Genomic DNA, 54094 nt, shown 5'->3' with positions numbered 1-54094 from the left:
CAACCGTTTTTTAAAACTCGTCAACAACTTTTTTAACTACTTCGTTGCGACGACTGCGGTTTAATTTCGTTTGCACTGGAGTCGATAAAACCGACTTCAACAGTACCGCTTCCCTTCTTTCCCCCGCGCTGCGTTTCCGTTAGCGCGAAAGAGGCGTGATTCTAAGCACCTACTCCGGTCTCCGCAACCCCCTTTATGAAATATTTTTGACATGCCAGGTCGGGGGCCGCTGAGCCGACCCAGTGTTCATATATAAGGGGCACGGCAAGAGCAGCCTCGGTCGCCCGTGAACCGCCCCGCCGCCGCGAACGCAAGCTACCGCCGGTTACCGCACCACCATCGCCCGCACCACGCCGTCCCGCCGGATTAGTCCGTGATACAGCGCCGCCGCAAAGTGCGCGAGGAAGGTCGCGAAGAACAGATAGGCCAGCACCCGATGCGCGACCCTGAGCCAGGCGAACGTCACCGGATCAGCCGAAACCAGCGCCGGCAACTGCACGTCACCGCCCAGCGTTACCGGATACCCGCCGGCCGACAGCATCGCCCACCCGATCAGCGGCATCGCCACCATCAGCGCATACAGCACGAGATGCGACCCGTGCGCGGCCACCTTCTGCCACCACGGCAGGTCCTCAGGCAACGCCGGCGACTTCGACAGCACCCGCACCACGATCCGCACGCACACCAGCGCCAGGACGGCCACACCCAGTGGCTTGTGAATCGCCACCAGGATCTCGTGCCGCTCGGAAACGGACGCCACCATCCCCACCCCGATGAACAGCATCGCGAGGATCATCGCGGCCATCACCCAATGCAGCACTCGTGCCGGCAAGCTAAACGTCGTCGAAGCCTTCATCATCGTCCCTCCCCACTCAATCGCGCCACGCCAGCCACCCCGGCCTCTTCGCTCGTGCGTCGCAGATACGAATCCGCATACGCCGCCGAACGCGCCGCCAGCAACGGATCGCCCGACACCTGAATCCCATGCGGCAACACCGTCGGGTCGTAATTCACGTCGCGGCACGGCCCGCTGTCCTGCGCCTCCACGCGGTCGAGCACGAGCGTGCCCGCATCGATCGTCGTCCGCTGGGCGGGCCAGACCTTCGTCGCGTCGTCCACCGGATCGCCCGGCTCCGCCAGCGTGACCAACAGCTTCCACTTTTGCGCACCGGCCGCGATGCGCTGCGTCACGTCCTGTTGCAACACGTTCGGATCCCCGGCCGTCGCGACATCGCCGGCGCCAGCCGTCTGCTCCGGCACGACGCGCCACCGCACCGCCTGGCGCTTGCCGGCCGCGTCGACGAAGTAGAACGCGTTCAATCCGTAATAGCTTTCGGTGACGTAGCTCGCGCTCGGCTTCGCACCCTTCACCCATTCGCGGAACGCAGCCGTCTCCGGGTGCGCGCCGAAAAACGCCTTCACCTTCAACGGGTCGGGCTTGCCCGTCTTCGGATCGGGCCGGGTCGCCAGCAATTGCGCGTAGAACGCCTGCGGCGTCGCCACCGGAAATACGGGCATCGCGTTCATCCCGGTTCGCCATTGCTCGCCATCAGGCGCGGTGAGCTTCAGCGCGAGGCTGCGGATCGGCACGCTGCTGTCGGGCGCATACGGATTCCCGCCCGGCAACGCGAAGCGCCCGACCACCGGCGTACGCACCGCCTTGAAGAACGGCGCGACCGAATACGCGCTCGCGGCGCCGTTGCCTTCGAAGTAACCGGTCACGCACACGCCCTTCGCGTGGTTGCGCCGGAAGCCGGGGTGAATGCCGCCGCCGGCCGTCTGCAACGCGTCGACGATCCGGTGCGGGGTCAGACGCGCCGGCGCGAACCATCCGCCGACATACCCGAACGCCACGGCCACGCCGGCCACCGCGCCGCCGATCGCGGCCCAGCGCCACCACCCGCGCCCAGGCTTGCGCTGCGGTGAAGAAGAGGAAGATGATCGCTGCATGAATGTGCTCCCGACCGTCAGGTCATTGTCGAACCCGCGTAGGACGCCACCCGCGCCGCTTTATTCCACGAAAAATTTTTTCCTATGCTGGTGGAATAAGCGGCACCCACCGGCGTCTTACGCGGCATCTCGACCCATTCGGCAACCGGCCCGGCCATGCCCTCCACCGCCCTCGACGACGACGCATTGCGCGAACTCATCCCCAGACTGCGACGCTTCGCGCTCTGGCTGGCGCGCGACGTCCATGCGGCCGACGATCTCGTCCAGTCGACGCTCGAGCGCGCGCTGTCGCGCTGGACGAGCCGTCGCGACGACGCGTCGCTGCGCAGCTGGCTCTTCACGATCCTGTACCGGCAGTTTCTGGACGGGAAACGCAGTGCGAAGCGCTACAACTGGCTGCTCGGCCGGATCCGCGACGACGACGAAGCGCACTGGCCATCCGCCGAACGCGAATTCACGGCGCGCGCGACGCTCGAAGCGTTCGGCCGGCTGTCGGACGAGCAGCGCAGCCTGCTGTTGCTCGTCGCGGTCGAGGGCTTCACCTATCAGGAAGTCGCCGACCTGCTCGAGGTGCCGATCGGCACCGTGATGTCGCGGCTCTCCCGCGCGCGCCAGGCGCTGCGCCAGCTCAGCGACGGCGAGCTTCCTGCTCCTTCTTTGCGATTGATGAAGAAATGAACACGCCTCCGAACGAACACGACCTTCAGGCCTACGTCGACGGCCAGCTCGACGACGATGCGCGCGCCGCGGTCGAGCGCTATCTCGCGCTGCATCCGGAGCGCGCGGAACAGGTGAAGCAATGGCAGCAGGATGCGCAGCGGTTGCGGGCCGCGCTGGAGAGCGTGCGGATGCCGGCCGATAACCCTGCGCTGGATCCCGCGGCGATTCGCAGCCGGCGGGCCGAACGCTCGCGGATGCGGTTCGCGATCGCGGCTTCATTCGTGTTCTGCGTCGGGCTGGGGACGTTCGGCGGATGGCAGGCGCGTGGATGGAACGCGGCGCCGCCCATCGCGCCGATGAGCGATGCGGTCGAGGCTTACCGGATGATGGTGGTCGATCAGACGGCCAAGGTCGATTACCGGCCGACGGGTGCGGGGGATTTGCAGGGGTGGCTCACCAAACGCGTGGGCGCATCGGCGAGGCTGCCGGATTTGAGCGCGGCGGGGTTCCGGCCAGTCGGTGGGCGGTTGTTCACGACGGACAGCGGGGCCACCGCTGCGATGGTGCTCTATGAGGACCAGGCCGGGCGGACGCTGAGCTTCTATCTGCGGCCGGCGGAATCGAAACATCGGCTGCTGCCGGCCGGACAACGTGTGGATGGCGCGTTGCTCGCGCGGTATGGGTCGGTGAACGGGCTCAATTATGCGGTGGTCGGGCCGGCAGATAATCTGGGGGAACAGGCGGTCGTACGGGCGCTTGATCAGCAGATTTGAGCGGGGCGATGCGCGGCCCGGTGGTGGCGGTTACGCGCTGCCGGCGGTCCGGCCGAGGCGGCTCGACCGGCCTGAAAGCACTCACGCTCACCGATCAGGTCCACAGCGTTTGGATTCGCTTTCGTGATGGTTGTCCACACCGCGAATTTCGTCTTGATGCGTTCGCGAATGGGCGCACTCGCTTCGGTTCTGATGTCACAGGGTTTGGTGTCTTCTGGGCGCAGGATATCCACATCGACCGCAACGACTCGGCATGCCGTCTCTCGTCGCGAACTGCTCACCCTTGGGTTGCACAGCATTTCGAGTGGCTTTCGGGGTGATATCCACAACACCCTCACTGAACCGATACACAGGGTTTCGATTCGGCCGCGTTCGGGTTGTCCGCATAGGTTTGAGCGCTTCGAATCAATGCTCACCAGTGAACCACACAGTGTTTCGGATTGTTTTGCCTGCCGGTTGTCCACATGTGAATATCAGGTGCTTCGCCGGCACGAACGTCACTTGATCCCGTAAATCCTGAGAATCTCGCCACTCTCAGGAGAGACGACGTACTGAATCGACGTTCCGAGAGGACTCGCGTCACCAAGCCCCCCGCATACCGTTCCGTCACCCTTCTTCCTGCACTGCCATCAATTCCCTCAGGCAGTCAGCACATGTTGCCGTCAGCAATCCGATGGCGGCTTCCATCGACTCGTCGTCGTCGAAGCGGTAGACGCCGCCTCCTTCATACGTCCCACCCAATTCGAGCACTTTCGTCGCTTCGGATTCGAGCATGTAGCTCGGGAACTCGATTTCATCACGCACCAGCGTCAACGGCACGACCTGGTGACCGCCCTTCCAGTTGCTGCGATCGTTGACGAGATCGGACACGGCCCGAGTCACAACCTCGCCTCCGACATGCCCGTGATATGAACAATTCACTAGCGGCATCGCATCTCCAGTAATCAGCCTTGGCGCGATCGTATTCACTGAATGAATAATGGATGTACAGCCGCTCCGCAGCAGCCTCACTACCGCAATCGGCAACAGCCAGCGCTGCGCTCAATGCGCCTGCGGACAAGGCATCTTGCTCTCGCCCCGTTGTCGGTCCCGAACTGTCAACCAATGTGTCTTCCGCTCGTTCCCATCACGCGTCGACCGCGAAAAGCCGGTTGCGTGATCGACTACCTCGCCAGATAGATCGCCAGGATCTCTCCGTTTTCCGGCGAGATGACATAGTTGATCGATTTCCCGAGTCGGTTCGCGTTGCCAAGGCCTTTCATTCCCGGGATGAACTTTGCCGTGAACGAAACGCCAATGACGTCCTTTCCATCGATGCCTTCGCCGTTGGACGCCTTTCGTTCATACACGGACACTTCGAAATTGTTTATGTCCTGCTCGCTCTTTTCGAAGTCGGCATAGGCTGAGCGCAGCCCGATGACTGTTGCGGTATTGAGGGTGACGCGATCGTTGTCCGCATCACCAAAAATTGTTTTACTCATGGCAAGTACAGGAAGCCGGATCAACGAAGAATCGGTCATGTGCGGTGAGCCTGTCCGTCGGGCCTTTACATCCAGGATGCCCGCGATTCTACAGACATGGATGCCTACGTATCACCCAGGCGCTTCACAGCTTCCCGATTCGTTCCTCTGTTCGCCGCACGCAGTGCATATCCCGAGCGGATCACAGTCGACGGACTGTGCTTATCCAAAGGTGTTAACAGAGTTCGTATACATACGTAGTGATAGTTAACAAGCGCTGTGCCCCACAGTGGATAACCTCCGTAACGCACTGAATTTTCAGCGCGCAGCGGGATGCATAACCATGGGTGTCGCACGTGAACAGCTCCGCGCAGCACAGAACAACTTTTCGTCGATTCACAGACTCGCCGACATATCCTCAATCGTTCCACTGTGAATCCAGAGGCTTGCCGGACGGTTATCCAGAGGGCAATGTGGATAACACCACAACACATCGACGCGTTTTGCTGTGATGCGAACAGGTGAAGCCGACGTTCGCGGCATCGCCAGGCAACATCGATCGTCAGCGACCGTGCGCCGTGATTCAAAAAATTTTCACGAAGGGGCTTGCGCCTCTCCAAAACCCTCTCTATAATTCGCGGCTTCTTAGGCTCGTAGCTCAGTTGGTTAGAGCACCACCTTGACATGGTGGGGGTCGTTGGTTCGAATCCAATCGAGCCTACCAACGAACAAAATGAAGGGGTCCGGCAGTACAACTTGCCTACAGGCAACGCGGCTCGCCAAACATACAAACGCCACGCGGCAACCTCGCGTGGCGTTTTTCTTTTCCGGCCCGAAACAGCGCATGAAGCCTCGATGCGTTGCGCGATACATGGCTCGGCATCGCCTCGTCACCGACATCCCGATCAGCCATTCAATCGCCGCTGCACGGCGAGTAGAATCGTGTGCACATCGAAGCGGCTGCGCCGCGCGTCGCCCGATTTCCCGCGTATCCAAACCGCATCAAAACAACAACGCGCGATCCGCGCGACTGAGAGCACACGACATGTCCGAGGTCACGACCGCCGCATCGTCCGCAAGCAACGACGAAATCGCCGCTTACGTCGGCAAGAACGCCGCCTGGTTCGAACGGAAATGGGCGATCGCCGAATCGCGCAAGAGCCGGCAGTCGTGGAACTGGGCCGCATGCTTCCTGGGCCCGGTCTGGATGGCCTATCGATGCATGTACTGGCAGGCGGCCGCCGTGCTCGCCGTCACGCTCGGCATCACGCTGGTCGAGCTGCTGTACTTCCCGACATACTTCGAATCGACCACGCTCGACCCGGTCACGATCGGGATCGCGGTCTCGCTCGGCTGGTGCGGGAACAGCCTCTACAAGCAGCACGTCGAACGCAGGATCGAAAAACTGCGCCCGAACGCGACGTCTCGCGAATCGTTTCTCGCGCTGCTCGAGGCGCAGGGTGGCACGAACTGGCTGGCGGCGGCCGGGTTCGCCGTCGCGACGCCGCTGCTCGGCGTACTGATGTTCATGCTCGGCAACACCGCAGGCGCGATGTACTGATTGCGGTAGCCGGCGATCGACGAAGCGGAAAGAGGAGGGTGCACGGCGCCGTCGCCATGCATCCGCATGGCATGCGGCGCCGGCTCACGTCACCTTCAATGCAGATGCTTCAACTTGTCGGGATTCCGCACGACATAGATCGCGACGATCTTTCCGTCGTCGATCTCGAGCGCCGTCGTCTGCAGCTCGCCGTCCGCTTCCAGCGTGACGAACCCCGGCAGCCCGTTGATGAACCCGGCCCGCACGAGCTTCGACGCATGCGTCGCGAACAACCCGGCCAGGTACTCGTGCACCTTCATCACGAGCTCGAAGCCGAACACCGGCTTGCCCGCGGCCGTGCGCTTGCCGCCACCGTCGGAATGCAGGCTCACGTCTTCGGCGAGCATCGCGCCGAGCGCACGCATGTCGCCGCTGCGCGATGCCGCGAAGAATGCTTCGGCCAGTTCGATCCCGCGCTGCTTCTCGACATGAAACCGCGGCCGCGCCTCGCGCACATGCGTACGCGCCCGTGCGGCGAGCTGCCGGCACGCGGCCGGGTCGCGCTGGATCGTCGTGGCCACTTCGTCGAACTCGAGACCGAACACGTCGTGCAGCAGGAATGCCGCGCGTTCGAGCGGCGAGAGCCGTTCGAGCGCGAGCAGCAGCGGCAGCGTGACGTCTTCCTGTTCGTCTTCCTCGACGACCGGCTCGGGCAGCCACGGGCCGATATAGGTCTCGCGCTGGTGCCGCGCGGACTTCAGCTGATCGAGGCACATGCGCATCACCATGCGGCGCAGGAACGCCTCGGGTACGCGCACCTCGGTACGGTCGACGTCCATCCAGCGGATGAACGCGTCCTGCACCATGTCCTCGGCATCCGCGACGGAACCGAGCATCCGGTATGCGACGCGGATCAGCGTGCGACGCAGCGGGTCGAAGCTCGCCGCTGCGTCGGCCCGTGCTTCGGCGCTGCCCTTGGCCGGGTCGAGGGTCGTCATCAGGCCACCATCTTCGCGGCGGCGGCCTTCGCGTCGGCCGGCTCGATCCACAGCCCGAAGCCGACCGCGAGCCGGTTCCAGCCGTTGATCACGTTGATCATCAGCGTGAGCTTCACCTGTTCCTCCTGGCTGAAATGGTCGTTCAGCGCCGCATAGGCCGCTTCGTGCGCCGCGTGGCCCTCCGACAGCCGCGTGAGCGCTTCGGTCCAGCCGAGCGCCGCGCGTTCGCGGTCGGTGTAGCAGGGCGCTTCGCGCCACGCGGCGAGCAGGTAGATGCGCTGCTCGGTCTCGCCTTGCTCGCGCGCCTCGGCGGTGTGCATGTTAATGCAGTTCGCGCACGCGTTGATCTGCGATGCGCGGATCTTGACGAGCTCGATCAGCGTCGGCTCGAGGCTCCCGGCAGCGGCGATCGATACGGCCATCCAGTTCTTCATCAGTGCGGGGGCGGCGGCAAACGGATTGAGTTTCGCAGTCATGGTTCCTTCTCCTTTCGTGTGGGTTCCGGTGATATGACGAGCGAGCCCCCCGCGCGTGTGACATCGACGCAGAAAATTTTTCGAAGCGGGCACGGATGCGGATCGCAAGTGAAGGGCAGAGCGGTTCGGCACGGTGACGATGGCCGCGTTCGACAGCGTTCATCAGACAAACTCGCGCGCTGCGCGGATGTCATGGGGCGTCAGTAGCCGCCCGCGCGGACCGGCATGCAGCAAAGCCCACCCGGGCGGGCATCTCCGCGCCGTCATGCATTCGACACGTGCGAAGCCAACACTTTCATTTTTCTTTCGATCGTGTTTCGCCGGCATCCCGATTCGCAGCATTCACATTTCTGGCCCATACTGTCCTGCACGGGCAGATGAAGTGACGCCGCATCCGCGGCCCGGCGCGCGCGCCGGCTGCCCGTCGACGCAGCAGCAGGTCGCACGTCAGCCGCGCGCATCAAGCGCAAGGCTTTCCCTTTTCCGGCAACGCAACGCAGCGAATCGCGACGTGGACGGTAAACCGATGAGCCTCCTTGCATCACAGCTTCAGCGCCGTTACCAGGACGTGCGCTCCCACAGCGTCGCGTTGACTGCGACGCTGTCCGCCGAAGACCAGGCCGTGCAGTCGATGCCCGACGCGAGTCCGACGAAATGGCACCTCGCGCATACGACCTGGTTCTTCGAAACCGTCGTGCTGATGCGCCGCGTGCCCGGCTACGCGCCGTTCGACGACGCCTTCCAGTTCCTCTTCAATTCCTATTACGAAGCGCTCGGCCCGCGCCATCCGCGGCCGCAGCGCGGGCTGCTCACGCGCCCGTCGCTCGACGAGGTGCATGCGTACCGGCAATACGTCGACGACGCGATGCTGCGCGCGCTGGCCGGCGCCGATGCGGCGCTGCTCGACACGATCGCGCCCGAGGTCGTGCTCGGCCTGCATCACGAACAGCAGCACCAGGAATTGATCGTCACCGACATGCTGCACGCGTTCTCGTGCAATCCGCTGAAGCCGGCGTTCCGGCCGCGCAACGGGATGGACGGCGACGCGATGGCCGCGGGCGACGCGGGCGCGCAGCGCTGGCTGCATCAGCCGGGCGGGCTCGTCGAGATCGGCCACGACGGCGACGCGTTCTCGTTCGACAACGAACGGCCGCGCCACACGGCGCTCGTGCGGCCGTACGAGATCGCGAACCGTCTCGTGACGAATGCGGAATTTGCGGCGTTCGTCGCCGATGGCGGCTACACACGCCCCGAGTTCTGGCTGTCGGACGGCTGGGCCACGGTGCAGCGGGAAGGGTGGCAAGGGCCCGCGTACTGGATGCCCGACGATGACGATGCGGCCGGCACGCGCGTGCGGCGCAGGTTCGGCCTGCACGGCGTCGAACCGCTCGCGCCGGACGCACCGGTGTGCCACGTGAGCTTCTACGAAGCGGCCGCGTATGCGGAATGGGCCGGCGCACGGCTGCCGACCGAATTCGAATGGGAAACCGCGTTCCCTGCCGAAGGCATCCAGCAGATGCTCGGGCACGTATGGCAGTGGACGCGTTCGTCCTACGAGCCGTATCCGGGTTTTCGGCCGCTCGCGGGTGTCGCGGCCGAATACAACGGCAAGTTCATGGTCGGCCAGCAGGTCCTGCGCGGCAGCAGCATCGCAACGCCGCCTGGGCACGAACGGCCGACGTACCGAAATTTCTTTCCGCCGGCGGCACGCTGGCAATTCACGGGAGTGCGACTTGCGCGAGACGTCTGACCAGACGGCCACGAGCGGTGGCCAGCAACCCGCCCGCGATTCGCGGCCGAGCGCGTACGAGCGCGACCTGATCGACGGACTGTCGCGTACGCCGCGCAGCATTCCGCCGAAATACTTCTACGATGCGGCCGGCTCCGCGCTGTTCGACCGCATCTGCGAATTGCCGGAGTATTACCCGACGCGCACCGAGCTCGGCATCCTGCGCGATCGCGCGGCCGAGATCGTGCGGCGCGTCGGCCCGCATGCGGAACTCGTCGAATTCGGCGCAGGCTCGCTCGAGAAGATCCGCGTGCTGCTCGACGCGTTCGCGGGCAACTATGCGAACGCGCCGGCGCGCTACGTGCCGGTCGACATCTCGGCGGACTACCTGCACGACGCGGCCGCGCGACTGCGTTCGGCCTATCCGTGGCTCGACGTCGCGCCGCTCGCGGCCGACTACACGAAAGCCGAGCAACTGGCCGAGCTGACCGCGACACCGGCGCGGCGCATCGGCTTCTTTCCCGGCTCGACGATCGGCAATTTCTCGCCGGAAGAAGCCGACGCGTTCCTGCGCGATGCGGCGCGGCTGCTGCGAGGCGGCGGCTTGCTGGTCGGCGCCGATCTCGTGAAGGACGTGCGCACGCTGCACGACGCGTACAACGACGCGCAGGGCGTGACCGCGCAGTTCAACCTGAACCTGCTGGTGCGCGCGAACGCGGAGCTCGGCGCGAACTTCGACGTCGACGCGTTCTCGCATTGCGCGTTCTACGATCGCGAGCGGCAGCGCATCGAAATGCATCTCGTCAGCGACATCGCGCAGACGGTGCACGTGCGCGGCCACGCGTTCCGCTTCGAAGCCGGCGAGCGCATCCACACGGAGAACTCGCACAAGTTCACGATCGACGGCTTCCACGCGATCGCGCGCCGCGCGGGATTCGAGCCCGATACCGTGTGGATCGACGCGGACAACCTGTTCAGCGTGCACTGGCTGCGCAGCGTCGACGATATCCGCGCGTAACGTCTGCCGTTGCGAACCGCTCGTGCCGCACGGCGCGGGCGGTTCACTTCCCACGCATGCCGGCGAGCCCGATCGAATCGCCCGGTTTCGTGCCGAAACGCCCTTTTTACCGGCCCGATGCACCGCTGCAACGGTGTTTCGAGTGCGGCCTCTCCCTTGTCCCGTAAGGCTTTGCGGGCATCCGTAATCGTCCGTTACCTGTCTCGCATACCCGTTTCACCTGTGTCTGTGTCCGGTGCCTAGACTCCGAACCGTATTCACATGACGCACGACACGTGCAGGGAGTCGCGAGATGAGCAAGAAACTTATTCTCGGTGCAGTTCTCGGTGTAGCGGCGCTGGCAGCTTCGGGCGTCGCATCGGCCCACGTCGACCTGTCGGTCGGCATCGGCGTGCCGGGCGTCTACGCGGCGCCCGCACCGGTCTACGTCGCGCCGCCGCCGCCCGTCATGTACGCGCCGGTCGGCTACCGCGATGACGGCTGGCGTGGCGATGGCTGGCGTCAGCGCGAATGGCGCGAACACGAATGGCGCCGCCGTGAATGGCGCGAGCACGAGTGGCGCGACCGCGGCGGCTGGCGCGGCGGCCGCTGGGACTAAGCGGCCCGACTGATCACCACAAGAGGAGAATGAAAACATGATGCCCATTCGATACATCAGGCTGTGCGCCGCCGCCGCTGTCGTTGCGCTCGCAACGATCGGCAGCGCGCACGCGGCGGGCTGCATGAAGGGTGCGGTGGTCGGCGGGGTCGCCGGCCACTACGCGGGGCACCACGCGGTCGTCGGTGCGGTTGGCGGCTGTATCGTCGGCCACCACATGGCGAAGAAGCAGGCGCAGGAGCAGGCCGTGCAACACAAGGCCGCCGCGCAGGGCATGCAGCCGGCGCAGTAAGCACTTCACCACCGGGGCGGCGCCCAGGCGCCGCCACCGCCTGCTTCGTTCCCCGTTCGTGCAGCACCCGGATTGATCTGACGAATGCGCGCCGCGTGCATCGTTACGATCATTTACAACGGCGTGTGGCGCGAATTTTGCGCGTTCATAGAATGCAGTCACACGAACGCGCTCCAGGGAGCACAAGATGAAACAGCAACGATATCTGTCCGTATTGACGGCCGCGCTGCTCGCGCTCGGCTCGGTGTCCGCCTACGCGGCGGCCGGCGGCAATGGCGGTGGCAACGGTGGCGGTCATGGCGCAGGCGGCTCGGGCGGCAACGCGGGCGGCATGTCCGGCGGTCACATGAGCGGCGAGGCGCTGGGCAACTCGAACGGCATGCGCGCGGGCGACCGCGACAAGGGCCTGTCGCGCGCAGCCGAACGCTCGGACACGATCGCCGATCGTGCCGGCGTGCAGCCGGGTCACGGTCACACGCATGGGCATACGCATGGCCATACCGCGCATGCGTCGACGTCCACGCATCATTCGCATCACAACGCATTCGGCCGCACGCTGTAAACACGGCGCACGCATGCGATGAAAGGGCGCTTCGGCGCCCTTTTTTCATGGCGGAAACGCAACGCCACTGTCGCGCGGAAACGTCGTGCCGACCCGATTTGCAACCAGCCGTAACCGCGTCGTGCGCACGCAGCGATACGGATCGCTTTCACTCGGATGACAGAACGGAAACCGGCGCGTGAAGCGGCTGCCGTGAGGGTGTCCGGCACGCTCGATCAAGGCGAAAAAAAAGGGCGGCTCATCGCCGCCCTTCGTATCACCGCCCGGTGCCCGCCAGCGGCACCGCAGGCTCGAACAACGCATCGGCCTGCCTGACGCGCACGAAGCGCGCCGCACCGTCGCCGTCCACCAGCGCACGGAAATGCGCTTCGCCGCACACGAGCTTCGCACGCTCGTGCTCGCTCGGCACGTGGCCGTCCGTATTCGGCGTATCGACGACGAAGTACAGCCGCTCGCCGCCGTCCTGTTCCGCGAGCACGGCCCAGTCGGGGTGATAGCTGCCGAGCGGCGTCTGCACGCGGAACCACGCGGGCAGCTTCGCGTACAGCTTCACGCCGTCGTGCGCCTCGAGCGCATCGGCGAATGCGCGCTCCGCGTCCGTCTCGCACACGACCGCTTCGTGGATCGACTTCTGCGCGTCGGGCCGCAGGTTGCGCAGGTAACCCGTCAGCGCCTCGCTCTCGAACGATTCGAGCGCATGCACGTGGCGTTCGCCGAGCTTGCGATACGCGATGCCCGCGACCAGCGCGTGGCGCTTGCAGCGGTTGATCGCATCGGCCGCGACCGTGATGAACTGCTGCGGATTCACGCGGAAATCGTCGAGCCGGCCGCTGTCGGCCAGGATAGTCGCCAGCGAACGGCGCGTGAGCTGCGTCCGGTCCTGCAGCTCGGTGAGCAGGTCGGGCAGCGGCAGCTCGCCTTCGTCGAGCAACACCGTGCCGGCGCCGGCCACCTCGATCGCCTCGACGCCGGCCTTGCCGATGTCGATCTCGGCCTTGCGCCACTGCAGCCGCGCACGCGCGATGTCCGGCGCGTCGTGCAACGCGGCCGTGCAGTCGCGCACGAGCTTCGCATTGTCGAATTCGACGCGGTACACGGTGCGATGGCGGATCCGGTCCCACAGTGCGCGGAAATCCTCGCCGAACACGACGGCCTTGCCCGACGCATCGCGCCTCAACGCGATCGCGCGGCGCTCGTCGGCGTTGCGCACCGCGAAGCGGCCCGACAGCTTGCGCAGCGTCGCGACGATCGGCGCGCGCAGCATCTCGAACGCCTCGGGCAGCACCAGCGCGCTCTGGCGCAGCGCATCCTTCAGCCGGTCGAGTACCTTGCCCTGCGCGTCGACATAGCCTTGCTCGTGCAGGTGATTCCACAGCACGCGCGACAACTCGATGCCGAGCGCATGCGCCGGGCCGTCTTCTTCCTGCACGGGCAGCGCCGCGAACTGATGTTCCTCGACGATCCCGAAACGGATGCCCGTATCGGCCTCGATTTCCTTCTGCAGGTTCTCTGCGAACGACTCGTAGCGCTCGGTCGCGATCACGGTGAGCGTGTTCACGCCCGCGTCGCGCACGCGTTCGCCGTCCTGGTCGACCGCGAGGCGCAGCCCGCGGCCGAGCGTCTGGCGGCGCTCGCGCTCGGTCTGGATGTCGCGCAGCGTGCAGATCTGGAACACGTTCGGGTTGTCCCAGCCTTCCTTCAGCGCCGAGTGCGAGAAGATGAACTTCAGCGGCGTGTCGAACGACAGCAGCGCTTCCTTCTCGCGCATGATCAGGCCGTACGCGCGCTCCGCGTTCTCGCGCGCCGCCGCGCTGCTTTCGCTCGTGTCGGTCCAGCCGCCCTTGCGGTCGATCGAGAAGTAGCCGTTGTGCGCGCGCCCGACTTCGAGCGCGACATCGACGCCGTCGAACAGCGCACGGTACGCCGGCACGCGCGCCGCGCGCGCATATTCGTCTTCGAAGATCAGCGCGTAATCGCCCTTCACGGGCATGCCGTTCTCGTCGTAGCGGCGATAGCGCTCGACCGAATCGACGAAGAACAGCGACAGCACCTTCACGCCGCGTTCCGCGAGGCGCAGCTCCTTGTCGAGATGCTCGCGGATCGTGCGGCGGATCATCTCGCGCTGCACGGCGAGCGTGTCGATGTCGCCGAATGCCTCGCCGAGCGACAGGAACGCCTCGCCCTCCGGGTGGCGCAGCTCGACGTACTCGGCGCCCTTCACCGCATGGACTTCGCCGATCCGCAGCCCCGCATACAGCGCGCGCTTGGTCAGGCGTTCGAGATCGTCGCCGTCGGTGGCCGTCACGATCTGGCGCTTCACGCCGGCCGCCGTCGCGACGTCGAGCTCGACGCGCGCGCTGATCGCGCCGCGCCGGTTCGACACGCCGACGAGCCGCAGGTACGGCTTGTTGTGCGCATCCTCGACGATCGCCGACGCGATCTCGATCTGCTTGACGAGCTTGCGCTCGTACGCGTCGACCGCGTCGAGCCGGTACACCATGTGGTGACGATCGACGTGCGTGGCCGAATAGCGCAGCGTGCAGAGCGGCGCCATCGCGGCGAGCGCTTCGCGGCCGCGGCCTTCGAGGCCGCCGTCGACGCTTTGCGGCTCGTCGACGATCACGATCGGCCGCGTCGCGCGGATCAGGTCGATCGGCTTCTCGCCGCCGGTCTTCTCGCTGTCCTTGTAGAGGTTGTTGATTTCCTTCTTGTTGATCGCGGCCACCGTCATCACCATGATCTGGATCGCCGCGCTCGCCGCGAAGTGGCGCACCTGGCCGAGCTTCGCGGAGTCGTACAGGAAGTAGTCGTACGGCACGCCCGCGTACAGCGCGCGGAAGTGATCCTCGGTGATGGAAAGCGTCTTGTGCACGCCTTCCTTGATCGCGATCGACGGCACGACGATCACGAACTTCGTGAAGCCGTAGCGGCGGTTCAGCTCGAAGATCGTGCGCAGGTACACGTAGGTCTTGCCGGTGCCGGTCTCCATCTCGACGGTGAAGTCGCGCGAGCCGGGCAGGCCGGACGGCGGCAGCCCGCCGCGCAGCTGCACGTCGGCGAGATTGCGCGCGAGCGCGTCGTCGGTCAGCGACAGCCGGTTGCCGACGCCCTGTTCCGACACCGCGAAGCCGAGCGAGCCTTGCGCGGCGGCCGTCGTGCCGGGCGCGGCGTTCGCGAGCACGCTGAAGTCGCCGCGATACGATTCCTGGCCGCGAAACAGGTCGCAGACGGCGTCGATCGCCTCGCGCTGGTAGTCGAGATCCGCTTCGAAATGCAGCCGCATCACAGGCTCCGCACGCGCTTCACGCCGTGCTGTTCGAGCAGCGCGGCGAGATTGAGCTTCGCGACGTCGTCGACGAAACCGCTGTCGCGGAACAGGCACGTGACGTCGTGCGTCGTGCCGGTCGCGTCGAGCAGGTCGACGATGCCGTCGGCGAGCGGGCCCGCGTCGTCGCGCGCGATACGTGCATCGAAGCACGCGACGATCGAGCGGCCGATCAGGTGGACGGTCTTGCCCGCCACCTGGTGATGCTCGACCGGCGTGCACAGGTCGAGGCCGAGCTTCAGCGTCAGCTCGGCGAGCAGGTCGTCCTCGGTGCGGCCGGTCTTCACGTGCTCGACGGAGGCGAAGAGGGCGTGGTCGAAGTCGTCGCGGCGCGGGTCCCACTCGATCACGTTGGTCGTGTCGAGCCGGTACACGCGAAAGCCGAGGTCGCCATAGCTTTCCGGATAGTCGCGTGCGACCTGCTGCGCGGCGCGGCGCAGGCGTTCCTTGGTGACTTCGGCGAGCGTCAGCGGCTTTTTCAGCTTCGCGCAGAAATCGGCGGCCGCCAGTTGCGTCTTGTCGCGGCGGTCGAGCGCTTCGGGCAGCTGCACGAGCACGTAGCGGCGCGCGCCGCCGTCGGTCGCGTTCACCTGCATCACCGCGTGGCCGGTCGAGCCGGAGCCCGCGAAGCAGTCGAGCACGATGTCGTCGCCGCGCGTGCACCAGCCGATCACGGCCGCCGCGAAATCGACCGGCTTCGGCAGGTCGAACGGGATGCCGAGCGTCTTCAGCAGCGCGTCGTCGGAACCGGCGAACGGCAGCACCGACGGTACGTTCTCGTACATGTTCTCGTCGAGGTAGTAGATCCGCTGCGGCTGCGTGCTTTCATCCGCGCCGAATTCGATCTGGCCACGCTCGATCAACGCCTGCATCGTCGCGGGCGGGTTGCGCCAGCCGCGCGCCGGCATCGCGCACGGCTTGCCGGTGACCGGGTGGATCAGCGGCGTGAAATACTCTTCCGGCGCCTTCTTCTTGTTCGGCCAGGCCATCGACACGAGGCGGTACACGCGGCCTTCTTCCGACAGCCGGTCGTACATCACCTCGCCGCCGGACAGGTTGGTCTGCGCCTTCATCCACGCGCGGTACGCCTTCTGCGCGTCCTTCGCGTTGCCGCTGCGGTACACGGCGTCGTGCGCGGCGTCGAGCATGCGCTGCGCATTGCGCTTCGGGCGCTTGAGCGGCGCCTGTTCGAGCAGCGTCTCGGCGTTGCGCGCGAACAGCACCAGCGATTCGTGCTGGTAAGCGACGCCGCGCGCGTCACCCTTCGGATTGCGCTTGTCCCACACGGCCACGCCGAGCTCGTTCTCCTCGCCGAAGATCTCGCGCAGCATCAGCACGAGCGCATGCACTTCGTGCTCGTCGATGTGCACCGCGATCAGCCCTTCGTCGGACAGCAGCGCGTGCGCGAGCTTCAGGCGCGGATACATCATGTTCAGCCAGTCGGTGTGGAACCGGCCGTTCGCCTCGGTATTGGTGCTGCGCTTCACGCCGCCCTGGGTCTGCCCGGTCATCGCCAGGTAGTGACGGATGCTGTCGCTGAAGTCGTCCGGATAGACGAAATCGCTGCCGGTGTTGTACGGCGGGTCGATGTAGACGAGCTTCACCTTGCCTGCGTAGCTCTTGTGCAGCAGCTTCATCACGTCGAGGTTGTCGCCCTCGATCACGAGATGGCGCGTGTCGTCCCACGCGACGCTGTCGTCGGGGCAGGGCCGCAGCGTGCCCGTCGACGGCGTGAGCGCGGCCTGGCGCGCGCCGCGCTTGCCGTGCCAGTGGAAGCCGTAGCGCTCGTCGGCGTCGCCGACCGTGCGTTCGCCGATCAGCGCCTTCAGCACGTCGACGTCGACCGACGCGCCGTCCGGGCCTTCGGTCACGAGTTCGGGGAACAGCGCCTTCAGGCGCGCGACGTTGTCGGCGGTGAAATCCGTCGACATCGCCTGCGGGCTGGCCGCATCGAGTTTCTGCATCGTCTTTTCCATCGGAGCCCGGCCGCGCGCGCCAGGACGTCGGGCGCGCTCACGGCACCGGCGGCAATGGCCGCCCGGGCAAACCCGAAACGCTATCGAGTCGGTCGGCCGAGGTCAAGCGCCGATGTGAGCCGATCGTGCGGGCATCGGCCGCGATCGCCCGTCCCACGGGCCGCAAGCGGGTTCGGGCCGGTTGTCGCACGGGCCGGCCGGCGGCACCGGGAAAAGGACGAAAAAAAGGGCACGGTCGGCGTCTGGCGCCGGCGTGCCCGCATGGAGAATCCCGGATGGAGGGTGCGGCAGGGCCTGGCAGGCCCCGCGTTGGGTCAGAAGCGGGTACGGATACCCGACGTCAGTTCGAGCTGGTTCTTCGCGCCGAACGTCGACGACACCGTGTAGCCGCCGTGCAGCTTCATGTAGTCGCCGGCGAGGTACACCTCGGTGCGCTTGCTCAGGTGATAGAACACCGACCCGTAGATCGTCTCCTTGAAGCCGTTGCTGACTCCGTTGGTCAGGCTGAACGCGCCGAGGTTCGCGTTCGGCGTAAAGCCGTCGGAATTGTTCGCGGCGTTCTTGACGCGCATCTGCTGGTAGCCGAGCTCGTAGTCGAGCGCGCCCTTCGGCGCGATCTTCATCGACACCGTCCACGAATCGTCGTGACGCTGGCCGAGCGAGCCCTGGTCGCCGTTGTAGCGGAAGTAGCCGGCATTCAGGCGCACGATGTCGAACGTGTAGTTGCCGCCGACCGAGAACGTCTGGTTCGTGAAGCCGCCGTTGTTCACGTGATTGTAGAAGCCCGACACGTTGAACGGGCCGCCGTTGTAGCCGAGCGCGACCTGGTACGCGGAGCCGGTCGCGAACTGCGTCGAGTTGCTGAACTGGTAGCCGGCGCTCGCGAAGATGCCGTTGCTGAACAGCTTCTTCCACGCGATGCCGTTGTTGTAACGCGTGCCGGTCGGGCCAGCCGCGTAGAAGATCATCTGCTTGAAGTTGTTCGAGTTGGTCCAGCCGCCTTCCTCGGTCGACAGCTTCGCGGAACCGTACGGGTCGCCGTAGATCGCGGCCGCGTCGCGCGCGATCGTGTTCTGGAAGCCGGCCGTCAGCTTGCCGAAGCGCTCGTCCTCGACGCCGACCCACGCGTCGCGGTCGAAGATCTGGCCGCTGTCTTCCATCTGGCCGTTCGCGACCACGAATTCACTTTCGAGGCGGAAGATGATTTTCGTGCCGCCGCCGATGTCTTCTGCACCGCGCAGGCCCCAGCGGCTGCCGCTGAACCACGGCTCGCCTTCGTTGCCCATGCCGATCACGTGATTGCCGTTCGCGTCGGCGTGGGTCCGGTAGGTCGGAAAGCTCAGGTCCATCAGGCCGTAGAGCTGCACGCTCGATTGCGCATGCGCCTGGGTGCCGGCGCACAGGCCAGCCGCCGCGATGGAAAGGGCAAGGGTTTTTCGTTTCAAGATCGTCTCCTCCGAGCTGCCGCATTGAAATCTGGTCGTTGGCAGTACGTAATGTATGCCGACTCTTGCCGGCCACAGCGAGAGGGCCGACGCATAGCATCGTAGAGGGTGCAATCCTTCACGACGCTTTCCCGGGCGCAAGAATCGGATCGGTGAAAACACCGAACGCGCAACAATCACGGATCGGGCAGGCATGCGCAAGCGAGCCTGCCGGGCATCCGGCTGGCCAGAGCGACCTTTCGTGCTACGAATCGACGTGCCGTGCGAAGGGCGCGTGCCCGTCAGTCCTGCGTGCTCTTCATGCGCAGGATGTAACCGAGCCCGCGCAGCGTGATGATTTCGGCCGTGCTGCCCGCGAGATGCTTGCGCAGCCGGTGAATGTAGATGTCGATCGCGTCGGCGCTCGGCTCGTCGTCGAGCGCGAACACGCTGTCCATCAGCCGCGCCTTCGATACCGTCTTGTTCTGCTGCAGCATCAGCGTTTCGAGGATCGCGTGCTCGCGCCGCCGCAGCGCCAGCACCGTTTCGCCGCAGCGGAATTCGCGCGTGCCGAATGCATAGACGAGGTCGCCGCACACGAGCTGCGTCGTGCCGACACCGGCCTGCCGGCGGATAAGCGCGCGGATTCTCGCGACGAGTTCGCGCGACTCGAACGGCTTCACGACGTAATCGTCGGCGCCCGCGCCGAAGCAGTCGACCTTGTCGTCGACCGAGCCGTGCGCAGTCAGCATCAACACCGGCACGTTGTCGTTGCGGCGCCGCAGCCGCGCGAGCACTTCCTTGCCGCTGATGCCGGGCAGGCGCATGTCGAGCAGCACGGCGTCGTAGCGTTCGGTCTTCAGGACGGTGTCCGCGCGTTCGCCATCGCCAACGCAGTCGACCGCGAAATCCTCGCCGCGCAGCAGGTTCACGATCCAGTGCGCGAGTTCGGCGTTGTCTTCGACCAGCAGGAGTTTCATGACGGCTTTCTCTTCAATCGTAGGCGGGCAGCCGTACGGTCACGACGATACCGCGATTGCCGGGCCCCGGCGCGAGCGATGCACTGCCGCCATGCGCCTGCGCGATCTCGCGGACGATCGCCAGCCCGAGACCCGAGCCTTCGGTGTCGGCCGACACGCGGTAGAACCGCTTGAACACGTGCGGCCGCGCTTCGGCCGGGATGCCGGGACCGTTGTCGACCACGTCGAGCACGATCGTGTTGCCGTCGCGCCGCGCGCAGACGGTCACGCAGCCGCCCGGTTGCGTGTAGCGCACCGCGTTGTCGACGAGGTTCATCACCAGCGCGGTCAGCAGGCTGTCGCTGCCCGCGACATCGAGCCGCTCGCCGAGATCGGCGCCGAGATCGATGTCGCGCCGCTGCGCGAGCACGATCGTCTCCTCCAGCACGCTCGACACCACGGCCGCGAGATCGACGCGATGGGTCAGCAGCGTCGACGGCGTCGCCTCCGCATGCGCGAGCAGCAGCAGCTTGTCGGTCACGTCGGCCATCTTGCGGCTGCTGCGCTGCATGCTGTCGAGTACCGTCGCGAGTTCCGGATCGTCGTGCCCGCGCCGCTGCGCGTACTGGATCTGCGTATCGAGCACCGCGATCGGCGTGCGCAACTGGTGCGCCGCATCGGCGATGAAACGGCGCTGCGTGGCCGTGTGCGTGTTGAGCCGCGCGATGCACTGGTTGATCGCATCGACGATCGGCCGCAGTTCGTGCTGCAGCCGCTCCGGGCGGATCGGCTCGAGTTCCATCGGCCCGCGGTCGGCGACGTCGTCCTTCAGCTTCATCAGCGGGCGCAGCTCCAGCGTCAGGCCGAGATAGACGAGCACCACCGCGAGCACCAGCATCAGCGACAGGCGCACGAGCTGCGGCCGCCAGATGGTCGCGACCATCGCGCCATGCGAGCGCGTCGTCTTCGCGACGACCACCGTGACGGTTTCGACCTGGCCCTCGTCGTACAGCTGGCGGTCGTAGGCCACCGCGCGCAGCGGCACGCTGTCGAGCGACGTGTCGTACAGCGTCGGCTCGATGCCGTGCCGCGCGGGCAGGTCGAGCGCCGGATTGCCGGCAAGCAAACGGGCGTGGCTGTCGATCACCTTGTAGAACACCGAATCGCCCGACGGCGACTCGAAGATCTCCAGCGCGGCCGGCGGCACGTCGGCGACCGGCAGGCCGTTGCGCCATTCGATGTCCTCGCCGATCGTGCGTGCGGACGCGACGAGCGCGCTGTCCTGCACGAGCCCGGCCGTGGTCCGCGCGGTGTCGTACGACATCGCGCCCGCGATCAGCACGAACACCGCGAGCGGCAGCAGCAGCCACCACAGCAGCCGCCCGCGCAGGCTGTGCGCCATCCTGTTGCGCTCCTTCTCCGAAATGCCGAACCGCGCCGGGGTCGCCGGCGCGGTCGGAAATGTCATGTCAGGCGTCCGCCGGTGGCGTTCAGAACGCCGCGGGTCGCCACTTCAGCAGGCGCTTCTCGAGCCAGGTCAGCAGGTAGTCGGCGGCCAGCGCGACCACGGCCAGCACGATCATCGCCGCGAACACGCCGCTCGCGTTGAACGCGCCCTGGGCGGTGGAGATTAGCAGCCCGATGCCCTGCTTGGAACCCAGGAATTCGCCGACGACCGCACCGACCAGCGCGAAGCCGAAGCTCACGTGCAGGCTGGCGAGAATCCAGCTCAGCGCGGACGGGATCACGACGGCCGTGGTGATCTGCCGGCGCGACGCGCCGAGGATCTGCGCGTTCGCGATCAGGTAGCGGTCGGCTTCGCGCACACCCTGGAACGCGTTGCCGAACACGACGAAGAACACCATCACGACGGCCAGCGCGATCTTCGACGCCATCCCGAGGCCGAGTGCGATCACGAAGATCGAGCCGAGCACGACGCGCGGAATCGAGTTCGCGATCTGGATGTACAGGCCGAACACGTCGGCCATCAGCTTGTTGCGGCCGAGCACGATCCCGCAGATCACGCCGGCGACCGAGCCGATCACGAAGCCGATCCCGGTTTCCTCGAGCGTGACCCACACCTGCGTGAGCAGCGGGCCCTGCGACGTGCCGTTCACGAACCAGTCCTGGATCTGTTCGAAGATCAGCGACGGCATCGAGAAGAAGAACGGATCGATCCACTTGAGCCGTGCGGCGAGTTCCCATCCGCCGAGCACGATGACGAGCACGGCGATCCGCAGCGTGACGATCAGGTTGCGCCGGCGTCGCAGCCGGCGTTGTGCGGCGCGCTCGTCGTCCTCGAGCGTCGTCGCCGGAATGGCGGTGGGGGGAAGCGTCATGTCGGTCATGCTCCTGTCCTTGCTGTCCTTGCCGTGCGGCGTATGCGTCAGCCGATCTGCACTTCTTCGCGCAGGTCGTGCCAGATGTCCTTGGAAATTTCGATGAAACGCGCGTCGTAGCGGATCTCCGACGTGACGCGCGGGCGCGGCAGGTCGATCTCGTACACGCGCTTGAGCGTCGCGGGGCGCGCGGTCAGCACGAACACGCGGTCGGCGAGCGCGATCGCCTCTTCGAGATCGTGCGTGACGAACACGACCGAGCCCTTGTTCGCGGACCAGAGCTGCAGCAGCTCGTCCTGCATCAGCGTGCGCGTCTGCATGTCGAGCGCGGAGAACGGCTCGTCCATCAGCAGGATTTCCGGCTGGTTGATGAAGGTCTGCGCGAGCGCGACACGCTTCCTCATCCCGCCGGAGAGCTGGTGCGGGTAGTGCTTCGTGAACTTGTCGAGGCCGACCTTGCGGATCCATTCCTCGGCCTGCGCATACGCGACGTCCTTCGAGCGGCCGCGAAACAGCGGGCCCGCCGCGACGTTGTCGATCACGTTGCGCCACGGGAACACCGCGTCGGCCTGGAACACGAAGCCGATGCGCGGATCGATCCCGTCGACCGGGCGGCCCATCACGCGGACTTCGCCCGACACGGGCTTGAGCAGCCCGGTGATCAGGTTCAGCGTCGTCGACTTGCCGCAGCCGGTCGGCCCGACGATCGCGATGAACTCGCCGCGCGCGACGCTCATGCTGAAGTCGCGCAGCGCGACGGTGGCCTTGCCTTCCGGCGAAATGAAGCGGCACGACACGTTGCGAAACTCGATCGCCGGTGTGCTCGGGGAGACTGCCTGGTTCATCGCATGGATCCTGCGGGTGAAGAGGGCATCGCATCGTGGCGACGCCGGGCCGGCCAGCCGGACCGGAACGGGGAACGCACGGCGGCGGGATCGCCGCCGCCGGCGCCGCTGCTTACTTCGCGTTCACGAAATCGTTCGTGAAGGTGCGCGCGAGGTCGATGTGCTTGCCCTTCACCGACGGGTTGAACGCCGACAGCACCTTCAGCACGGTCGCCGGGCCGTCAGCCGGCATCTTGCCGTCGGCCGTATACATCGGCAGCGACGCCTTCAGCGCGGACACGTACAGCGCCTTGTCCTTCTGGTAGTCGGCCGGCATCTTCGCGGCGATCTCGTCGGCGCTGTGCGTATGGATGAACTGCATCGTCTTCGCGAACGCGTGCGCGAGCTTGGTCGCTTCGGCCTTGTGCGAATCGGCCCAGGCCGACTGCACGTACAGGCTCGCGGCCGGGTAGGTGCCGCCGAGTGCGGCGCGCGTGCCCTCGACGGTGCGCATGTCGACCAGCACCTTCGCGTCGCCCATCTTCTCGAGCGCGGACACCGTCGGTTCGGTCGTCATGCCGGCGTCGATACGGCCCTGCTTGATCGCGGCGATGAAGCTCGCGTCGGCGCCGACCGGCAGCATCGTGTACTGCGTCGACGGCACGCCGTGCGCGAGCGCGAGGTATTGCGTGAGGAAGCTCGTCGACGAGCCGAGGCCCGTCACGCCGAGCGTCTTGCCCTTCGCGTCGGCCATCGACTTGAAGGTCGGCGCGGCCTTGGTCGATACCATCTCGACTTCGCCCGGCACCTGGCCGAACACGGCGATCGCCTTGACGTCCTTGCCCTTGCTCTGCAGGTCGATCGTGTGGTCGTAGAAGCCGACGACGCCCTGCACGGCGCCCGCGAGCAGCTCGTTCTCGGCGTCGACGCCGGCCGGCTGCGACAGCAGCTCGACGTCGAGCCCTTCGGCCTTGAAGTAGCCGAGTTCCTGCGTGAGCCGCGCGGGCAGGTAGATCAGCTTCGCGATCCCGCCGACCATGATCGTGATCTTGCCGCCGTCGTCGGCGAAAGCGGGGTGAGCGGCAAGCGCGCAGCTCAGGCTGGCTGCCACGGCGAGGGTGCGCAGGATGGGTCGCATCGGGTCGTCTCCGTTCGTTGTATTCGTGTGGCGCGATGCGTGCTGCATCGTCACGACGAGTATAGGGAGGCGAAACCTTCCGCTACCTTTCGCGGGCGGGCGATTCCTTTAGGGGTTTTCCAGCAACGGGGGGCCGGAACAGGCCGGCAACGGGGGCAGGATCCGCTCAGCGCCAGCCGGTCAGCACCCGCCCCATCGTGTCGAGCCCCATGTCGAACAGGTGCGACACGAACGGCACGAGGTTCGGGAGCATCAGTTGCACGAGCAACATCCCGACGAGCATCGTGACGGGGAAGCCGACCTGGAACACGCCGATCTGCGGCGCCGCGCGGTTCAGGATGCCGAGCGCGAGGTTCGCGATCAGCAGCGCCGCGACGACCGGCAGCGCGAGCAGCAGCCCCATCTCGAACACGGTCGCGCCGAACGCGGCAAGCGTGCGCCAGCCGGGCGCGTGCAGCAGGTCGGCCGACACCGGCAGCGACTGGAACGATGCGGCGAGCGCCGCGAACACCTGCAGGTGGCCGTCCACCGCGAGGAACGCGAGCATCGCGATCGCGTTCAGGAAGCGGCCGAGCACCGGTGTCGCCCCGTTCGAATGCGGATCGAAGAAGGTCGCGAAACCGAGCCCCATCGACAGCCCGATGAAGTCGCCGGCCGCCTCGACGGCCGCGAACACGAGCTGCATCGTGAAGCCCATCGCGATGCCGATCAGGAACTGCGTGACGACGATCCAGATGCCCTGCGCGGAGAACACGGTGACGTCCGGCATCGCGCCGAGCGTCGGCGCGACGACCAGCGCCATGAACGCGGCGATGGCGATCTTCACGCGCACCGGCACCGACGCGTGGCCCACGACCGGTGCCGTCGCGACGAGCGCGAGCATCCGCACGAACGGCCACAGGAAGGCGGTGAGCCAGCCGTTGAGCTGTGCGTAGGTTACCGAGAACATGCCTGCCCGATCGTGCGCGTGCGCGCGGCTCAGCCGACGCCGAGCGTCGCGACGTGCAGCAGCGTTTGCCGCAGGTAGTCGAGCATCGTCGTCAACATCCACGGGCCGGCGATCACGAGCGTCGCGGCGACCGCGAGCAGCTTCGGGATGAACGACAGCGTCGATTCGTTGATCTGCGTCGCGGCCTGGAACAGGCTCACGACGAGGCCGACCGCGAGCGCGACCAGCAGCAGCGGGGCCGCGAGCAGCAGGCCGATCATCATCGCCTGGTGCGCGAGGGTCATCACTTGTTCGGGCGTCATCGCGCGAATCCTCCGCTGCTTACGTGAAGCTCTGTGCGAGCGAGCCGATCAGCAACTGCCAGCCGTCGACCAGCACGAACAGCATCAGCTTGAACGGCAGCGACACGGTGGACGGCGACACCATCATCATCCCCATCGACATCAGCACGCTCGCGACGACCATGTCGATGATCAGGAACGGGATGAAGACCGTGAAGCCGATCTGGAAGCCGGTCTTCAGCTCGCTCGTGACGAACGCGGGCACCAGCAGCGACAGCGGCACGTCCTCGGGGCCCTGCATCGGCGCGGCCTTCGAGATCTTCGCGAACAGCGCGAGATCGGTCTCGCGGGTCTGCTTCAGCATGAAGGTCTTGAACGGCGCGAGGCCGCGCTGCACGGCCTGCTCCATCGGCATCGAGCCGTCGGAGAACGGCTTGTAGCCGTCGTTGTACGCACGGTCGAGCACCGGCGACATCACGAAGAAGGTGAGGAACATCGCGAGGCCGACGAGCACCTGGTTCGGCGGCGTCGTCGCGGTGCCGAGCGCCTGGCGCAGCAGCGACAGCACGATGATGATGCGCGTGAAGCTCGTCATCATCAGCATCATCGCCGGCAGGAACGACAGCATCGTGAGCAGCAGCATCGTCTGCACGCTCAGCGAATAGGTGGTGCCGCCGTGCGGGCCCGGGCTCGTGTTGAATGCGGGCAGGCCGTTCGCCTGCGCGTACGCGAACGCGGGAGCGAGGCAGAGGATCAGCACGGGCGCGACGCGCGCCGCGCGATGCAGGAATGCGTGTTTCATCGGAATGCGGAGACGGAAAGAGGGCGCGGCGCCATGTCAGCGGTCCTTGCCGCGACCGAGGCGCTTCGCGGCTTCGCCCGCGAGCGCGTCGCGAAACCGCGAGCCGAACGTGCCGGGCAGGCTGCCGTCGGACGGGGTGCCGCCGGCGGCCGCGTCGGCCGAGGCCGTTGCCGTTGCAGGGGCCGCCGCCGAGCCGGCCGGCAGCGTATGCAGCAGGCGCACGTTGCCCGGCGCGACGCCGAGCACGAGCCAGGTGTCGCCGATCTCGACGATCGTCGCGCTTTCCTTCGTGCCGACCGCGACGCTCGACACGACCTTCAGCGGGCCGCCGCGCCGCGCGGGCTGGAAGCCGAAGCGGCGCGCGAGCCACGCGCACGCGAATACGAGACCGATCACGACCGCGAGCCCGACGAGCGTTTGCAGCACCGCGCCGATGCCGAGCGACGGTGCGGCCGAGCCGACCATCACGCTCGACGCGATCGCTCCGGCGTTGTTCACCGCGTTCATGTCGGCGGCGCCGGCCGGCACGCATGCGAGCGATGCGACGACGGCCAGCGCCGTCGCGGCGATCGCGCGGTACGTACGGCGGCCGGGCTGCACGACTTTCATCGGTTCAGCTTCCGGATCCGTTCGGCCGGCGTGATGATGTCGGTCAGTCGGATGCCGAACTTGTCGTTGACGACCACGACCTCGCCCTGCGCGATCAGGCAGCCGTTCACGAGCACGTCCATCGGCTCGCCGGCGAGGCCGTCGAGCTCGACGACCGAACCCTGCGCGAGCTGCAGCAGGTTGCGGATCGCGATCTTCGTGCGGCCGAGCTCCACGGTCATCTTGACCGGGATGTCGAGGATCATCTCGATGTCGTTGTGCGTCGAGCTTGCCGCGGCCTTCGACAGCGGCTGGAACACGCCGGCGCCCGTCGCGCCCGCCTGTACCGGCTGCTGGTTCTGCTCGGCAAGCGCGGCCGCCCAGTCGTCCATGCCAGGATCTTCTTCCGCCGCGGCCGGTGCGGCCTGCGCGTCGGCAGCCGAAGCCGCGAGGGCCGCGTCGGCCATCGCCTGGATGTCGTCGTCGGGCGTCTGGTTCAGCTCACTCATATCCACCTTCCTTCATCGCATCGCCCGCGCTGATCATCTTCTGCACGCGCAACGCATATTGACCATTGAAAATTCCGTAGCCGCATTCCATCACCGGCACGCCGTCGACCTTCGCGGTGATCGTGTCCTCGATCTCCAGCGGCAGCACGTCGCCCGCGCGCAGGTTCAGGATCTTCTCGAAGGTCGACGAGATCTCGGCGAGATTCGCGCTCAGCTCGACCTCGGCGGCCTGCACCTGCTGCGACAGCACGCGCACCCAGCGGCGGTCGACTTCGAGCGCCTCGCCCTGGATCGGCGAACTGAGCACGTCGCGGATCGGCTCGATCATCGAGTACGGCATGCAGATGTGCAGCGTGCCGCCCGTCGGCCCGAACTCGATCGAGAACTGCGTGACGATCACGATCTCGTTCGGCGTCGCGACGTTCGCGAACTGCGTGTGCATCTCCGAGCGCACGAATTCGAACTGCAGCGGCCGCACGCTCTTCCATGCGGCCGTGTAGTGCTCGAACACGAGGTTCAGCAGCTTGCCGATGATCCGCTGCTCGGTGGCCGTGAAATCGCGGCCCTCGACGCGCGTGTGAAAGCGCCCGTCGCCGCCGAACAGGTTGTCGACGACGAAGAACACGAGATTCGGGTCGAACACGAAAAGCGACGTGCCGCGCAGCGGCTTCACGTGCACCAGGTTCAGGTTCGTCGGGATCGGCAGGTTGCGGGTGAACTCGCTGTACTTCTGCACCTTCACCTGGCTGACGGAAATTTCCGCCGTACGCCGCATGAAGTTGAAGATGCCGATCCGCAAGAGGCGCGCGAAGCGGTCGTTGATGATCTCGAGGCCGGGCATCCGGCCGCGGACGATCCGCTCCTGCGTCGCGATGTTGTAGGGGCGGACGCCCGATGTGTCGCGCTGCTCGTCGACTGCATCGGTTTCGCCCGTGACGCCCTTGAGGAGGGCATCGACCTCCTCCTGGGACATGAACTCCTGGTGACCCATACGCGCTCCTTTCTCGGCCGCGTTACTGGACGACGAACTCGGTGAACAGCACGTCGTCGACCTTCGCGCGCTGGTTGCCCGGCTGGGTCGGCTGCTCGATCAGGTCCCGCAGTTCCTTCGCGAGCGAACGTTTGCCGTCCGGCGTCGCGAGTTCCTCGGGATGCTTGTTCGACAACGCGAGCAGGATCCGGCTGCGGATCTCCGGCATCCGCGCGGTCAGTTGCTCCTGTGCCTTCGGGTCGGTGAGCTTCAGCGACAGGCCGACACGCAGGTAGTGCTGCGCGCCGTCGTCCGACTGCAGGTTCACCGTGAGCGGGTCGAGCGGGAAGAACACCGGCGCGGCCAGCGGCGGCGGCTCGGCGGGCGCGCTCGCATGGCCCACGCCTGCCTTGCTCAGGAACACGTACATGCCGCCGGCTGCGGCGGCGGCCGCACCCAGCGCGACGATGGCGATGAGTGCGATGCGCTTGAACTTGCCGGACGAAGCCGGCTTGTCGGCGGTCGGGTTTGCGGTCGTGGAGGCCATGTGAATGCGTGCGTGATGTCTCGTAGCATGCATTGTTCGGCATCCGGGCCGAGCCCGATGGGCGGAAAAGAGGGGGGATTTGCGGCTATCTCAGCCGATTGTCGGCCGGATGTCGGCCGGATGCAGGGTAGCGGGGCCGGCAGGACGCGGCGGTGCGGCATGCCGGGCGGGTGTTGGCCGCCCGGCGCGGGGGTGTCAGATCGGCAGCAGCGTCAGCAGCGGCGCGATCAGCACCATCGCGACGCCCGCGATCATCATCGTCAGGCTCGACACGACGCCTTCCTCGCTGCCGATCTCGCGCGCCTTCGCGGTGCCCACGCCATGGGCGGCCGCGCCGAACAGCGCGCCGCGCGCGAGCCGCGTGCGCATCGGCACGAGGGCAAGCACGAGCTCGCCGAGCAGCATCCCGCAGATGCCGGTCGCGATCACGAACAGCGCCGTGAGGTCCTTCGGTGCGTGGATCTTGTCCGACACGGCGAGCGCGAACGGCGTCGACACCGAGCGCGTCATCAGCGAGCGCTGCAGCTCGGGCGACAGGTGCAGCAGCTTCGCGAGCAGCAGCGAACCGCACACGCCCGCGCCGATCCCGACCGCGACGCCTACCGACAGCGACAGCCAGTGGCGGCGAATCAGGTCGCGATATTCATAGATCGGCACCGCGAACGCAATCGTCGCCGGGCCGAGCAGCCACATCAGCCAGCGCGTGTCGCGGAAGTAGACCGAATACGGGATGCCGGTCAGCAGCACGAGCAGCACCAGCACGCCCGGCACGAACACGAGCGGCGAGAACAGCAGCGTCTTCTTGTAGGCGTAGAGGCGCTTCGACGCGAAATACAGCACGACCGTCAGCACGAAGCAGCCGAGGGAGATCGCGGTGTTCACGCGGTCGGCGGGCAGGTTCGATAGCGCGGCAAGCATGGGCGGCTCCGGCTCAGTGCGCGGACACGGCGCTCAGGCGCGTGCGGCGACGCTCGGCGAACACGCGCTGCGCGGCGAGCCGGCGTTCGAGCTTCGCGGCGAGATCGACCGCGACGGCTACCGCGACCATCACGAACGCGGTGCCCGCGAGCATCACCAGCGCGATACGCCAGCCGTCCTCGCGGAACAGCCCGCCGTACTGCACGGCCGCAACGGCGGCCGGCACGAAGAACAGCAGCATGTCGGACAGCAGCCAGTTCGCGCCGTCTTTCACCCACGCGGGCGCGACGCGGCCCGAGAACAGCAGCACGAGGAGCACCGCGAGGCCGATCACGCCGGACGGAATCGGCAGCCCGACCTTGCGCACGGCCCAGTCGACGGCCATCCACAGCGCGCCGAGCGCGGCGGCCTGCAGCACGATCCGGCCCGTATGCGCGAGGCTGCCCGAGGCGGCAGGGCGGGCGGCGGCAGCGGTGGTCGGCTTGGTCATGGCGGGCTCCATACAGATATTGCGTTGATGGAGTGAGTATAGGGTTTCCCCTAACCATAAATAAAATGACTTGTCTCTATCCTTGTCATTCCAATTCGGAATTCACCTTTTGATTGCCGCACCAATTTGGGGAGATGTCGATGGAATTGCGCGCGCTGCGGTACTTCGTCGAGGTGGTTCGCCAGCAGAGCTTCACGGCGGCCGCCGACAAGCTGTTCGTGACGCAGCCGACCATCAGCAAGATGGTGAAGGCGCTCGAGGACGAGATCGGTTCGCCGCTGCTGCTGCGTGACGGCCGGCAGATGGTGCTGACCGATGCGGGGCGGATCGTATTTCAGCGCGGCCAGGACGTGCTCGCCGCGCAGGCGCAGCTGCAGTCGGAGCTGAACGATCTCGGCACGCTCGGCCGCGGCGAGCTGACGATCGGCATCCCGCCGCTCGGCGGCTCGCTGTTCACGCCGATCATCGCCGCGTACAAGCAGCGCTACCCGAACATCGAGCTGAAGCTGTTCGAGCAGGGTGCGCGGATGATCGAGGCCGCGCTGATGTCGGGTGAACTGGAACTCGGCGGGCTGCTGGAGCCGGTGGATCCCGGCACCTTCGAGCGGCTGCCGATGGTGCGCGCGCCGCTGTGGCTCGTCGCGCCGCGCGAGTCGCGCTGGGAGGACCACGCGGCCGTGCCGCTCGGCGATCTCGCGCGCGAATCGTTCGTGTTCTATGCGGAAAGCCTTGCACTGCACGACGCGGTGCTCGATGCGTGCCGGCAGGTCGGCTTCACGCCGTCGATCGTGAGCCGCAGCGGCCACTGGGATTTCATGGCCGCGCTCGTGCATGCGGGCGTCGGCATCGCGCTGCTGCCCGAACCGTACTGCCGGCGGCTCGATGCCGGCCAGTTCACGTGCCGGCCGATCGTCGAGCCGGAGATCACGTGGGCGATCGCGCTCGGCTGGCTGAAGAAGGGCTACCTGTCGCACGCGGCGCGCGCGTGGCTCGACGTCGCGCGGGCGACGCTGCCCATCGCGCCCGGCGACGATCTGGCGTTCGGCGGGTTGCGGGCGAGGGAGTGACGGCCGGGCGATGCCCGGCACTATCAGACGTGCTTGATCGGCCCCGGATAGCGGGCGACGGTATGGTCGTGCGTGAGCAGCGTAATACCTTCCGAGATCGCCTGGGCGACCAGGAGACGGTCAAACGGATCGCGGTGGATCGACGGCAGTTGTTCGACCGCAAGTGCGTGTGCGCTCGTGATCGGCAGTTCCACATAGCCGACATCGAGGAGATTGCGGCGGAGCACGTTTGGGTCCACCTGGAAATCGTCGCGATCCAGTCCACGCTTGATGACGATCTCCCAGAGGCTCGCAACGCTGAAAAGCGGGGTGCAGGCGGGATCCTCGATGAGCGCACTGGCGCGAGCGGGCAGCTCGACCGCGCCGGCTGTCGCCCAAAGAAACAGGAGTGTGTCGAGCAGCGACTTTATGCGTCGCCTTCGAACAGCGTGCCGATTTCGTCGCGCCCCATCGTGTCGAAATCGCCCGGAACGCGGATCTGCCCCTTCATGAAGCCGATCCTGCTCGGCCGGACGGGATCCGGCGTATCGATCGGAACCACCTTGACGAGCGGCTTGCCCGCTTTCGCGATCACGAACGGTTCGCCGGCATGAACGGCTTCGTCAATCAAACGCGACAAGTTCGTCTTCGCATCCTGCATGTCGTAGGTATGCATTGCACCCTCCAATTGAACCAAGTTCAAATATCTTGTTGGCATAGTTCAATCAAGGAAAGCCAGCAAGGCCAGCCCCTCCGCCGAGAGTGCCAGCCCACCGTCCTGCCGATTTCAATGCCCCATCGCGGGCCCCGCCCCCTTCTTCGGCTTCGTGATCCACACGAGCACCGCGAGCGCGCCGAACATGAACGCCGACAGCAGGAAGAAATCGTTGGTCGCCATCATGAAGCCCTGCTGCGTGACGAGCTGGTTGAGTTGCGCGTTGGCCGTCTGGCCGACGATGCCGAGCTGCGACAGCGCGCCCTGGTAGTCGGTCGTGCTCTGCGCATACACGCTCACCGATTCCGACAGCCGCGCGTGGTGGTAGATCGCGTCGTTCTCCCAGAACGTCGAGCTGGCCGCGGTGCCGATCGCGCCGGACAGCGTGCGCAGGAAGTTCGACAGCCCCGATGCGCTCGCAAGCCGCTCGTCGGAGATGCTCGACAGCGTGATCGTCGTCATCGGCACGAAGAAGCACGCAACGCCGATCCCCTGCACGAGCCGCGGCAGGATCACGTGGTTGAACGGCACATCGAGCGTAAACGTCGAGTTCCAGATCGACACGCCCGCGAACACGATGAACGCGAAGCTCGCGACCATCCGCAGGTCGAGCCGGTGCATGTTGCGGCCGATCAGCGGCGACAGCACGAGCGCGAGCAGCCCGACCGGCGCGGTCGCGAGGCCGGCCTTGCCCGCCGTGTAGCCCATCACCGTCTGCAGCCACAGCGGGAAGATCACGACCGAGCCGAAGAACGCCATGAAGCCGAACGAGATGATCATCGCGCCGAGCGCGAAGTTGCGATCCTTGAACAGCGACAGGTCGACCACGGGCTCCTTCTCGGTCGCCTCCCACACGAGCATGAACGCGAGCGAGACGACCGCGATCAGCGCGAGCGCGACGATGAACGACGAGTTGAACCAGTCGCGGTCCTTGCCGAGGTCGAGCATCATCTGCAGGCACGACACGCCGATCACGAGCAGCGCGAGGCCGATCGCGTCGATCCGCTGCTTCGATGTCTTCGTCTCGCGCCCGCGCAGCAGGAAATACGCGCAGGCCGCCGAGAAGATGCCGATCGGCAAATTGATATAGAAGATCCACGGCCACGTGTAGTTGTCGCTGATCCAGCCGCCCAGCAACGGGCCGAAGATCGGCGCGACGATCACCGTCATCGCCCATAGCCCGAGCGCGAGCCCGCGCTTCGCGGGCGGATAGCTGCGCATCAGGATCGTCTGCGACAGCGGCACCATCGGCCCCGACACGAGGCCCTGCAGCAGCCGGAACGCGATCAGCGTCTCGAAATTGGTCGCGAAGCCGCACAGCGCCGACGCGATCGTGAACGCAAGCACCGACAGCGTGAACAACCGCACCTCGCCGACCCGCCGCGCGAGCCAGCCGGTGAGCGGCACCGCGATCGCGGACGCGACCGAATACGACGAGATCACCCACGTGCCTTCGCTGGTCGCGACGCCGAGGCTGCCCGAAATGGTCGGCACCGCGACGTTCGCGATCGACGTGTCCAGCACTTCCATGAAGGTGCCGAGCGCGAGCCCGATGGTGAGCAGCGCGAGCGTCCCGCCGGACAGCGGCGCGGGTGCGGCGGGGGAGGCGGCGGATGCCGTGGTGGCGGACATCGGAATCTCCTAGACGCGGCGCGCACGACGCGCCGGCACGACGGACGGGCGTGCGACGCAGCGCAGCCCGGCCGGATGGAACGAAAAAGGGAAAAAGCGGAGCGCGTGTCCTGTCATCTTCTGCCCAGACAGATAAATAAGCGAATGCTTAACCTAGACATGGGGCCTCTGCGCGCATCAGGCGTCTTCGTCGGGCTTCGGGCAGCCGGTCGACCCGGGCCCGTTGGCGATGAAGCGTTGCAGCAGGCCGGTGAGCGTCGCGAGTTCGTCGGCCGAGAAGCCGTCGAGCTGCGCGTTGAGCGCGGTCGCGACCAGCGACGGCAGCGCGCGGGCGGCTTCGGCGCCGCGTTCGGTCAGCGCCAGCTCGATCATCCGGCGATCCTGCTCGCTGCGCGAACGCGCGATCAGCCCCTTGCGTTCGAGCCGGTCGAGCATCCGCGTCATCGAACCGCTGTCGTACGACATCTTGCGCGACAGCTCGAACGGCGTACGCGCATAGCCGCGCGACAGCAGCAGGATCACGCCGATCTGCTGCGCGGTGAGATCGAGCGGTTCGAGCGCACGGTCCATCCGCTCGACGAGCGCCTGCTTCGCCTTCGACAGGTAATAGCCGAGGCTCGTTTCCAGCGCGATGTTCTCGGGATCGTAAAGGCCGCCGGTCATACGATTGCGCGCGCAGCAATAGTGCGTTTCAGGTTAAAACGCGCCCAGTATCTTGAAAAATGATTGCTTAGTCAATATTATTTGAGGCAACCAGTTACGACGTGCATGTTGCACTGCCGGAGACGATGTTCTGACCGATTCGCCCGCGCTGCCGGGCACCCGAGGATGTTCGCGATGCTGTCCCTGAAAAATGCCGCCGGCGCGCTGCGCCGCAACCTGACCGATACCGCTCATCATGTGTTTTCCGGGCCGCACCGCGGCTGGAAGATCGCGCTGTACGTGACGATGCTGGTCGTGCCGGGCGGCTCGCTCGCGGCGCTCGGGTTCGCCTGGTTCGATCATCGCCGGCAACGCAACGCGAAGGGCGGCGCACGCCGCACGAGCCAGCCGGCCGCCACGGAGCCGTCGACATGGCGGTCCGCCGCCGAGCCCATCCCGGTGCCGGTGCGCTGCCACTGACACCGCACCGCCCCCGCTTTCCCGCCTGATCCGACCGGGCGCCCGCCGCGCCATGCGTGGCCGGCGCCGCACGCCTGCGTTCCCGCAAGCGATCCGTAATGGCCGGTAAACCGGCCATCCGCGCCGGTAACACATTCCGCCCTTCGCGCACCGTACCCTTAGGGCTGCGCAGCTTCCCCGCCGTCAGTTACCATTTGTCCGCCAGCGGCATGACGACCGCATCGCGCGACGCCGCTCGCCGGCCGTCACGCCCAGACAGGAAAACCACAATGCCGTACGCCTCCCTCCCGCGCGCCCTTCGCCCGCTGAGCGCCGCCGTCGCCGTTGCGACGGCCGTGCTGCTCGCCGGCTGTGCCGTCGGGCCCGACTATCACCGGCCCGACACGTCGATCCCCGCAGCCTTCAAGGAAGCGCCGGCCGGCTGGAAAGTCGCGCAACCGGCCGACCGCACCGACCGCGGCGCATGGTGGACGGTCTACAACGATCCGCAGCTCGATGCGCTGATCGGCAAGCTCAACGCATCGAACCAGACCATCGCGCAATCGGCGGCCGCCTACCGGCAGGCACGCGCGCTCGTCACCGAGGCGCGCGCCGCGTATTTCCCGACCGTCGGGCTGACCGCGTCGGGCTCGCGTGCCCGCACGCCACGCACCTCGGTGTCGTCGGGCTCGTCGTCGAGTTTCGGCAGCGGGTCGTCCGGGTCGATCAACAACAGCTACAGCGTCGGCCTCGATGCAAGCTGGGAACCCGACCTGTGGGGCAAGGTGAGCCGCACCGTCAGCGCGCAGCGCGCCGGCGAAGCGGCGGCGGCGGCCGATCTCGCGAATGCGCGGCTGTCGCAGCAGGCGCTGCTCGCGCAGACCTATTTCCAGCTGCGCACGTCCGATGCGCTGCAAAAGCTGCTCGACGACACCGTGAAGTCGTACGAACAGTCGCTGAAGCTCACGCAGAACCAGTACGCGCAGGGCGTTGCCGCCCGCGCGGACGTGATCCAGGCGCAGACGCAGCTGCAGAGCGCGCAGGCCGCGCAGATCGATAACGGCGTCGCGCGCGCGCAGTACGAGCACGCGATCGCGACGCTGATCGGCGAACCGGCGTCGACCTTCTCGCTGCCGCCGAACCCGCTCGCGGCCGAGCCGCCGATCACGCCGGTCGACGTGCCGTCCGCGATCCTCGAACGCCGGCCCGACATCGCGGCGGCCGAGCGGCGTGCGGCGGCCGCGAACGAGCAGATCGGCGTCGCGATCGCCGCGTTCTTTCCCACACTGACGCTGTCGGCCACCGGCGGCTTCCAGAGCTCGGTATGGTCGCAACTGTTCACGCTGCCGGCGCGTTTCTGGACGGTCGGCCCGCAGCTCGCGGCCACGCTGTTTGATGCGGGGCTGCGCGCCGCGCAGACCGACGCCGCGCGCGCAACCTACGACCAGGACGTCGCCGCGTATCGTCTCGCGGTGCTCACCGCATTCCAGGACGTCGAGGACAACCTCGCGTCGCAACGCATCCTCGCGCAGGAAATCGACGTGCAGCGGCAGGCCGTCGACAGCGCCGAACACTCGCTCGCGATCGTCACGAACCAGTACAAGGCCGGCACGGTCGCGTACCTGAACGTGCTGACCGCGCAGACCACCGCGTTCACCGCACAGCAGAAGCTCGCGACGATCGCCGGCCAGCGGATGGTGTCGTCGGTCGGGCTCGTGAAGGCGCTCGGCGGCGGCTGGGATGTGTCGGACATCGCGCGCGAGAACGGCGGCATGGCGGCGCCGGCACCCGTGCCGGCGTCCGGTGCGGCCGTGCCCGCAGCCACCGCACCGTCGGCCGCGACACCGCTCGCGCAGAAGTAAGGGAAGCGTGCGACGCGCGCATCAGCGCTGCGCGTCGCCGAAGATCAGCGATACCTCGTTGTTCCCGATCGGGTGGCCGAGCAGGTTCAGCAGCCCGGCGAGGTTCGCCTGCTGCTCGGGCGCCGCATGCGCGGTGCCGCGGAACGATCCCTGGCCGGGACCGAAGTTGCCGTGCCCGTCGAGGAACAGCGGGCCCTGCGTCGTCGACACGTCGAGATCGGCGCCCGCGCCCTTCGCCTGCAGCACCGCGCGGTACGAACCGAGCGGCTTCACGCGCGACACGCGCGAACTCATCGAATCGATGGTCACCGTCAGCTGGCCGAACGCGTTGTTGCCGAACAGGCGCCAGTCGCTCCAGCCAACCCGCACGTCGCCCTGCAGGTCGAGCGTGTTGAACGGCGTGCCAAGCCCGGCGAGCAGCGACGCGGGCACGGCCATCGTGCCAGCCGACAGCACCGCGCCGCGCCACGTCGCATCGAGCGTCACGGCATCGGGCATCGCCTCGGTCTGCCGCATGCGCATCTGCACGCGCCCGGTCAGCAGCGGCCAGAAGCGCGTGGTCCATTCGACCCGGCCCGGCAGCAGCGTCGCCGCGCTCTGGTCGGCACCCGGCGCGAGCATCAGCGTGCCCGAGCCGTGCCACAGCGACCCGTCCGGGTCGACGAGATTCACGTGTCCGCCGGTCGCGCGCGCGAACTGCGGCGCGATCCACGCGGCCGGCGCGAGCGCGACGAGTGTCACCGCCGTCGCCAATCCGCCCGCCAGTACCCACGGCAATATGGCGGTGAGCCGCTTCATCCCCGGCCTCATCGGCCGACCGCCGCTTGCATCATCCACTGCGTCATTTATTTCTGTACGGAAGGTTGCATCACGGCCGTCAGGTCGACCTGGCCGTCGTCCTTCAGCGCGGTCGCGTGCGCCTCGCCGACCTGCACCTTGAACTGCCGGCGCGCATCGTCGAGCCACTGCGTCCACGCCGGGAACGACACGTTCTTCATCTGCACCTGCACGCCGTTGCCGACGATCTGCACCTGCGCACCCTGCAGCCCGTGATCGGACAACGACGCGGTCAGCGCGTCCTTCAGCGCGAGGCCGGTCGGCGCGACGCCCTGCGCGGCGGCCGCCAGCGACTTCGCCTCGTTTGCCTGTGCGGTCATCTGCGCGAGCTCCTGACGCATCGCCGGCAGCGCGCGCTGGATCCGGGCGCGGCCTTCCTGCGCGGGCGACCACAGCACCGAATACGCAATCGCGACGGCCAGCACGGCGCCGCCCCAGCCGAGCATCGTCTTCTCGCGCGGCGAACGCTCACCCCAGAACTGGGCCAGCGTCTGGTTCAGTTGTTCGGTTTTCATGAGCGGCTCCGGATCGTCCATTTGCCCGTGTTGCTGTCGACTTCGCCGGACAGGCCGTTACGCGCGAGGCGCTGCGTGAAATCGGGATCGACCTTGACCTCCGGCTTGAAGCCGACGTCGAGCCGCCGGTCGTGATAGTCGAGCGACGCGATGCCGTTCAGCGGCAGCGCGCCCATCGAACGCGACAGCCCGCTCGACAGCGACAGGAAATCGTTCGGCGACAGCTCGCCGGCCGCGAGCCGAAGCTGGTCGAGCTGGCGCTGCATCTGCGCGGGCGGATCGAGCACCGTCGTCGTCTTCGGGAAGGCGGACAGCAACGTCTCGGTGATCTGCGCGGACAGCGCATCGCGCTCGCGCGACAGCTTCCACCAGTGCAGGTTCATGCCGATCACCGCGACACCGAGCGTCGCCGCGACGAGCGCGAGCGGCACGCGCAGGCGCTTCACCGTCGCGCGGTCGAAGCGCCACGGCTGCGACTCGAATTCGAACTGGCACAGATCGAACTTCTCGGCGAGCGCACGGCGTGCAAACGTGTCGAACGGCAGCGGGGCGGCGCCCGGCAACAACGCCGCGTCAGATCGGCCGACCGACGCGAGCCGCGGTTCCGCGCCCGGTTCGCCGAGTTCATACAGTTCGACGTCGCCGCCGCGTGCGAGCGCGGTCAGCGTGCCGGCCGCGCGCGCCGCGGGCGCCGCGAAGCCTTCGCCGAGTGCGCCGCGCGCCACTGCGAGTTCCAGGCGCGGCGCACCGGCCACGGCCGGCTGCGCGCCAGCCTCGACGAGCACCGGTTCGACCGACGTCGCGAGTCCGAGCACCGCGGCGACCGTCGCCGGACGGGCGGCCGGCTCGGCGGCATCCGTGGCGAGCGCGGCAGCGTCGGCGTGCTCGCCGTCGGTCGGCGCAACCGATGCCGTTGCCGCCGGCGCGCGCGGCGCCGGCAGGCAGCGCGTTGCGGGCACCGCGCTCAGGTGCCGGTGGCCGGCCGCCGTGAATGCTTCGCAGATCGTGCGGAACCACGCGCGATCGACGACGGCCAGCACGCGGCGCCCGTCGGGCAACGCGGCCGGATCGAGCGCGATGTGGCAGCCGAGCGGATCCTGGATCAGCTGATCCTCGACGATGTTCGGCAGCGCCTGGCGCAGCTTCGGCCCTTTCAGCGGCGGGACGGTCGCGGCCAGCAGCAGCACGTCGCGCGCGGCGACGATCAGGACCGTCGCGTTCGCGCGCGGCAGCAGCGCGAGCGCGGCGCGGCCGGCGCGCTGCACCTGGCCGGCCTTGTCGACGAGCGTGAACGGCAGCTCGGGCCACTGCCATTCCTGCAACGGCACGGCAGGCTCGCGCGGCGGCAAAGAAACAATCAACGTGCTCACAAGAGCTCCTCTCCCGATTGGCGTCGTTATAGCTGGTCGCGGATACGCACGACCCGCGTCGAGTGCGTGGTCGGATCACGATACACGAGCGAGGTGCGGTCGACCTCCGCGCGATCGTGCTGGATCCGGCCATGCACGATGAAATAACTCGAATTGACGTCGACGAGGCTCGAATCGATCGTCACGTTCGGCGCACCGGCGCCGCGCAGCGCAAGCTGCACGTCGCCGACGTTCCGGAAAAACACGGTCTCGCGGCGCGACACGAGCGCCTGCGCGGACGACACGCTCATCCCCGGCACCAGCGACGCGATCACTTCGGCCGGCGCGGTGTTCATGTTCACCGGCGTCGTGGTCGGCAGCACGGTGACGAACGGGCGCAGCCGCGCCACCATTTCGGGCGTCACGCCATCGACGTCGAGCAGGCTGTCGACGCTCGTCATCATCAGCGGTGCGGGCCCGCGATCGCCGCCGGACATGCCGGGGTCGTCGGTGAAATCGCCGCCGCCCTGCTGGTCGGTCGTGACCGGCGCGGTCGCGGCGTTCGCCGCGGTACCGCCGCCGCCGGGCAGGTTCGGCATCTGGAAGCGCGTCGCCGAATGCAGCAGGCCCGCGCGCACCTGCAGCGCGATGCGCTTCGCGAACGCGCCGTCGTAGCCGAGCGTCGTCAGGAGGCGCTGGAACGCCTGGAGCTGCGTGACGTTCAGCTGCAGCACGCCGGGCGCCGGCGACGACACGAGGTTGCGCAGGTTGAACTTCGCCTGCGCGTCCTCGATCGAGCCGGATATATAGGTGTCTTCGCCGCCGCTATCGTTGGGTGCGCCGATCCGGCCGAGGAAATCCGACAGCTTCGTCTTCGCGATCGGCACGCCCCAGATCCCGCCGAGATAGGTGATACCGGGCGCCGTGTCGCCTTCGGAGCGCAGGATCATCCGCGTCCAGTCGAGCGCGCCGCGCGCGACCCACTGCGCCTGCGCGATCACGCGCTGGTTTTCGATGCGGCGGATCTGCACCTGCTGGCGCCACAGCATCCCCGAGACGAGGATCGCGGACAGCGCGACGACGAGCAGCGCCGTGATGATCGCCGCGCCACGCTGGCGGCGCGCGCGCGCGCGACCGGCGGCGCGGTTGAAGAAGGGGCGATGGGAAAAGCGAGCGCGCATCGTCATTCCCCGACGAGGAAGATGCGCGTGACCGGCACGCGCAGCGACGTCGCGCCGATGCTGACCTGCAACCCCGTCACCGCGCGGGTGGGCGGCGCGTTGCCGATCTGCGGCACCTTGAGCGCATCGTTGTTCTGCGCGAGCGCATCGTCGGCCGTCTGCAGGTTGGTGGTCCAGCCCACGCGCGGCACGTACAGCTTCGCGTCGATCGCGCCGACGCCGCCCATCAGCGCGACCCAGCTCCAGCCTTCGACGCTGCTGTCCTTCAGCGTGCTGCGCAGCCGGTTCGCGTCGTCGATCGGCGGCGATGCATAGCGCACGACGCGCCCGCCGGCGATCCGGTAGCGGACCACCTGCAGCCGCGGCGCGGCGCCCGGCACCTCGAGTTCGCGCACGATCTGCAGCGTATTGCCGGCAACGCCGATCGCCGGCTGGCCGGCTTCGTCGTCGGTCGCGGCGAGCCGCGCGTCGATGCGCATCTGGTCGAACATCTGCGCGAACACGCGCTCGTCTTCCATCGCGGACGCCACCTTGTCGCGGCCGCGCATGATCTGGTCGAGCCCGCGCCACGCGAGGATCGCGACCACCGCGAGAATCGCGATCGCGATCATCAGTTCGATCAGCGTGAAGCCGCGGGCGCGGCGGGCGGACGGGCGTCGCATCGGCATGTCAGAGCGGACGGCTGGTTTCATTCGCGACCACCGTCACCATCTGTGCGAGCACGCCGGAATGGCCGGGCATGCTCACCGAAATCCGGACGCGCCGGAACACCGGGTTCGGCGTCGTGCTTACGCGCTGCGTGCAGACAAGCTGCACGTTGCCCTGCGAGCAGTCGAAGCTCTGCTCGCCGACCTCCGGCCATGCGTGCGTGAGCCGCAACTGCGCGAGCGCGTTGTCGGCGCTCCAGCCGGCCAGCAACCGGCGATGCAGGTCGGACGCGTTGGTCGCCATCGTGCCGACCGCCCGGATCGACGCGGCGAGCGCGACCGCGATGATCGCGAGTGCGACGAGCACCTCGATCATCGTGAAACCGCGCGATGAGGAAATGGAAGAGGGCAGGCGACGACGCATCGTCATTGCACCTCGTAACGGCCATTGCCGGTGCCGACGATCGTCGCGCTGCCGACGGCCGAGTGCAGCGTCACGCGCACCGGCGTGTCGATGCTCTCGGTGCCGAACACGACGCGGCTCGCGTGCGTGTCGGAACCCGGATAGTCGATGTCGGCGCCGGTGACGCCGCCGTCCCAGTCGCGCGGGCGCAGCAGATCGTCGCGCAGCGTGCGCCAGCCGTCGGGCGAGCTTACGTCGAACCGGAAACCGTGCGCGGTCGGCTGCCATGCGATCGGCCGCGCGCGCACCTGCGCTTCGTCGCCGGCCGTCTCGAACAGCAGCGCGACGCGTTGCGCTTCTTCACGCAGGTCGGTGCGCGGATTGCGCGTCAGCGACAGCGACGCGAGCGACACGAGCAGCCCGGCGATCATCAGCACGACCAGCATTTCGAGCAGCGTGAAGCCGCGCGCGCGATGACGCGGCGCGCCGTGCTTCATCGGCCCGCCGTCGGCTCGCGCCGGTATGGACGACACCGCGCCGCGACGCACACGGCGATCGCGACCGCAGCGGAAGGTCGTGCGAATGGCGGGCATGAAGAACGGGAATGGGACGTCGGGCCGATCAGTGCCGGCTTACTGCCACGAACCGATATCGGTATCGTTGCCTTCGCCGCCTTCCTTGCCGTCGGCGCCGTAGCTGAACACGTCGATCTCGCCGTGCACGCCCGGGTTCAGGTACTTGTACCCGTTGCCCCACGGGTCGTTCGGCAGGCGCTCAAGATAGCCGCCGTCCTTCCAGTTGTTCGGGATCGGATCGGTGGTCGGCTTCTGGATCAGCGAATTCAGGCCCTGTTCCTGGGTCGGATAACGGCCGTTGTCGAGACGGTACAGCTTGAGCGCCTGCATGATCGTACCGATGTCCTGCTTCGCGGCGATGCGGCGCGCCTCGTCCGGGCGGCTCATGATCTTCGGCACGATCAGCGCCGCCAGGATCCCGAGGATCGCGACCACCACCATGATCTCGATCAGCGTGAAACCGCGCTGACGACGCACGGCCGCGTTGCGGCGAGTGATCCACGTTTGCATGACTGACTACCTCTTCCAAAAAATGTCGTCGATTGAGTGACGCACCCCGCGCACCGGGCGATTGCCTGACAGCAAGCTTCCGGTCCCGCGGGCGCGGAGCACGCATTGTAAGGCGCGCATCGTCGAGGGCTTTCACCCAACGCAAATTTCATATACATCCGTACAATAGCGCGCATGAACGCGCTCTCGATCCGGATCCTTTCCCTAGCCCTCTTCGCGGGTTTGTGCGCGACGGCCACCTACTGGGTCGTCACGCTGTCGGCCCGCGAAGCGCCGCTGCCCGCCGCCGCCGCGCGGCTGCCGATCCGCACCGAGGACGCGGCCGCGCTCTTCGGCGGTCAGCTCGACAAGAATCCCGTCCAGGACATCCACCTGTTCGGCATTCTCGCGCTCGACCACGGCGGTGCGGCGATCGTCGGCGTCGGCGGCGAACCGCCGCGCGCCGTGTCGCTCGGCGCGGACGTCACGCCCGGCGCGAAGCTCGCCGAAGTCCGCCCGCGCTCGATCATCGTCGACCGCAACGGCGCCCGCGCCGAAATCCAGCTCCCGGCGAACACGCCGTCCCCCGCGATCTACATGCGTTGAGCGGCGGCGGCCTGACAGTCAGGCCGTCACGTCACTGCACCATGTTGTTCAGCTCGATGATCGGCAGCATCACCGCCAGCACGATCACGAGCACGATGCCGCCCATCGCCAGGATCAGCAGCGGCTCCAGCAGGCTAGTCAGGAACATCGTGCGGCGTTCGAGCTCGCGCGCTTCGCCTTCGGCCGCGCGATCCAGCATCGTCGTCACGTCGCCCGTCGCTTCACCCGAACGGATCAGGTGCACGAGCACCGGCGGAAACGTCTTCACGTTGTTCAGCGCGCGCGACAGCGCGGAGCCTTCGCGCACGCGCACGATCGCGTCGTCGATGTTCGCGCGCATCGCGCGGTTCGACAGCGTCTCGCCGGCCGCCTGCAACGCGCGCAGGATCGGCACGCCGGCCGCGGTGAGAATGCCGAGCGTGCTCGCGAAGCGCACCGTGTTGTAGCCGCGCACGAGCTTGCCCGCGAGCGGCGCGGTCAGCACCCAGCGATCGAACGCGAGCCGCGGCCCGTCGCGCGACAGCGTCGCCTTCACGAACCACACGACCAGCGCGAACGCGATCAGGATCGCCCACCACCAGTGCCGCACGAAATCCGACAGCGCCATCATCACGACCGTGAGGACAGGCAGCTGCTGTTTCGTACTCGCGAACACGTTGACGACCTGCGGGACGACGTAACTCAGCAGGAACGTGACGATGCCGAACGCGATCAGCGTGACGATCCCCGGATAGGTGAACGCCAGCAGGATCTTCTGCTTCAGCGCGTTGCTCTGCTCGATGTAGTCGGCCAGACGCGACAGCACGATACCGAGCTTGCCGGTGTGTTCGCCGGCCGCGACGAGCGCACGGTAGATTTCCGGAAAATCGCGCGGATGCTGGCCCAGCGCATTCGCGAGCGAATGGCCGCCGAGCACCTCCGCGCGGATCGCGGCCATCAGTTCACGGATGTAGTCGCGCTCGGCCTGCTCGGTCAGCACGCCGAGCGCCTCGTCGAGCGGCAGCCCGGCGATCAGCAGGCTCGCGAGCTGGCGCGTGAGGATCGCCTGTTCGCGCTGCGACAGCTTGCGGCCGAACGCGAGCCGCTGCGAACGCGCCCCGCGCGTCGCGCTGGCGGCCGGCTCGACGACGAGCGGCGTGAGCCCCTGCGTGCGCAGCTGGCCGCGTGCGGCGCGCGCGCTGTCGGCGTCGATGACGCCTTTCTGCGCGCGTCCCGCCGAATCGATTGCTTCGAAACGGAATGCCGGCATCGCGCTATGCGCCTCCCGTCACGCGCAGCACTTCCTCGAGCGACGTCGCGCCGGACGCGAGCCAGCGCTCGGCGTCGTCGCGCAGCGTGCGCATGCCTTCCGCACGGCCGGCGGCGAGAATCTCGGCATCGGCCGCGTTGCGGTGGATCAGCGAGCGGATCGAATCGTCGACCAGCAGCAATTCGTAGACACCGCGCCGGCCCGAATAACCCGAATGCCCGCACTTGTCGCAGCCGACCGGATGCCACACGGTGCGGCCGTCCTCGTGCCGCTCTTCCTTGCAGACGGGGCAGAGCTGGCGCACGAGTCGCTGCGCGAGCACGCCGAGCAGCGACGACGCGAGCAGATACGGCTCGACGCCCATGTCGGTCAGGCGCGTGACGGCGGAAGCCGCATCGTTCGTGTGCAGCGTCGCGAGCACCAGGTGGCCCGTCAGCGACGCCTGCACCGCGATCTGCGCGGTCTCGAGGTCGCGGATTTCACCGATCATGATCACGTCCGGATCCTGGCGCAGGATCGAACGCAACGCACGGGCAAAGGTCATCCCGATCCGCTCGTTCACCTGCGTCTGGCCGATGCCGCCCAGGTCGTATTCGATCGGATCCTCGACGGTCATGATGTTGGTCGTCGCGGTTTCGAGCCGCGACATCGACGCATACAGCGTCGTCGTCTTGCCCGAACCGGTCGGACCGGTGACGAGCACGATGCCGTGCGGGCGGCCGATCAGCTTGTCGAACTGGACGAGCGTGTCGCGGCCCATCCCGAGCGCTTCGAGGTTCAGGCGCTGCGCATCCTTTTCCAGGAGACGCAGCACCGCGCGCTCGCCGTGCCCGGTCGGCAGCGTCGATACGCGCACGTCGACCGGCCGGCCGCCGACGCGCAACGTGATGCGGCCGTCCTGCGGCAGGCGTTTCTCCGCGATGTCGAGCTGCGCCATGATCTTGATCCGCGAGATCAGCGCACCATGTAGCGCCTTCTTCGGACGCACGACGTCGCGCAGCGTGCCGTCGACGCGAAAGCGCACGACCGACGCATTCTCGAACGGCTCGATGTGGATGTCCGACGCGTGTTCTCGCGCCGCTTGCGTGAGCAGCGCGTTGATCATCCGGATGATCGGCGCGTCGTCTTCCGACTCGAGCAGATCCTCGACTTCGGGGATGTCCTGCATCAGCCGCGACAGGTCGACTTCGCCTTCGACCTCGCCGACCACCTGCGCGGCGCTCCCGTCCTGGCGCGCATACGCCTGGTTGATCGCCTGCGCGAGTTCGTCGGCCGGCACGTGGTGCACGGCGATCGAGCCGAAGTTGCGCGCGATCTCCGCGAGCGCGGCATCGCTCGTGCGTTCGCTGATCCACACCTCGAGCGTGTCGTCGAGCTGGTGCGCGATCAGCACCTGGCCGCTCTTCGCGAAGCCGTACGGCAACAGCCGCGCGGCAAGCGGCGACGGCGGCTGGCGTTCGCCCGGCGCGCCGTCGTGGGCGGAAGACGCGAGCACGTCGCTCACTGCGAGGCTCCCGGCGTGGCGGTCAGCGGCTGTTGCGGTACCGCTTGCTGCGGCACGCCCTGCGACTGCACCGGTTCCGGTGCGGGGACCGGCGCCGGCGCGGGCACGGGTGCCACCTGGCGCTGCAGCTGCTGACGGCGCATCTTGTCGAGGTCGAACAGGTTGCCGGCCGGCGTGCCGCCCTGGCTCGGACCCAGCGGCATCGGCGGAACGACCGGATCGTCCTTGTCGCGGATCACGTTATTGTCCGACTTGTACGCACCCGTCACGCCCTGGATGTAGTCGTAGCGGTTGGCCGTGACCTGCTGCGCGGTGCTGCGATCGGAGATGATCACGGGGCGCAGGAACACCATCAGGTTGGTTTTCTGGCGCTGCTTCGATTCCGAACGGAACAGCTGGCCGATCCACGGAATGTCGCCGAGCAGCGGCACCTTGCTGTTCGACACCTGGTAGTTGTCCTGCATCAAGCCGCCGAGCACGATGATCTCGCCGTTGTCGGCCAGGATCGTCGACTGGATCGAGCGCTTCGTGAAGGTCGGGCCCGTCTGTGCGGTCGTGGTGCTGCTGACGACTGCCGAATCCTCGGTGTAGAGCTGCAGCTTCAGGATCCCGCCGTCGGTGATCTGCGGTTTCACGTGCAGCGTCAGGCCGACGTCGCGACGGTCGTACGTATTGAACGCGTTGCTCGTCGTGCCGCTCGTCAGGTTCGAATACGAGCCGGTTGCGATCGGCACGTTCTGGCCGACGACGATCTTCGCTTCCTCGTTGTCGAGCGTGATCAGGTTCGGCGTCGACAGCACGTTCGCGTCGGTCACGCCGGCGAAATACTGCAGCAGCGCGCCGAGGCCCTGCACGCCGAACATGTTGTGCAGCCAGCCGACGTTGAGGCCCTGGTTCAGGTTCGCGAGATTCGCGGCGAGGCCGGCCCCGGTGGTGCCCGCCGTGCCCGTCGTCAGGTTGATGATGCTGTTGCCCGCGACGGAGCCGGCCGTGGCCGCCAGGTTCGTGCCGCCGAGAAACTGGCCGCTGGCCACCTGCCATTGAATCCCGAGGTTCCCCGACGTCGTCGAGTTCAGTTCGACGATCAGCGCTTCGATATAGACCTGCGCACGCCGTGCGTCGAGCTGGTCGATCACCGAGCGCAGGTTGCGGTAAACCGGATCGGACGCGGTGATGATCAGCGAGTTGGTCGCCGCGTCGGCCTGGATCATCCCGCCTGGCTGGTTGTCGTCGCCCTTGTCCTTGTCGCCGCCGAGCAGGCCGCCCGTGCCGAGACCGCCGCTACTGGACGAGCCGCCGTACGACGACGAAGACGACGAGCCGCCGAGGCCGCCCGACGGCAGCGGCGGGGTGCCGGACGAGCCGGTCGAGAAGTTGCCGCTCGACGACGAGCCGCCATTCTGGTTGAAGCTGTTCGCATCGTTGGACGACGCCGACGAGCCGCTGTCGTTACCGCCCTTGCCGAGCATGCCGCGCAAGGTCTTCGCGAGCTTCACCGCATCGGCGTTGCGCAGCGGCACGACGTGCATGTTGCCGGGCACGCCGCTCGGTGCGTCGAGCTGCTGCACGAGGCGCTTCGCGGCCGCGAGGCGCGACGCGCTCGACGCACGCAGCATCAGCGAGTTGGTTCGCGGGTCGGCCGTGACCGACACCTTCAGCGTCGCGTCGCTGTTGCCGATCGCGCCCGGGTCGAGCATTTTCTGCAACTGCGCGGCGAGGTCGATCGCGTTCGCGTTGCGCAGCGTCACGACCTGCACCTGCGCGCCGGCGGCGCTGTCGACGCCCGAGATGATCTGCGCGATGCGGCGCACGTTGTCCGCATAGTCGGTCACGACGATCGTGTTGTTCGCCGGGTAGGCCGTCACCGTGTTGTTCGGCGAGATCAGCGGCCGCAGCACGGGCAGCAGGTTGTTCGCCGATTCGTTGTGCAGCTCGAACACCTGCGTGATCACCTGGTCGCCGCGGGCCTGCGGCGCATTGCCGACATAGGTCGGCACGCCCTGCAGCTTCGCATCGGCTTCCGGCACGACCTTCAGCACACCGTGATCCTGCACGAGTGCGAAGCCCTGCATGCGCAGCGCCGACTGCAGCGTCTTCAGCGCCTGGTCTTCCGGCACCGGCCGTTCGGCCACGAGGTTGAGCTGCCCCTTCACGCGGGGGTCGACGATGATGGTCTTGCCGGTTGCGGCGCCGATCGCTTTCGCGACCTGGTCGATATCCGCATTCACGAAGTTGAGCGTGACCTGAGCGTAGGCGGCCTGCGAGACGATGATGCCGGCGACAATGAGGGTCGTGGCAATGCGCCGCATAACGAAGCGATTTCTTGTCATGGATGAATGGGTCGATGCCGGCTCAGGCCACTTCCGGCGGTAGTGCTGGGATCCAAGTCCGAAAGAGGCGACATTAGCAGTTTTTCATGTCCGAAATATCACATTGATCCGAGGACTGTCTCACATACGACATGTGTCCGGCGAATCGTATGCAATATGTAAGAATAGGCGCGGCCCTTCGCATGCCGGCCATCGCCCCCGATTCGCGATGAACCGACATGGAAATGCGGTATAACCGGGCTGCCGTATTCCTGCATGTCGCAATCTGACGGTCTGCCGGTATGATACGGGCGGCGCGTTTCTCGTCGCACTAATAACAGGCACGGGTTTTCCCGACCTTCGCGCAATTCCTTTTCGTTTCCGCACGATGAACAGACGACGGTTCGCTTCGATCGCGTTGATCGCCGCTGGCGCGTGGTTCGCCAGCGCAAACGCTCGTGCGGATTGTTTCGACGAAGCCGCTAAATATCAGCAGGTCAATCCGCTGATCCTGCGCGCCATCGCGTGGCAGGAATCGCGCAACCGGCCCGGTGCACTGAACAAGAATACGAACGGCTCGGTCGACTACGGCCTGATGCAGATCAATTCGATTCATCTGCCCGCGCTGTCGCGCTACGGCATCGGCCGCGACACGCTGATGGAGCCGTGCAAGAACGTCTACATCGCCGCGTGGCATCTCAAGCAGAAGATGAACCGCTACGGCAACACCTGGCAGGCCGTCGGCGCCTATCATTCCGAAACGCCGTCGTTGCGCGACAAGTATGCGCGGCAGATCGCCGGCATCCTGTCGCAGTGGAAGCTGCTGCCGCCCGTGCAGTGACGTTGCGCCGCATTGCGGCCTGACGCGGTGCCGGCCGGCCGGCGCGCGTTTGATGCACAATGCGGATCTCACGCCGCAACTTCGCCCGTCCGCGGGCCGATCGCGCCCCGGAAGGGTGCCGCGGCCGCTTTTTCATCTTTTCCGTTGGTGCATATCATCATGAATCCGGCAATGAACCAGCCGTTGCCCGTCACCGTGCTGTCCGGCTTCCTCGGTGCAGGCAAGACCACGCTGCTCAACCACGTCCTCGCGAACCGCGCGGGCCTGAAAGTCGCCGTGATCGTCAACGATCTCGCGGCGGTCAACATCGACGCGTCGCTCGTGCGCGACGCGCAGGCGCTGTCGCATGTCGAGGAACGCCTCGTCGAAATGTCGAACGGCTGCATCTGTTGCACGCTGCGCGACGACCTGCTCATCGAGATCCGCAACCTCGCATCCGAAGGCCGCTTCGACGCGATCATGATCGAATCGACCGGTATCGCGGAGCCGATGCCGATCGCCGAAACGTTCACGTTCGTCGACGACGACGGCACGTCGCTGTCGACCATCGCGCGGCTCGACACGCTCGTTACCGTGGTCGACGCGTACAACTTCCTGCGCGACTACGGCTCCGACGACGCGCTCGCGACGCGCGGCATCGCCGCGTCGGAAGACGACGACCGCACGCTCGTCGAGCTGCTGATCGAGCAGATCGAATTCTGCGATGTGCTGGTGATCAACAAGGCCGATCTCGTCAGCGCCGACGATCTCGCGCGCCTGCAGCACATCCTCGCGCGACTCAATCCGCGCGCGCACCAGGTCGTGTCGACGTTCGGCAACGTGCCGCTCGACGAAGTGCTGAACACCGGCCGCTTCGATTTCGACGAAGCCGCGAACGCGCCGGGCTGGCTCGCATCGCTCGATCACGATCACATCCATTGCGACGATCCCGACTGCCATGACGAACATCATGCGCACGTGCACGGCGAAGCCGACGAATTCGGCATCGGCAATTTTGTTTACCGCGCGCGCCGGCCGTTTCACCCGGCACGACTCTGGGCGCTACTGCATCAGGAGTGGCCGGGCGTGCTGCGCAGCAAGGGCTTCTTCTGGCTCGCGACCCGCAACGACATCGCGGGTTCGCTGTCGCAGGCGGGCGGTGTCTGCCGGCATGGCCCGGCGGGTCTCTGGTGGGCCGCGCAGGATCGCGCGGAATGGCCGGACGACGACGACCTCCTCGGTGAAATCCGTGCCGAATGGCTCGGCGATCTTGACGATCGCACGGTCGGCGATCGCCGTCAGGAACTCGTGCTGATCGGCATCGCACTCGACGCCGATGCGTGGCGCGCAAAGCTCGATGCATGCCTGCTGACCGATGCGGAATTCGCACTCGGCGCGGCACAGTGGATCGCGTTCGACGATCCGTTCCCGGCGTGGGATGTCGATTCGCACGACGACGACGATCACGGCGACACGCAGATCGTGCACGCTTGAGCGCGTCGTAACGACTTGTAAAAGTAACCGTTAACTTTTGCAAGAGCGGCGCGGACTGTGGCAAAAATGCCGCGCGCGCCCAACAAAAAACCCGCCGAAAGGCGGGTTTTTCTTGGAACAGGCGCTGGTTTAACGCTTGTTGACGGCGTCCTTGAACGCCTTGCCAGCCGTGAACTTGACCGTCTTGGCTGCCGGGATCTTGATGGTTTCGCCGGTCTTCGGGTTGCGGCCCGTACGTGCTGCGCGCTTGCCCGAACCGAAGCTGCCGAAGCCGATCAGCTGAACCGCATCACCCTTCGACACGGCCTTCTTGATGACTTCGAGCAGCGTGTCCAGCGTTTCGCCGGTTTGAGCCTTGCTGGCGCCCGTTTGGGCGGCGACGGCGTCGATCAGTTCCTGTTTGTTCATTAAGGTTCCTTTATCAGGTTAGGTTGACACGAACAGCGCGAACGCGCCGATTATACGTGCGCGAACCGTGCCGTCGAGAGTCAGACTCCGACGGCACAGCGCCGAATCCTGGCCCGCGCGACGCGCCCTCCGGCTTGCCGGCGGCCACCCCGCGGTACGGCGTTGCTATGATAGCGCAGCGCAAACCCAATAACGACAAGGGTTTCAAAGATTTTCATCGGTATTTCGCCGAATGAATCGTCGATTGCCCGTTTTTTGACCTGCGCCAACCGGACAGGATACGCAGCGCCGTCCGCCCATGCGCCGCCCCGTTGCCCTTTTCCAACGGCCGGTCGGACGGCTCCGCGCAATCCCTTGCCAGGCTTGGCTGCCACGTTTTTTGTTTCGCATGCCCGACCGACTTGTACCCGCCACGCTCGCCCTTCGCGACGACGGCACGCTCGTCTCGCCCGAGTTCGGCGAGCTCCATCGCAGTGCCTCGGGCACGCTCGCGCACCACGCGTTCGTCGCGGAAAACGGGCTGCCGGCGCGCTGGCGGCAGCGTCGCACGTTCACGATCGTCGCAACGGAATTCGGCGCGGGCGCCAGCTTCCTCGCGACCTGGGCCGCGTGGCGCGACGATCCCGTGCGCTGCGAGCGACTGCATTTCGTCGCGGTCGAACCGCATCCGTTCTCACGCGACGACCTGCGTCGCGCGGTTTCCCATATGGTTGCACACACAACCATATCGGCAGATGCCGATGCATTGATCGACGCATGGCCGATGCTCGTGCCGGGCCTGCACCGGCTCGAATTCGAAGAAGGGCGCGTGGTACTCACGCTCGCGTTCGGCGATGATGCGCTCGACCTGTTGAAGAAGCTCGTCGTGCGCGCCGATGCGTTCTATCTCGATGGCGCGACGTCATCGACCGACGTGATTCGCGCGCTCGCGAAGATGGCCGGCGACGATGCAACGTTTGTCGCGCGTGCACGTTCCGACGACATAAAGCACGCATTTGGTGAAACAGGTTTCACGTGTCGCGAAGTCGACGATCGTCTCGTCGGCGAATATGCGCCGCGCTGGCGTTCGCGCCGGCACGAACCGCCGCGCGCACTGCCTGTCGCGACGCGTCGCGCGATCGTGATCGGCGCGGGCCTGGCCGGTTGCGCGGTCGTCGAACGCCTGGCCGCGCGCGGCTGGGACGTCACGCTGATCGAGCGGCACGAACGGATCGCGAGCGAAGCATCCGGCAATCCCGCCGGCGTATTCCATCCGCTGATGACACGCGACGACAACGTCGCGAGCCGGCTCACGCGCAGCGGCTTCCTGCACGCGATCGCACGCTGGCATGCACTCGAACGCGCGGGGCATGCGTTCGCGCGCAGCACGCACGGGATGATTCATCTCGCCGAATCGGCCGACGACTTCGCGCGGATGCGTGATGCATTCGATGCGTTCGGCGCACCGTCCGACTATGTGACGCTGCTCGATACCGACGCCGCGCGTGCGCATCTGAACCTGCCGGTCGCGCATGGCGGCCTGCTGTTTCCGCACGGCGGCGCCGTCTGGCCGGCCGGGCTGTGTGCCGCGCAATACGCGGCGGCCGGCGAGCGCGTACGCCTGCTTGCCTCCACCGGCGTGGCGCGGCTCGAGCGGCGCGGCGATGCATGGCATGCACTCGACGATGCGGGCGGCACGCTGGCCGAAGCGCCCGTCGTCGTGCTCGCGAACGCGGGCGACGCCGCGCGTCTTGCCGGGTTGCAGCATGTCGCGCTGCAACCGGTACGCGGCCAGCTCACGCTGCTGCCGCCGGGCACCACTGCGCCGCTGCCATGCCCGACGATCGGCGACGGTTATGCAGTGCCGCTCGACGACGGCACGCTGCTGATCGGCGCCACATTCGAACCCGACGACGTCGATCCCGCGATGCGCACGGCCGGCCACGTCGAAAACCTCGATCGCGTTCGGCACCTGCTGCCGGGCCTGATCGGCGACCTGCCGGATCCGGCCACGCTGGGCGGCCGCGTTGCGTTCCGCTGGGTCGTCGGCGACCGCCTGCCGCTCTTCGGCCCGCTCGCCGACGAAGCCCAGGCCCTCGCGAACGCACGCGCGCTGGGCGGTGCGCAGGCGCGCGATTTGCCACGAACACCCGGCCTCTACGGCGCATTCGGCTTTGGCTCGCGCGGCCTCGTATGGGCCGCACTCGGCGCCGAACTGATCGCGTCGCAACTCGAAGGCGAGCCGTGGCCGCTCGAGCGCGAACTTGCCGACGCCGTCGATCCCGCACGCTTCCTGATCCGCGCCCTGCGCGCGCGCCGCGTCGGTTCCGCCGGCTGACCGGCACGCGAATCGCTCACAGTCTCCCGATTTTTTCGCGCAAGGTTATCCACGCCACGCTGTGGATAACCGCGCGGAATCCGCGCGCAGTTCGTGTGCAATCACAGTGGACGTAAACTGGGCAACTCGGCACAGCTGTGAAGCGGCCCGAAAGTTGCTCAACTCAAATGTCTGTGCACGAACAGCCTGTGCAACCGGTTATGGTTTCGCCAAGGCCTTGATCCGTCGGCGTAAACCGAAGTTATCCACAGAACTGTGCGCCCTTTGTTAACTTCTACTACGTATATATACAAGTAAACCTTTGAAACCAAAGACCTGCGGTGCCGCACAGGGCCGCGAGTCGATTCAATCGGTTCCAGAGCGAAAAAGCTGTGGCACAATCGGTTTCCTTCGCGATCGTTCGGCCAGGCGCCGGACATGCTTCAATGGAACGGTCGGCACGATTTCGAATCTGAATCTTCGAGACTGCGCAGTCCGTTCACACACCAGGCCGACAATCCAGATCGGCAACCTGTACGACGTTCCGCCCGATGGCGGAACAGGCGGATCCCATGTACCGCCGTCGTCGACCACAACAACCACATTCGGGGCGATTCCCAGCCGGCGCGCATCCATTTCTGACGCTTGACCCCGTGTCGCTGGCGGTTGCTTCCAAAGGAGAAGTCACCACGATGAAGTCGGCGTTCTCATTCCTGCCCAACTGGCCGCTTGCGCCAGATGCCGTGTTCTGGGCCGGGCTCGCGCTGTTCGCGGCCGGCCTGTGTGGCGAGCTGTGCTACCGCGCGTGGCGTCTGCCACGCATCACCGGTTACGCGGTGATCGGTCTCATTGCCGGTTCGTTCGGATTCGGCGTGATCGACGCCAGCACCGACGAAACGTCGCGGCTGCTGATGGATGTCGCGCTCGGCCTGCTGCTGTTCGAACTCGGCAGCCGCCTCGA

55 protein-coding genes and 1 tRNA gene (1 of these 56 running past the window's edge) are annotated in these 54094 nt (G+C 66.8%); 17 read left to right on the top strand and 39 right to left on the bottom strand.

Annotated features, from left to right (window positions below):
• Nucleotides 1–325: 325 nt before the first annotated feature.
• Both U5809_RS29730 and U5809_RS29725 read right to left on the bottom strand, forming a co-directional pair.
• Complete coding sequence (locus U5809_RS29730) at nucleotides 326–859, bottom strand: cytochrome b (RefSeq protein ID WP_322089111.1); 534 nt, start codon at nucleotides 857–859, stop codon at nucleotides 326–328.
• A complete protein-coding gene (locus U5809_RS29725) occupies nucleotides 856–1950 on the bottom strand; it encodes a catalase family peroxidase (protein ID WP_322089110.1) in 1095 nt (364 codons plus the stop codon). Before U5809_RS29725 ends, U5809_RS29730 begins: the two co-directional genes overlap by 4 nt.
• A gap of 156 nt (nucleotides 1951–2106) precedes the next feature.
• Here U5809_RS29725 and U5809_RS29720 point away from each other — a divergent pair, with 156 nt between their 5' ends.
• Together U5809_RS29720 and U5809_RS29715 are read left to right on the top strand one after the other, a co-directional pair.
• On the top strand, nucleotides 2107–2628 hold the full coding sequence (locus U5809_RS29720; protein ID WP_059527789.1) for a sigma-70 family RNA polymerase sigma factor: 522 nt from the start codon (nucleotides 2107–2109) through the stop codon (nucleotides 2626–2628).
• The gene (locus U5809_RS29715; RefSeq protein ID WP_322089109.1) at nucleotides 2625–3383 is read left to right on the top strand and encodes an anti-sigma factor; all 759 of its coding nucleotides are present in this window, start codon (nucleotides 2625–2627) and stop codon (nucleotides 3381–3383) included. The genes U5809_RS29720 and U5809_RS29715 overlap by 4 nt, the downstream gene beginning before the upstream one ends.
• A gap of 606 nt (nucleotides 3384–3989) precedes the next feature.
• On the opposite strand, the gene U5809_RS29710 is transcribed toward U5809_RS29715, so the two are convergent.
• Both U5809_RS29710 and U5809_RS29705 read right to left on the bottom strand, forming a co-directional pair.
• Entirely contained in the window at nucleotides 3990–4253 is a 264-nt protein-coding gene (locus tag U5809_RS29710) for a hypothetical protein (protein ID WP_322089108.1), read from the bottom strand.
• A 293-nt stretch (nucleotides 4254–4546) separates the two neighbouring features.
• Complete coding sequence (locus U5809_RS29705; RefSeq protein WP_322089107.1) at nucleotides 4547–4903, bottom strand: hypothetical protein; 357 nt, start codon at nucleotides 4901–4903, stop codon at nucleotides 4547–4549.
• A 587-nt stretch (nucleotides 4904–5490) separates the two neighbouring features.
• Here U5809_RS29705 and U5809_RS29700 point away from each other — a divergent pair.
• Together U5809_RS29700 and U5809_RS29695 are read left to right on the top strand one after the other, a co-directional pair.
• Nucleotides 5491–5567 (top strand) — tRNA-Val (locus U5809_RS29700).
• A 321-nt stretch (nucleotides 5568–5888) separates the two neighbouring features.
• Nucleotides 5889–6404: a DUF2628 domain-containing protein gene (locus U5809_RS29695; RefSeq protein ID WP_322089106.1), complete on the top strand. Its 516-nt coding sequence runs from the start codon at nucleotides 5889–5891 to the stop codon at nucleotides 6402–6404.
• A 95-nt stretch (nucleotides 6405–6499) separates the two neighbouring features.
• On the opposite strand, the gene U5809_RS29690 is transcribed toward U5809_RS29695, so the two are convergent.
• Together U5809_RS29690 and U5809_RS29685 are read right to left on the bottom strand one after the other, a co-directional pair.
• Complete coding sequence (locus U5809_RS29690; protein WP_322089105.1) at nucleotides 6500–7381, bottom strand: sigma-70 family RNA polymerase sigma factor; 882 nt, start codon at nucleotides 7379–7381, stop codon at nucleotides 6500–6502.
• The gene (locus U5809_RS29685; protein WP_322089104.1) at nucleotides 7381–7857 is read right to left on the bottom strand and encodes a carboxymuconolactone decarboxylase family protein; all 477 of its coding nucleotides are present in this window, start codon (nucleotides 7855–7857) and stop codon (nucleotides 7381–7383) included. The genes U5809_RS29690 and U5809_RS29685 overlap by 1 nt, the downstream gene beginning before the upstream one ends.
• Before the next feature lie 526 nt (nucleotides 7858–8383).
• On the opposite strand from U5809_RS29685, the gene egtB reads away from it, so the two are divergent.
• The 5 genes from egtB to U5809_RS29660 all read left to right on the top strand — a co-directional run bounded on the left by egtB (nucleotide 8384) and on the right by U5809_RS29660 (nucleotide 12056).
• Nucleotides 8384–9607 carry an ergothioneine biosynthesis protein EgtB gene (gene egtB / locus U5809_RS29680; RefSeq protein WP_322089103.1) on the top strand — a complete coding sequence of 408 codons (1224 nt, stop codon included), beginning with the start codon at nucleotides 8384–8386 and terminating at the stop codon, nucleotides 9605–9607.
• A complete protein-coding gene (egtD, locus tag U5809_RS29675; RefSeq protein WP_322089102.1) occupies nucleotides 9591–10604 on the top strand; it encodes an L-histidine N(alpha)-methyltransferase in 1014 nt (337 codons plus the stop codon). The genes egtB and egtD overlap by 17 nt, the downstream gene beginning before the upstream one ends.
• 292 nt (nucleotides 10605–10896) lie before the next feature.
• Nucleotides 10897–11202 carry a hypothetical protein gene (locus U5809_RS29670; protein ID WP_021162263.1) on the top strand — a complete coding sequence of 102 codons (306 nt, stop codon included), beginning with the start codon at nucleotides 10897–10899 and terminating at the stop codon, nucleotides 11200–11202.
• A gap of 37 nt (nucleotides 11203–11239) precedes the next feature.
• Entirely contained in the window at nucleotides 11240–11494 is a 255-nt protein-coding gene (locus tag U5809_RS29665; RefSeq protein ID WP_322089101.1) for a hypothetical protein, read from the top strand.
• 187 nt (nucleotides 11495–11681) lie between these two features.
• On the top strand, nucleotides 11682–12056 hold the full coding sequence (locus tag U5809_RS29660) for a hypothetical protein (protein WP_322089100.1): 375 nt from the start codon (nucleotides 11682–11684) through the stop codon (nucleotides 12054–12056).
• A gap of 256 nt (nucleotides 12057–12312) precedes the next feature.
• Here the strand turns inward: U5809_RS29660 and U5809_RS29655 are convergent, their stop codons facing one another.
• From U5809_RS29655 to U5809_RS29575, 17 genes are all read right to left on the bottom strand, one after another.
• A complete protein-coding gene (locus U5809_RS29655) occupies nucleotides 12313–15339 on the bottom strand; it encodes a type III restriction-modification system endonuclease (protein WP_322089099.1) in 3027 nt (1008 codons plus the stop codon).
• Complete coding sequence (locus U5809_RS29650; protein ID WP_322089098.1) at nucleotides 15339–17357, bottom strand: site-specific DNA-methyltransferase; 2019 nt, start codon at nucleotides 17355–17357, stop codon at nucleotides 15339–15341. The genes U5809_RS29655 and U5809_RS29650 overlap by 1 nt, the downstream gene beginning before the upstream one ends.
• Before the next feature lie 314 nt (nucleotides 17358–17671).
• On the bottom strand, nucleotides 17672–18802 hold the full coding sequence (locus U5809_RS29645) for a porin (protein WP_176049222.1): 1131 nt from the start codon (nucleotides 18800–18802) through the stop codon (nucleotides 17672–17674).
• Between the two features lie 281 nt (nucleotides 18803–19083).
• Complete coding sequence (locus U5809_RS29640; RefSeq protein ID WP_034188218.1) at nucleotides 19084–19761, bottom strand: response regulator; 678 nt, start codon at nucleotides 19759–19761, stop codon at nucleotides 19084–19086.
• 13 nt (nucleotides 19762–19774) lie between these two features.
• The gene (locus tag U5809_RS29635) at nucleotides 19775–21142 is read right to left on the bottom strand and encodes a sensor histidine kinase (RefSeq protein ID WP_322089113.1); all 1368 of its coding nucleotides are present in this window, start codon (nucleotides 21140–21142) and stop codon (nucleotides 19775–19777) included.
• An 88-nt stretch (nucleotides 21143–21230) separates the two neighbouring features.
• Nucleotides 21231–22088, bottom strand: a complete 858-nt coding sequence (locus tag U5809_RS29630; protein ID WP_122944022.1) for an ABC transporter permease — start codon at nucleotides 22086–22088, stop codon at nucleotides 21231–21233.
• 38 nt (nucleotides 22089–22126) lie between these two features.
• Nucleotides 22127–22924, bottom strand: a complete 798-nt coding sequence (locus U5809_RS29625; protein WP_040142661.1) for an ABC transporter ATP-binding protein — start codon at nucleotides 22922–22924, stop codon at nucleotides 22127–22129.
• Nucleotides 22925–23036: 112 nt separating this feature from the next.
• A complete protein-coding gene (locus U5809_RS29620) occupies nucleotides 23037–24041 on the bottom strand; it encodes an ABC transporter substrate-binding protein (RefSeq protein ID WP_176049218.1) in 1005 nt (334 codons plus the stop codon).
• Between the two features lie 166 nt (nucleotides 24042–24207).
• Nucleotides 24208–24990: a flagellar biosynthetic protein FliR gene (fliR, locus tag U5809_RS29615; protein WP_322089097.1), complete on the bottom strand. Its 783-nt coding sequence runs from the start codon at nucleotides 24988–24990 to the stop codon at nucleotides 24208–24210.
• Nucleotides 24991–25019: 29 nt separating this feature from the next.
• Nucleotides 25020–25292: a flagellar biosynthesis protein FliQ gene (gene fliQ / locus U5809_RS29610; RefSeq protein ID WP_176049214.1), complete on the bottom strand. Its 273-nt coding sequence runs from the start codon at nucleotides 25290–25292 to the stop codon at nucleotides 25020–25022.
• 19 nt (nucleotides 25293–25311) lie between these two features.
• A complete protein-coding gene (fliP, locus tag U5809_RS29605) occupies nucleotides 25312–26073 on the bottom strand; it encodes a flagellar type III secretion system pore protein FliP (protein WP_282506271.1) in 762 nt (253 codons plus the stop codon).
• Between the two features lie 36 nt (nucleotides 26074–26109).
• A complete protein-coding gene (fliO, locus tag U5809_RS29600) occupies nucleotides 26110–26682 on the bottom strand; it encodes a flagellar biosynthetic protein FliO (protein ID WP_322089096.1) in 573 nt (190 codons plus the stop codon).
• Complete coding sequence (fliN, locus tag U5809_RS29595) at nucleotides 26679–27170, bottom strand: flagellar motor switch protein FliN (RefSeq protein WP_176049199.1); 492 nt, start codon at nucleotides 27168–27170, stop codon at nucleotides 26679–26681. The genes fliO and fliN overlap by 4 nt, the downstream gene beginning before the upstream one ends.
• Nucleotides 27163–28161: a flagellar motor switch protein FliM gene (gene fliM, locus U5809_RS29590; RefSeq protein ID WP_176049197.1), complete on the bottom strand. Its 999-nt coding sequence runs from the start codon at nucleotides 28159–28161 to the stop codon at nucleotides 27163–27165. Before fliM ends, fliN begins: the two co-directional genes overlap by 8 nt.
• A 22-nt stretch (nucleotides 28162–28183) precedes the next feature.
• Nucleotides 28184–28720: a flagellar basal body-associated protein FliL gene (gene fliL / locus U5809_RS29585; RefSeq protein ID WP_176049195.1), complete on the bottom strand. Its 537-nt coding sequence runs from the start codon at nucleotides 28718–28720 to the stop codon at nucleotides 28184–28186.
• A gap of 162 nt (nucleotides 28721–28882) precedes the next feature.
• Nucleotides 28883–29605 (bottom strand): LrgB family protein, encoded by a 723-nt coding sequence (locus U5809_RS29580; RefSeq protein ID WP_176049193.1) that lies wholly within the window; start codon nucleotides 29603–29605, stop codon nucleotides 28883–28885.
• Nucleotides 29606–29618: 13 nt separating this feature from the next.
• A complete protein-coding gene (locus U5809_RS29575; RefSeq protein ID WP_322089095.1) occupies nucleotides 29619–30095 on the bottom strand; it encodes a CidA/LrgA family protein in 477 nt (158 codons plus the stop codon).
• A gap of 140 nt (nucleotides 30096–30235) precedes the next feature.
• On the opposite strand from U5809_RS29575, the gene U5809_RS29570 reads away from it, so the two are divergent.
• Nucleotides 30236–31162, top strand: a complete 927-nt coding sequence (locus U5809_RS29570; protein ID WP_322089094.1) for a LysR family transcriptional regulator — start codon at nucleotides 30236–30238, stop codon at nucleotides 31160–31162.
• A gap of 23 nt (nucleotides 31163–31185) precedes the next feature.
• Here the strand turns inward: U5809_RS29570 and U5809_RS29565 are convergent, their stop codons facing one another.
• From U5809_RS29565 to U5809_RS29550, 4 genes are all read right to left on the bottom strand, one after another.
• Nucleotides 31186–31572: a type II toxin-antitoxin system VapC family toxin gene (locus U5809_RS29565; RefSeq protein WP_322089112.1), complete on the bottom strand. Its 387-nt coding sequence runs from the start codon at nucleotides 31570–31572 to the stop codon at nucleotides 31186–31188.
• Entirely contained in the window at nucleotides 31569–31817 is a 249-nt protein-coding gene (locus U5809_RS29560) for a type II toxin-antitoxin system prevent-host-death family antitoxin (protein WP_322089093.1), read from the bottom strand. The genes U5809_RS29565 and U5809_RS29560 overlap by 4 nt, the downstream gene beginning before the upstream one ends.
• 111 nt (nucleotides 31818–31928) lie before the next feature.
• The gene (locus U5809_RS29555) at nucleotides 31929–33488 is read right to left on the bottom strand and encodes a DHA2 family efflux MFS transporter permease subunit (RefSeq protein WP_322089092.1); all 1560 of its coding nucleotides are present in this window, start codon (nucleotides 33486–33488) and stop codon (nucleotides 31929–31931) included.
• 177 nt (nucleotides 33489–33665) lie between these two features.
• A complete protein-coding gene (locus tag U5809_RS29550; protein ID WP_322089091.1) occupies nucleotides 33666–34151 on the bottom strand; it encodes a MarR family transcriptional regulator in 486 nt (161 codons plus the stop codon).
• Nucleotides 34152–34325: 174 nt separating this feature from the next.
• Here U5809_RS29550 and U5809_RS29545 point away from each other — a divergent pair, with 174 nt between their 5' ends.
• Nucleotides 34326–34610, top strand: coding sequence for a multidrug ABC transporter ATPase (locus U5809_RS29545; RefSeq protein WP_176049182.1), 285 nt, complete (start codon nucleotides 34326–34328; stop codon nucleotides 34608–34610).
• 269 nt (nucleotides 34611–34879) lie between these two features.
• Nucleotides 34880–36451, top strand: coding sequence for an efflux transporter outer membrane subunit (locus U5809_RS29540; protein WP_322089090.1), 1572 nt, complete (start codon nucleotides 34880–34882; stop codon nucleotides 36449–36451).
• Between the two features lie 21 nt (nucleotides 36452–36472).
• Here the strand turns inward: U5809_RS29540 and U5809_RS29535 are convergent, their stop codons facing one another.
• From U5809_RS29535 to gspG, 8 genes are read right to left on the bottom strand one after another with little or no spacing between them, the layout of a single operon-like run.
• Nucleotides 36473–37261: a type II secretion system protein N gene (locus U5809_RS29535; protein WP_322089089.1), complete on the bottom strand. Its 789-nt coding sequence runs from the start codon at nucleotides 37259–37261 to the stop codon at nucleotides 36473–36475.
• A 35-nt stretch (nucleotides 37262–37296) separates the two neighbouring features.
• Complete coding sequence (locus U5809_RS29530; RefSeq protein WP_322089088.1) at nucleotides 37297–37803, bottom strand: type II secretion system protein M; 507 nt, start codon at nucleotides 37801–37803, stop codon at nucleotides 37297–37299.
• A complete protein-coding gene (gspL, locus tag U5809_RS29525) occupies nucleotides 37800–39173 on the bottom strand; it encodes a type II secretion system protein GspL (RefSeq protein ID WP_322089087.1) in 1374 nt (457 codons plus the stop codon). Before gspL ends, U5809_RS29530 begins: the two co-directional genes overlap by 4 nt.
• A 26-nt stretch (nucleotides 39174–39199) precedes the next feature.
• Entirely contained in the window at nucleotides 39200–40333 is a 1134-nt protein-coding gene (gspK, locus tag U5809_RS29520) for a type II secretion system minor pseudopilin GspK (RefSeq protein ID WP_322089086.1), read from the bottom strand.
• A gap of 2 nt (nucleotides 40334–40335) precedes the next feature.
• Nucleotides 40336–40995 carry a type II secretion system protein J gene (locus tag U5809_RS29515; RefSeq protein WP_176049170.1) on the bottom strand — a complete coding sequence of 220 codons (660 nt, stop codon included), beginning with the start codon at nucleotides 40993–40995 and terminating at the stop codon, nucleotides 40336–40338.
• 7 nt (nucleotides 40996–41002) lie between these two features.
• The gene (gene gspI, locus U5809_RS29510; protein WP_415877969.1) at nucleotides 41003–41410 is read right to left on the bottom strand and encodes a type II secretion system minor pseudopilin GspI; all 408 of its coding nucleotides are present in this window, start codon (nucleotides 41408–41410) and stop codon (nucleotides 41003–41005) included.
• Nucleotides 41407–41976 carry a GspH/FimT family pseudopilin gene (locus U5809_RS29505; protein WP_322089085.1) on the bottom strand — a complete coding sequence of 190 codons (570 nt, stop codon included), beginning with the start codon at nucleotides 41974–41976 and terminating at the stop codon, nucleotides 41407–41409. Before U5809_RS29505 ends, gspI begins: the two co-directional genes overlap by 4 nt.
• 39 nt (nucleotides 41977–42015) lie before the next feature.
• Nucleotides 42016–42468, bottom strand: a complete 453-nt coding sequence (gene gspG / locus U5809_RS29500; protein ID WP_034188200.1) for a type II secretion system major pseudopilin GspG — start codon at nucleotides 42466–42468, stop codon at nucleotides 42016–42018.
• A 174-nt stretch (nucleotides 42469–42642) separates the two neighbouring features.
• On the opposite strand from gspG, the gene U5809_RS29495 reads away from it, so the two are divergent.
• Complete coding sequence (locus U5809_RS29495) at nucleotides 42643–43053, top strand: type II secretion system protein N (RefSeq protein WP_034188199.1); 411 nt, start codon at nucleotides 42643–42645, stop codon at nucleotides 43051–43053.
• A gap of 31 nt (nucleotides 43054–43084) precedes the next feature.
• Here the strand turns inward: U5809_RS29495 and gspF are convergent, their stop codons facing one another.
• From gspF to gspD, 3 genes are read right to left on the bottom strand one after another with little or no spacing between them, the layout of a single operon-like run.
• On the bottom strand, nucleotides 43085–44302 hold the full coding sequence (gspF, locus tag U5809_RS29490; protein ID WP_322089084.1) for a type II secretion system inner membrane protein GspF: 1218 nt from the start codon (nucleotides 44300–44302) through the stop codon (nucleotides 43085–43087).
• Between the two features lie 4 nt (nucleotides 44303–44306).
• Entirely contained in the window at nucleotides 44307–45806 is a 1500-nt protein-coding gene (gene gspE / locus U5809_RS29485) for a type II secretion system ATPase GspE (RefSeq protein ID WP_176049163.1), read from the bottom strand.
• Nucleotides 45803–48136, bottom strand: coding sequence for a type II secretion system secretin GspD (gene gspD, locus U5809_RS29480; protein ID WP_322089083.1), 2334 nt, complete (start codon nucleotides 48134–48136; stop codon nucleotides 45803–45805). The genes gspE and gspD overlap by 4 nt, the downstream gene beginning before the upstream one ends.
• Before the next feature lie 367 nt (nucleotides 48137–48503).
• Here gspD and U5809_RS29475 point away from each other — a divergent pair, with 367 nt between their 5' ends.
• Both U5809_RS29475 and U5809_RS29470 read left to right on the top strand, forming a co-directional pair.
• Nucleotides 48504–48956, top strand: coding sequence for a lytic transglycosylase domain-containing protein (locus U5809_RS29475; RefSeq protein ID WP_176049158.1), 453 nt, complete (start codon nucleotides 48504–48506; stop codon nucleotides 48954–48956).
• Nucleotides 48957–49115: 159 nt separating this feature from the next.
• On the top strand, nucleotides 49116–50429 hold the full coding sequence (locus U5809_RS29470) for a GTP-binding protein (RefSeq protein ID WP_322089082.1): 1314 nt from the start codon (nucleotides 49116–49118) through the stop codon (nucleotides 50427–50429).
• A gap of 129 nt (nucleotides 50430–50558) precedes the next feature.
• Here U5809_RS29470 and U5809_RS29465 read toward each other — a convergent pair whose 3' ends face one another.
• On the bottom strand, nucleotides 50559–50837 hold the full coding sequence (locus tag U5809_RS29465) for an HU family DNA-binding protein (protein ID WP_006401505.1): 279 nt from the start codon (nucleotides 50835–50837) through the stop codon (nucleotides 50559–50561).
• A gap of 388 nt (nucleotides 50838–51225) precedes the next feature.
• Here U5809_RS29465 and mnmC point away from each other — a divergent pair, with 388 nt between their 5' ends.
• Complete coding sequence (mnmC, locus tag U5809_RS29460) at nucleotides 51226–53154, top strand: bifunctional tRNA (5-methylaminomethyl-2-thiouridine)(34)-methyltransferase MnmD/FAD-dependent 5-carboxymethylaminomethyl-2-thiouridine(34) oxidoreductase MnmC (RefSeq protein ID WP_322089081.1); 1929 nt, start codon at nucleotides 51226–51228, stop codon at nucleotides 53152–53154.
• Nucleotides 53155–53825: 671 nt separating this feature from the next.
• Nucleotides 53826–54094, top strand: the start of a protein-coding gene (locus tag U5809_RS29455; RefSeq protein ID WP_176049151.1) for a cation:proton antiporter. Its footprint extends 946 nt past the window's final position; only the first 269 of its 1215 coding nucleotides appear in the window; the start codon lies at nucleotides 53826–53828; its stop codon lies beyond the right edge, outside the window.

The organism is Burkholderia sp. BCC1999, from assembly GCF_905339975.1.
In the GTDB taxonomy this organism is placed as follows: Bacteria; Pseudomonadota; Gammaproteobacteria; order Burkholderiales; family Burkholderiaceae; genus Burkholderia.
This window is presented reverse-complemented; position numbering and strand designations above follow the sequence as displayed.

Excerpts from the sequence above, each read along its gene's own strand:
- gspG (WP_034188200.1), bottom strand. The coding sequence starts at position 42,468 with ATGCAAACGTGGATCACTCGCCGCAACGCGGCCGTGCGTCGTCAGCGC.
- egtB (WP_322089103.1), top strand. The coding sequence starts at position 8,384 with ATGAGCCTCCTTGCATCACAGCTTCAGCGCCGTTACCAGGACGTGCGC.
- fliQ (WP_176049214.1), bottom strand. The coding sequence starts at position 25,292 with ATGACGCCCGAACAAGTGATGACCCTCGCGCACCAGGCGATGATGATC.
- U5809_RS29570 (WP_322089094.1), top strand. The coding sequence starts at position 30,236 with ATGGAATTGCGCGCGCTGCGGTACTTCGTCGAGGTGGTTCGCCAGCAG.
- U5809_RS29720 (WP_059527789.1), top strand. The coding sequence starts at position 2,107 with ATGCCCTCCACCGCCCTCGACGACGACGCATTGCGCGAACTCATCCCC.
- U5809_RS29695 (WP_322089106.1), top strand. The coding sequence starts at position 5,889 with ATGTCCGAGGTCACGACCGCCGCATCGTCCGCAAGCAACGACGAAATC.
- U5809_RS29640 (WP_034188218.1), bottom strand. The coding sequence starts at position 19,761 with ATGAAACTCCTGCTGGTCGAAGACAACGCCGAACTCGCGCACTGGATC.
- U5809_RS29625 (WP_040142661.1), bottom strand. The coding sequence starts at position 22,924 with ATGAACCAGGCAGTCTCCCCGAGCACACCGGCGATCGAGTTTCGCAAC.
- U5809_RS29715 (WP_322089109.1), top strand. The coding sequence starts at position 2,625 with ATGAACACGCCTCCGAACGAACACGACCTTCAGGCCTACGTCGACGGC.
- U5809_RS29650 (WP_322089098.1), bottom strand. The coding sequence starts at position 17,357 with ATGGAAAAGACGATGCAGAAACTCGATGCGGCCAGCCCGCAGGCGATG.
- U5809_RS29630 (WP_122944022.1), bottom strand. The coding sequence starts at position 22,088 with ATGACCGACATGACGCTTCCCCCCACCGCCATTCCGGCGACGACGCTC.
- U5809_RS29545 (WP_176049182.1), top strand. The coding sequence starts at position 34,326 with ATGCTGTCCCTGAAAAATGCCGCCGGCGCGCTGCGCCGCAACCTGACC.
- gspF (WP_322089084.1), bottom strand. The coding sequence starts at position 44,302 with ATGCCGGCATTCCGTTTCGAAGCAATCGATTCGGCGGGACGCGCGCAG.
- fliL (WP_176049195.1), bottom strand. The coding sequence starts at position 28,720 with ATGCATGCTACGAGACATCACGCACGCATTCACATGGCCTCCACGACC.
- U5809_RS29470 (WP_322089082.1), top strand. The coding sequence starts at position 49,116 with ATGAATCCGGCAATGAACCAGCCGTTGCCCGTCACCGTGCTGTCCGGC.
- U5809_RS29575 (WP_322089095.1), bottom strand. The coding sequence starts at position 30,095 with ATGACCAAGCCGACCACCGCTGCCGCCGCCCGCCCTGCCGCCTCGGGC.
- fliN (WP_176049199.1), bottom strand. The coding sequence starts at position 27,170 with ATGAGTGAGCTGAACCAGACGCCCGACGACGACATCCAGGCGATGGCC.
- gspK (WP_322089086.1), bottom strand. The coding sequence starts at position 40,333 with ATGCGCGCTCGCTTTTCCCATCGCCCCTTCTTCAACCGCGCCGCCGGT.
- U5809_RS29495 (WP_034188199.1), top strand. The coding sequence starts at position 42,643 with ATGAACGCGCTCTCGATCCGGATCCTTTCCCTAGCCCTCTTCGCGGGT.
- U5809_RS29560 (WP_322089093.1), bottom strand. The coding sequence starts at position 31,817 with ATGCATACCTACGACATGCAGGATGCGAAGACGAACTTGTCGCGTTTG.
- U5809_RS29465 (WP_006401505.1), bottom strand. The coding sequence starts at position 50,837 with ATGAACAAACAGGAACTGATCGACGCCGTCGCCGCCCAAACGGGCGCC.
- U5809_RS29580 (WP_176049193.1), bottom strand. The coding sequence starts at position 29,605 with ATGCTTGCCGCGCTATCGAACCTGCCCGCCGACCGCGTGAACACCGCG.
- gspD (WP_322089083.1), bottom strand. The coding sequence starts at position 48,136 with ATGACAAGAAATCGCTTCGTTATGCGGCGCATTGCCACGACCCTCATT.
- U5809_RS29665 (WP_322089101.1), top strand. The coding sequence starts at position 11,240 with ATGATGCCCATTCGATACATCAGGCTGTGCGCCGCCGCCGCTGTCGTT.
- U5809_RS29655 (WP_322089099.1), bottom strand. The coding sequence starts at position 15,339 with ATGCGGCTGCATTTCGAAGCGGATCTCGACTACCAGCGCGAGGCGATC.
- U5809_RS29690 (WP_322089105.1), bottom strand. The coding sequence starts at position 7,381 with ATGACGACCCTCGACCCGGCCAAGGGCAGCGCCGAAGCACGGGCCGAC.
- U5809_RS29620 (WP_176049218.1), bottom strand. The coding sequence starts at position 24,041 with ATGCGACCCATCCTGCGCACCCTCGCCGTGGCAGCCAGCCTGAGCTGC.
- U5809_RS29540 (WP_322089090.1), top strand. The coding sequence starts at position 34,880 with ATGCCGTACGCCTCCCTCCCGCGCGCCCTTCGCCCGCTGAGCGCCGCC.
- U5809_RS29555 (WP_322089092.1), bottom strand. The coding sequence starts at position 33,488 with ATGTCCGCCACCACGGCATCCGCCGCCTCCCCCGCCGCACCCGCGCCG.
- U5809_RS29725 (WP_322089110.1), bottom strand. The coding sequence starts at position 1,950 with ATGCAGCGATCATCTTCCTCTTCTTCACCGCAGCGCAAGCCTGGGCGC.
- U5809_RS29660 (WP_322089100.1), top strand. The coding sequence starts at position 11,682 with ATGAAACAGCAACGATATCTGTCCGTATTGACGGCCGCGCTGCTCGCG.
- gspI (WP_415877969.1), bottom strand. The coding sequence starts at position 41,410 with ATGACGATGCGTCGTCGCCTGCCCTCTTCCATTTCCTCATCGCGCGGT.
- U5809_RS29670 (WP_021162263.1), top strand. The coding sequence starts at position 10,897 with ATGAGCAAGAAACTTATTCTCGGTGCAGTTCTCGGTGTAGCGGCGCTG.
- fliR (WP_322089097.1), bottom strand. The coding sequence starts at position 24,990 with ATGTTCTCGGTAACCTACGCACAGCTCAACGGCTGGCTCACCGCCTTC.
- U5809_RS29730 (WP_322089111.1), bottom strand. The coding sequence starts at position 859 with ATGATGAAGGCTTCGACGACGTTTAGCTTGCCGGCACGAGTGCTGCAT.
- U5809_RS29635 (WP_322089113.1), bottom strand. The coding sequence starts at position 21,142 with ATGGCGCACAGCCTGCGCGGGCGGCTGCTGTGGTGGCTGCTGCTGCCG.
- U5809_RS29505 (WP_322089085.1), bottom strand. The coding sequence starts at position 41,976 with ATGCCCGCCATTCGCACGACCTTCCGCTGCGGTCGCGATCGCCGTGTG.
- U5809_RS29535 (WP_322089089.1), bottom strand. The coding sequence starts at position 37,261 with ATGAGGCCGGGGATGAAGCGGCTCACCGCCATATTGCCGTGGGTACTG.
- U5809_RS29475 (WP_176049158.1), top strand. The coding sequence starts at position 48,504 with ATGAACAGACGACGGTTCGCTTCGATCGCGTTGATCGCCGCTGGCGCG.
- U5809_RS29550 (WP_322089091.1), bottom strand. The coding sequence starts at position 34,151 with ATGACCGGCGGCCTTTACGATCCCGAGAACATCGCGCTGGAAACGAGC.
- fliO (WP_322089096.1), bottom strand. The coding sequence starts at position 26,682 with ATGAAAGTCGTGCAGCCCGGCCGCCGTACGTACCGCGCGATCGCCGCG.
- U5809_RS29685 (WP_322089104.1), bottom strand. The coding sequence starts at position 7,857 with ATGACTGCGAAACTCAATCCGTTTGCCGCCGCCCCCGCACTGATGAAG.
- fliP (WP_282506271.1), bottom strand. The coding sequence starts at position 26,073 with ATGAAACACGCATTCCTGCATCGCGCGGCGCGCGTCGCGCCCGTGCTG.
- U5809_RS29515 (WP_176049170.1), bottom strand. The coding sequence starts at position 40,995 with ATGCGACGCCCGTCCGCCCGCCGCGCCCGCGGCTTCACGCTGATCGAA.
- U5809_RS29705 (WP_322089107.1), bottom strand. The coding sequence starts at position 4,903 with ATGACCGATTCTTCGTTGATCCGGCTTCCTGTACTTGCCATGAGTAAA.
- mnmC (WP_322089081.1), top strand. The coding sequence starts at position 51,226 with ATGCCCGACCGACTTGTACCCGCCACGCTCGCCCTTCGCGACGACGGC.
- fliM (WP_176049197.1), bottom strand. The coding sequence starts at position 28,161 with ATGGGTCACCAGGAGTTCATGTCCCAGGAGGAGGTCGATGCCCTCCTC.
- U5809_RS29530 (WP_322089088.1), bottom strand. The coding sequence starts at position 37,803 with ATGAAAACCGAACAACTGAACCAGACGCTGGCCCAGTTCTGGGGTGAG.